The following is a 57,671-nucleotide window of genomic DNA, read 5'->3' as shown; positions in this document are numbered from 1 at the left end:
TACTTGATAATATTTCGGCAACCGCAGATAGCCTAATTGCTGACAGTCAGAAAGTAGTGAACATGACAATTGCGACCAATCGCAACATACTGTTCAGTTCTAGTGTATTGCTAGTTAGCGTGGTTCTAGGCTTATTCTTGTTTCTCAGAAAGTGGATCAAACGCTCTCTCAAGCGCATCACAAAGCAACTAGCCAAGATCTCAGAGCATGACTTATCAGGAAACGTGGAGGTTCTCGGTCCAACTGAAATCCAGAATATCGCTACAAAGTTGAATATCGTAATTGATTCGACACACGATTCGGTGGCAGTGGTGACTAGAAACTGCGAAACCTTGTATCAAACTGCTGAAATTAGCCACAGTGCAGCCGAAGAGTCGCGAGAGAGTTTAAAGTCCCAAAACAGCGCATTAGATATAATGGTATCGACAGTCACAGAGCTAGAAGCATCAATTTCTGAAATCGCTCAAGTCACTCAAGCGACACTCCAGGATTCTCAGCAAGCTAGCCACTTCTCACGTGTTGGGTTAGAAGCTGTAGAAGGTAATCGAAGTAGACTCGAAATGTTAGCAGCGACCTTAGACAGTAACGAGCAGTCGATGAGTAAACTCGATGGGCGTGTAAAGCAAATCCAAGAAATGGTCGATTTGATCAGTGGGATAGCTGATAACACCAACTTACTGGCATTAAACGCGGCAATTGAAGCGGCACGAGCGGGTGAAATGGGGCGTGGTTTTGCGGTTGTGGCTGACGAAGTACGCAAGTTAGCCAGCGATACTTCCGAGCAAACAACCAATATAAGGGACATGATGGACGAGTTGATACGAGCGTCAGAAAACTCAAGAATTGCGGTCGCTGAGTCGAGACAAGAAATGGTCAATGCCATGCTGTCGGGAGAGGGAGTAAAGTCCTCATTTTTAGATATCGAGCGTGCGATTGGAATGATCGCAGATCGTGTAGAGCAAGTTACGGTGGCGACCAACCAGCAACAACGAGCAACAGAAGAAGTCGGTAAAGCCATTGTTCATGTATCGGATCAAGGCGAGATGACGGATCTGCAGTTGACTTCTATGGTAGAGAGTTCTGAGCAGGTTGCTGATATAGCAGGTCATCAACAAGCCATGCTACATAAATACCAATTAAAAACATCATGTTAACTGGATGCAACTTAGCGGTTTTTATTGATTACGAAATGGCTGTGTTAGTAACCTATCAAGGCGCTGCTCGGAAACATCTTTAAAGATGGGAAGGCCTATTTCTACATGACGGTGCCCTTTTTTTGGCTGCGCAAGGTAACTGGTAAATAGGTAATCCCAGATTGAAAGAAAGAAGCCAAAATTAGAATGGGTCTCGTTAGGAATGACAGAATGGTGAACTCGATGGAAATCGGGCGTGACCACCAGCTTTCGGATAATCCTATCCGCTTGTTTGGGTAAATAGCCATTGCTGTGATTAAACATAGCGCTGCCATTGAGCAATATTTCAAAAATAAGTACAGCTATCGGAGAGACGCCAAGCACCATAATCGCGGAAATCTTTATCCACATCGATAGCCAGATTTCTATCGGGTGAAAACGAGCACCGGTTGTGACGTCTATATCACGGTCAGCGTGATGAACACGGTGTAAGCGCCACAGTAATGGTATTTTGTGAAACATTCGGTGTTGCCAATAAATTAGGCAATCAAGTAGTAGTACAGATAGGACAATATTGACTGAAAGTGGCGAGTCCAACCAATTTAATACGCCAAAGTTGGATTGCGAGGCAAGACTCGCCGCTTCAATAGCAAGTATTGGCATGACAATCGCTAATATTACGGAATTCAATGCGACCAAGCCGAGGTTGCTTGGCCAGCGAAGCCAACGTGAACGCGTGCGTGCTTTTCTAGGAAATAGCCATTCCCATGATGCACACAGAGCAAAAACCGCTAAAAAGAAAGTAAGTCTAAGTATTTCTGCAAATTCCATCTGTACAGTTCTCTTGTGAAGTGAGTCACGTCACGGTTACAATCACGCCATTGTTCACCACAACCTTTATAACGCCGCGAGATAACATGAGAATACACGCCTTTCATCGGTTACTGCAATACCGACAGTCGATAGCGACCAAACCATTTAAGGCAAGAGGCGCTAAGGTCAACCGTTGTACGTATTGTCAGGTCGCAAAACAATATTGTATTTGCGAACATCAGCCTAGCATCGAGTCAAAATTTGCCGCTCTCATTATTCTCTCAGAGAACGAAGTGTGTAAACCGAGCAACACAGGACGTTTGATTTTAGACGTCATCACTGATGGTCATGCCTTTCAGTGGAATCGGACGGAACCTCAATCTGAGCTCATCGACTTAATTAATCATGCAGAGTATCAACCCATTATTGTGTTTCCTGAAGAGTATGTGGATGATAAACAAAGATTGGTGTCTTCAAGCAAGACGTCAGCTTTTAACAACAAAAAGCCATTGTTTATTTTTCTTGATGGTAGCTGGCGTGAGGCAAGAAAAATGTTTAGAAAGTCAGATTATTTAAGTGATTTGCCCGTGTTATCTATTAAACCTGACGCGTTATCTAACTACATCATGCGAAAATCGGACAATGATGCCCACCTGGCAACAGTAGAAGTCGCGAGCCTGGTTTTTGGTCAATATGGTGAGCCTGGGACTGAAAAGCTACTTTCATCTTGGTTCGAGGTGTTTAAAGAGACCTATATGATGAGCAAAACTCGTTATTCATCGGATCCAACTCGTCCTGTCTTAACAAGCTTCCTAAATCGTGATAAATCTTTGGACTAGAAACGAGAGATGGCTCTAAGACTAGGCTATTGTGTGTCGACTTATTGACCAGATAGAGACGAATAGCAAATAAATTGGTTATTTGTCACAGTTTGAAGGGGTAGGGATATGGATAATGCCCTAAGATATGTGTTTTTACCTCGAATTGAGGGAATTAGGGAGAGATTTTCATGTTTTACGGCTTTGATGTCGGTGGCACCAAAATTGAGTTTGGCGCATTTAACGAAAAATTGGAACGTGTCGCTACAGAGCGAGTTCCAACACCTGGTGACGACTACCAACTGCTACTTAACACACTTGCTGGGCTCGTGGATAAATATGACGCTGAATTTGGCGTGAAAGGCAAGGTTGGACTGGGCCTACCAGGAATGGAAGATGCCGATCATGGCACGGTATTAACCGTTAATATTGCTTGCGCTAAAGACAAACCGCTGCGAACCGATCTAGAAGCTTTGATTGGTCGTGAGGTTAAGCTCGAGAATGACGCGAACTGCTTTGCTTTATCAGAAGCATGGGATGACGAGCTAAAAGATGAACCTTCGGTCATGGGGCTGATTCTGGGAACGGGCTTTGGTGGCGGTCTTATCTATGAAGGCAAGGTCTTCTCAGGTCGAAATAATGTAGCAGGTGAGCTTGGTCATATGCGCTTACCGATAGACGCATGGTTCTTACTTGGAGAAAAGGCACCATTACTGGATTGTGGCTGTGGAAAAAAAGGCTGTTTAGATAATTATTTATCCGGTCGAGGCTTTGAGTTACTTTACGCACATTACTATGGCGAGAAAAAGAAAGCCATTGATATTATCCAAGCACGCGAGCAAGGTGACGCTAATGCTGTTGAGCATGTTGAACGCTTTATGGAACTATTAGCGATTTGTTTTGCCAATATTTTCACAGGGAACGATCCGCATGTTGTCACGTTAGGTGGTGGCCTTTCTAATTACGATTTAATTTATGAAGAAATGCCAAAACGTGTGCCTAAATATCTGATGTCTGTTGCTAAGTGTCCGAGAATTTTAAAAGCGAAACATGGTGATTCGGGCGGTGTTCGTGGCGCAGCATTCTTGAACATTAAAGACTAAAATGTTAACGACAGTAATTTAAAGGCGACGTAGAGTCGCCTTTTTTCAAATCTGCCTGCACCGAGTATGCCACAGGAATTGGGCAAAACGAGCTTAATGGCACTTGGCATAACTGTGAAAGTAATATCTCGAGTTTGAATCGGCTCTCCGTCTAGATTAATTGGCATAACGTCTTTTGATTGCCAACGAATACTCTTCACCTGATTACGTTTAACAAACTGTCCAGTAAAATGTTCTTCCTGCATTAGCTCGTCGATGACCTGTGGAATATCACTAGGCTCAAACTCTTCCAGTGATACCACCTCAATGAGCCCATCATTGATCAGTGCTCTTGGTGACAGTTGCTGTCCTCCGCCAGCCATACGCCCATTGCAGATGGCACCAATGACAACGCGACTGGCAACCTGCAGCCCATCGTAGAAAGCGTCCCCCTCAAACGGACGAAAATTGATAGCCTGTACTAGGCCAGAAAGCGTATACGCGCCGCCACCAAGAAAGTTTTTAAGAGCGAACGGAGTATTAGCAGTCACTTGCGCCCCAAAACCGGCGGCAGCGATGTTGATAAAATATCGGCTATTGGCTTTGACACAATCTACTGGATGGGCTTGACCATTAAGAGCGAGTTTTAAAGCATCATAAGGAGATTGTGTGGGTATTGAGCAAGCCGTTGCAAAATCATTGGCAGTGCCAAGGGGAAGTATGGCAATATCAATATCTTGTTGGCCAGTTTGCATGATCGCGTCGACGACTTCATTTACCGTGCCGTCACCGCCACCAGCGATGACACGTTGACAGTGCTCCTGAGAAGCTTCAGTGACGAGTCGAGCGATATCTCCAGCTTCCCAGGTAGTCCTCACTTCTAGGTCGAAACCTTCATCTCGAAGGCAATGGACAGCTTGCCTAATGCTTTCTTGCGATGCTTTTTTTCCATTAAGTAACAAACGTGTTTTCATAACGCCCCTTTGAATATAATCCTTGTTGTGGACAGAAGACGCCAAGTCACCCAATTTAATTGCTGAAAGTTTTGCTTGTGGCGGCTCAAAAAGTACGGCCACTCAGTGTCATCGTCGTCAAAAAGTTGATCTTGTGCCAAGCATCCTTTATGGTCTTTCACAACTTATATAGATGACCACAATTCAATGAGCTTAACCACATATAAAATTAATGAAATGTTCGAGACAATACAAGGTGAAGGTGTCTTTACTGGGGTACCCGCAGTCTTCGTAAGGCTTCAGGAGTGCAATGTAGGCTGTGCTTGGTGTGATACACAGCAAACCTGGAGTGCTGATCCAAAAGATGAACGAACATTTGCTGAAGTTATTGCAAAACAAGGTGATGTGCCAACTTGGTGCTTGGCCAGCGCTGACGATGTGGTTGCTCAGTATCAGTTTCTAGGCTTCACCGCTAAACATATCGTTATTACTGGTGGTGAGCCTTGTATGTACGATCTCCGTGATTTATGCGCCGCTTTCGAAAAACTGGGATGTAAATGTCAAATAGAGACCAGTGGTACGTCTCCAGTTCTAGTCTCAGACTCCACCTGGGTGACAGTGTCACCTAAGGTCGCTATGAAAGGAAAGCTAGAGGTTCTAAAAAGCGCGCTTGAGCGAGCCAATGAGATCAAACATCCGGTTGCAACCAGCAAGGATATTGATCAATTAGACGAGCTGATAAACAGTGCAGTTATCCAAGATAGTGTCGTCATTGCATTACAACCCATCAGCCAAAAGGACAGGGCGACGCAACTGTGTATGGAGACCTGTATTGAGCGAAACTGGCGATTGTCAGTGCAAACGCATAAGTATTTGAACATTGCCTAGTAGCATTGAGGAAACGAGCAATGAAAAAAGCTGTAGTTGTATTTAGTGGTGGTCAGGACTCTACCACTTGCTTAGTCAAGGCTCTAAAAGAGTACGACGAAGTTCATGCCATCACATTCGATTATGGGCAAAGACATAAATTAGAAATCGAAGTTGCCAAGAGTCTTGCCAATAAATTGGGTGTGGTTGCACATAAAGTGCTCGATGTCGGTTTGCTGAATGAGTTGGCGATCAGTTCTTTAACTCGTGACGATATTGAAGTTTCTCATGAGCTGCAAGAAAACGGTTTGCCAAATTCTTTTGTGCCAGGTCGAAATATACTGTTCCTCACGCTTTCGGGTATCTATGCCTATCAAATTGGTGCAGATGCAGTTATTACAGGCGTATGCGAAACCGACTTTTCTGGGTATCCTGATTGTCGTGATGAGTTTGTTAAAGCGATGAATAGCGCTTTGGTCAAAGGTATGGATCGTAAGTTGTCTATTGAAACGCCATTAATGTGGTTAGACAAAGCGCAAACATGGGCTTTAGCTGATAAATATGCTGCGCTAGATCTTATCCAAGAAAGCACGCTGACATGTTATAACGGCGTGATTGGTGATGGTTGTGGCGATTGTCCTTCTTGTGAACTAAGAGCGAATGGGCTTGAACAATACCTTGCTAATAAAGACGGTGTGATGGCATCCATTGCGTAGTGTCTTAAACACGAACAGATACAAAAAAAAGAGGCGCAAAGCCTCTTTTTTCTATTTAAGGTAAAGTTTTGCGAGATTTACGGGCTCTAATTCTTTTCCTTCAAGTTGTGCGTTCCAGTTGGTTCCAACGAGCACACCATCTTCATCTAAAGTAAGCAACCAATCTTCTACAAAGATATCTAGAGGGATCTCGAGAACTTCAAAATCACCCCACTCTTCGACATTGTGAGCCTGTGCATCTTCCTTTGAAGACCAAAAAGGCATGACTTCGGTATTTTCGAACTCAGTAGAATCGCAAGAAAGCCAACCTTCCTCATTGCGAAGCCCCCAAACTAATTCAGAGTTCTTTGTCTCTTCGACAAATAACAATAAGTTTTGTTCGATATCCGATGTTAATTTGCTCATAGGTTTCTTCTCTTAGTGAAAAACGTTGCTAGATTAACATGAAACGAAGTGGCACTAAATAAATACTGCTCTATTGCGTACCAAAAAGAAAAAGGCAGCGTTATGCTGCCTTTGTTTAAAAAATAGAACTACTTGCCAATTTTTGTGAAAATAGTCCACTCTTTTTTTACTTCGCCTTTATAGCCAATGACGGTTGCTACCACCTTCCTGTTCATTGCGTGGCTAAACTCATCACTTCCTTTCTCGTCCAACACGGTGTCTCCAAAACCAACGATAGTGACACGGTTTTCTTCAACACCGTTTTTCAATAGTTCACTTCTTACAGCATTTGCGCGGTTCTCTGATAAGATCAAGTTCTTGTCAGCTTGTCCTACCTTACTAGCAAAGCCTTGCAACTCAATACTGGTTTCAGGAAACTCATCTAGAAAACTGGCCATATTAGATATCTGAGTTTTAAAAACAGGATTAATAAAGTAGGAGTTATTGGTGAAAAGAATACGTAGGCCAAGTGTTTGCGCGCTATCAATAAAGTACTCACACCCATCGTTATCGAGCTCTGAACCCTCAGGTGTGGTTGTGCAAAGATCTCTTGCGTTTATAACGCCGTCACTATCATCATCAAGCAAATCAGAAGGCTGCTCTTTTACTGGAGTGTCTATGTACGCATACTGGTCTTCTTCCTTAGTCGTGGCGCTAACCAAAAAGGATGCAACAGAAACGCTAAGTGCAGTTAGTAATAAGATATTTTTCATAATATTAATACTCCACCTTTTCATTCCACTCATCTGGTGTTTCTACCCTCAGTGCTTGCAATAAGTTACCCTGGGCGTTCATTACCCGATATTTGGCAAGTTGCTCGGCATATTTGGCATCCAGATAACCTTTACGCGCTTCAAACAGTTCATTTTCGGTATTGAGAACGTCAAGTAATGTCCGTTTACCTATCTTGTATTGCTTTTGATACGCGACAACGGTGTCTGAGGCTGAATCAACATGATCAGAGAGGAATTCTTTTTGCTGAAGAGTATACTCAAGACCTGTCCAGGATAGTTTTAGCCCTTCCTCTACGAGACGATAAGTTCTGTCTCTATAGTCTTTTGCTTTGTTGAGTTGATATGCAGCTGCGTCTGTACGGTCGGCATCAGAGCCACCGTTGTATAAGTTATAGCGCATTTTGAGCATAGCTCGAGTTTCGTTATCTGTACCTTTGTAACCAGCAGCGTCGTCACGCCACATATGACCTGCATCAATGTAGAAAGTCGGGTAGTTAACACCCTTGGTCTGGTCATATTGGAAGCGAGCGGAATCAACATCTACTTGTGCGACTTTAAGAACAGGATGGCTTTCGACAGCAATGTCGAGTGCATCATCGACCGTTGGCGCAATTGCAACTGCATCTGCCCTTGGGTACTTCAATCCTAATGGGGCTTGACCCACGATTCTCTTAAATTGAGTGTGGGTGTCAAACAGATTGTTTTGTGCGGCGAGAAGATTACCATGAGCTTTGGCGATACGAGCTTCAACCTGCGATAAATCTGCGGTTGAACCGATACCGGAATCTACGCGTTTTTTAATGTCACTGTAGATCTTCTTATGAACCGCTAGGTTGGCTTCTGAAAGCGCCAATAACTCGTAAGACTGGGTTGCTTCAAGGTAGATACGTGTCACCTCTAGTGCGATATCAGAAGCATCTGCGATAAGTTGGAAGCGCACTGATTCTGCTTCGGCAGCGGTTCTATCGATATCGTTCAGTGTTTCGTTACCATCCCATATCAATTGAGTCAAGGTAATGCCAGCTTCCTTTCGCGTTAAGCTACTGTTTCTTTCATTAAGTTCTCTATCGGAGTCAACTCGCTCATAACCAATACCAGCATCTAGATCCAGTTTAGGGCGATAGGCGCCAACCGCCGCGTCTGCGTCAAATCGTTTACTGACGTATTCGTTGTAGGCGGCTTTAATATCAGGGTTTGTTGCCAGTGTATTGGCGACAGCTTGCTCTAGTGTCTGGCTGCTAACAGGCAAACTGAGAGCGACTAACCCGGCAGCGACTGTTAAACGGAATTTGTTCAATGTGATTCTCCTTAATCCTTTAGCAAATGCCGCGGTTCAACCGACGAAACGCGTACTACGAATAGTTTTATGAATCGTAGAAGCCCCCAAGTATAAAAATATTGGGGGAGGGGTAATGAGCTTATACTTTCTATCTAAAATATAGTGATGGGCGCAATAATTTCAAATGAGAAATTTAATTAACTTTGCTCACTTCTGATCAGTACTTGTAAACGCGTATATTTTTTCGAGCATCATTGCTTAAGTATATTATTGAAAGTAATAGATAAATACAGGAGTGTAAACCAAAGAAATCACATTTGTCTCGAAAATAAGACAAATAATCTCTTACTAGTTACTTAATAAAGTAATTAGTAAGAGAGTCGTAGGGACTAGTAAAATAGTTTATAAAACTTTACAAGCGAAGCCTTTTAAATAAAAGCCTTCTGGGTACGCGGTATCGGTTGGGTGATCTGCGGCTTGTTCAAATCGTTCGACAAACTTAACGGAACGGCCAGAATCGAGTGCGGCATCTGCGATGATTTTTTGAAATAGGTTTTGATCCATTAGCCCAGAGCAGGAATAAGTCAACAAGGTTCCCCCCGGCTTAAGAATTTGCATCGCAAGCATGTTGATATCTTTATAGCCTCTGCAAGCACCATTAAGCTGTGCTTTTGATTCCGCAAATTTTGGTGGGTCCATTATGACTACATCGAATTTGGTTTTCTGATCGCGATATTCTCTCAATAGTTTAAAGACATCAGCGTTTAAGAAAACGGCTTTCTTTTTGTCGAACCCATTAAGTTCGGCGTTTTCTCTTGCTATATCTAAGGCTGGTTGAGAGACATCGGCGTTGATCACTCGTTTTGCACCGCCCTTCAGGGCGTAAAGACCAAACGCCCCAGTATAACTAAAGCAGTTTAGTACTTCTTTATTTTCAACGTACTTCATCGCTTGTTGACGGCTGTCTCTTTGGTCTAAATAAAAGCCTGTTTTATGTCCGTTAGTGATATCAACAGAAATTTTGACGCCATTTTCTTCGATTACGACGGGTTCTGTTGGTGCCTCACCATGCAGGACCCCCATACGTTCTTGTAAACCTTCTTTTTTTCGAATCGAGACATCAGAACGCTCATAAATATTTGCATCGGGAAAGCACTCTACTAGTGCAGACACTAAGGTGTCTTTTTGATACTCAGCACCGGCGCTTAATAACTGACAAACGAGGTAATTCTTGTAGCAATCAATGGTAACACCAGGTAAACCGTCTGACTCCGCTGCAATGAGACGATAACCTGTTAATCCATCTCGAGAAATAATCTCCTCTCTTAACATTTGCGCTTGTTTAATTCGTTTCGCAAAGAAGTTCTTGTCAATTTTTTGTTTGGTAAAGGACCAAACGCGGGCACGGATCTGAGAGTTTGGAGAGTAAGCGGCTTTTGCTAGCCATTCACCATTATGAGAAAACACATCGACGGTTTCGCCGAGCTGTGGTTGACCCTCAACCTTGCTAATACCACGCGAAAAAATCCAAGGGTGCTTGCGGCGAAGAGATTTGTCGCGACCTTTGACAAGGTGAATTGCTGGAGTCATGGGATGCCTTTGACGTTAAAGATTAGGAATAAAACGAGCCGTATTCTGTTTGAACTTCCAGATAAATGCAAATCTGAGTGATATTTGGTATCTGTTTAGTGTCAAGATAGCTAAAAGTGTATTTTGAAGAGGATTAAGCCAAGCACATTCATGTCTTGCATATATACTAAAAAGAACATGATTGAGAGAGGGGCTATTAATGACGAAAGTTTGTCAAAGAATGTGTATAAGGGGAATGGTTCAAGGGGTTGGTTTTCGCTATCACACATGTCACGAAGCATTAAAGCTTGGACTCACGGGGTATGCAATGAATCTTAATGACGGTTCTGTTGAAGTCATTGCATGCGGAGAATCGGCTCATATTTTGAAGTTATATGAGTGGCTGAAAACGGGGCCAAGAACGTCCCGTGTAGATACAGTAAGCTTTGAACACACTGATTTAAAAAACTACACGGGCTTCGTTATAAGATGACCCAAATTAGTTAATCGCCGTTTTATAGACACTTGGCAGGTTTAGGCAATCCTGCAAGTTTCGTAGCCTGTTTGGCTGGGCCTTGTTTAAACAGCTTAAATAGGTACTTACTGTTGCCTTTTTCTGGGCCGTGAGCTTTTTCCATTGCTTTTACAAGCATACGTACCGCTGGCGAAGTGTTGAACTCCTCATAGAATTCACGAACAAATAGTACAACTTCTAGGTGAGCTTTGGTCAGGTTGATCCCTTCGTCTTTTGCAAGCAAGGCAATCATTTCTTCGTCCCAATCTTTATGGTTCAACAGGTAGCCTTGAGCATCGGTTTCTATTTGCTTGCCTTTATATTCAAACATAATGGTTTCATTGCGTTGTTAATAACGAGGAAAGAGTAGCTTATAAAGCGCGTGGACTTCAACTGATAGATACGCAAAAAAATACCCGAGCAAATGCTCGGGTATTGGGAAAACGGGGTTAGCGTTTAGTCGTTGTTCATAATACCTAGAAGAGACAGCAGGCTGATAAACAAGTTGTAGATAGAGACATAAAGGCTAATGGTTGCTGAAATATAGTTTGTTTCGCCGCCACGAACAATTTGCTGGGTTGTTAGCAAAATAACACCAGTGGAAAACAGAACAAACATCCCACTCATTGCCATATGAAGCATCGGCATTTGGAGGAAGATGTTTGCAACCATACCAACTAGCAGAACAACGAAACCTGCCATTAGCATGCCACCTAAGAATGATAAATCACGCTTTGTGGTTAGGGCGTATGCAGAAGCGCCAATGAAGGCCAGTGCAGTACCACCGAGAGCCGTAACAACGACGTCACCCATACCAGCACCGAGGTACATGTTTAGGATAGGTCCTATGGTGTAACCCAAGAAACCTGTAAACAAGAACGTAAATACAAGACCCATATTGTTGTTACGGTTCTTCTCTGTTAAGAAAAGTAGGCCGTAAAAACCAACAAGCATAATGATTAAGCCTGGACGTGGTAGGTTCATTGCCATAGACACGCTCGCAACTAGTGCAGACCAAACTAGCGTCATAGAGAGCAGGGCATAAGTGTTACGTAGTACTTTGTTTGTTTGCAGAACACTCTCTTGAGATGCGCTGCGAGAAACCATAGGACCGTTCATAATCTTCCTCGTAGGTGATTCACATATTTTATATGTTTATTTATGGGGTTGTTTGAACCAAAAATCAAGTAGCTAATTATAACCCAATAAATAAAAGCATAATAAAAATAATACATTAAGTGTTAACCAAGTTGTAACACAATATTTCGCTGTTGCGATATTCATGCAGTCAGTCAAAAAAAAGGGTGACACAAATGCCACCCTCCCATTCACTAAATGAATTGTTAGTGATGCAGAATCTGACTTAAGAAGTTGATTGTACGGTCTGATTGAGGATTTTCAAAGAAATCAACTGGGTTGTTTTCCTCGATAATCTCACCAGCATCCATGAAGATCACGCGATCAGCCACTTCTTTTGCAAAGCCCATTTCGTGCGTTACACAAAGCATAGTCATACCTTCATCAGCCAGTTCGACCATAACATCGAGTACTTCCCTAACCATTTCAGGGTCGAGTGCTGAAGTCGGTTCGTCAAAAAGCATGACCTGAGGATTCATGCATAATGAACGAGCGATTGCAACACGCTGTTGTTGTCCACCGGATAATTGACCAGGGTATTTATCTGCTTGATCAGGGATTTTTACTCGCTCTAGATATTTCATCGCTAGAGCCTCTGCCTCTTCTTTAGGCATTTTCTTAACCCAGATAGGTGCAAGAGTGCAGTTTTCCAAAACAGTAAGGTGAGGAAACAGGTTGAAATGTTGGAAACACATACCAACTTCACGGCGAACCGCTTCAATGTTTTTCAAATCCTCAGTCAGTTCATTACCTGTAACGAAGATATGTCCTGCTTGATGCTCTTCTAAGCGGTTGATACAACGGATCATAGTGGATTTACCCGAACCAGAAGGTCCACAAATAACGATTTTCTCGCCTTTTTTAACATCTAAGTTGATGTTCTTAAGTACGTGGAATTCGCCGTACCATTTGTTCATGTCCTTTAGTTGGATCATGTAGTCTTCTTGCTGCGTCATAATACGTCCTCGATTTTTCCTTATCGTTTGTGACCTGTATGGAGCTTGTTTTCTAGCCAAATCGAATATCTCGACATGCCAAAACAGAACACCCAGAACACTAACGCGACAAATACATAACTTTCAGTTGCGAAACCTAACCATTCAGGGTCGGTATTTGCGGCCTGACCAATACCTAATACATCAAACATACCAATGATAAGAACTAGACTGGTATCTTTAAATAGGCCAATGAAAGTGTTAACGATTGATGGGATGGTGATTTTTAATGCCTGAGGCAATATGATTAATCCCATCTTTTTCCAATAGGTTAAACCTAGCGCATCGGCTGCTTCATATTGTCCTTTCGGGATAGCCTGTAAGCCACCACGAACAACCTCTGCCATATAAGCAGCACTAAACATAACCACACCAATCAAAGCACGTAATAATTTATCAGTCTCTGTTCCTTCAGAAAGGAAGAGAGGGAGCATTACTGATGCCATGAATAATACGGTGATAAGTGGTACGCCACGCCAAACTTCGATATACACAGTACAGATACTGCGGATAATTGGCATGTCAGAGCGACGCCCAAGCGCGAGCGCAACGCCAATAGGTAGTGAGACGATGATACCGACCAACGCGATGATTAGGGTAACTAACAGTCCGCCCCATTTGTGGGTATCAACAACTTCTAGACCAAAGATTCCACCGTAGAGCAGTGCTGTTACCAAAAACGGATAGACATTGACAAAGAACAGCCACAGCCATACGCGTTTTGGTGTTTTTTCGTACGCAAGCAAAGCAACTAAAATTGCAAGTGTTGCGTAGAATAAACGCGGGCGCCAAAGTTCACTTTCTGGGTAAAACCCGTACATGAACTGTTCCCAACGAACGCTGATAAATACCCAGCAAGCGCCTTCTCTACTGCAGGCTTCACGTGTTGTGCCAACCCAGTCGGCATCCAATATTGCCCAATTAAATACCGCAGAAAGTAAAGTAAACAGTAAGTAGCCAAGAATAACAGTCACTACAGAGTTAACTGGGCCGTTAAACAAGTTCGATCGTAGCCAACCGACTACGCCAACAGTATTGGCTGGTGGTGGCAAATCGGGTTGAAATTGATGTGTTTTCATATTATCTCTCCACCAATGCGACTTTACGGTTATACAAGTTCATCAATGCAGAAGTAAGCAAGCTGAGAGTGAGGTAAACACCCATAGTCATAGCAATAACTTCAATTGCTTGTCCTACCTGGTTGAGAGTGGTACCAGCAAATACCGACACAAGGTCTGGGTAACCAATGGCCATCGCGAGTGACGAGTTTTTGGTTAAATTAAGGTATTGGCTAGTCAATGGTGGAATGATGATCCTCATAGCTTGAGGGATCACGACTAACTTAAGTGTTTTTGAACGTGGCAAACCAAGTGACATCGCCGCTTCAGTTTGACCGTGGTTAACCGCATTAATACCTGAGCGTACTATCTCGGCGATAAAAGAAGCGGTATAGATACTCAATGCTAATGTCAGTGCCGCGAGTTCAGGAATAATGCTAATTCCGCCCTTAAAGTTGAAACCTTTAAGTACTGGATATTCGGCTGAAATTGGCATGCCCAATACTAGGTAAACAACCATAGGCAATACGACAATTAAGCCCAATCCTATGCGGAAAACTGGCGTTTGTTGTCCCGTCAAACGTTGTTTATTCTTCGCCCAGATGCTGATGACGATTGTGGCAATAATACCGAGTATTAGTGCGCCAACCACAAAGCTACCGCCCTCGTTCAGCACTGGGGCAGGGAAGAATAGTCCGCGAACATTGAGAAAGACGGCTTCACCGATGCTGATACTTTGCCTAGGTGAAGGTAATGCTTGCAATACTGCGAAGTACCAAAAGAAAATCTGGAGCAATAATGGAATATTACGAAAGATTTCAATATAAACGGCAGCGAATCGGCTGACAAGCCAGTTACTTGATAACCGGGCTATTCCCATGACAAAGCCGAGTACTGTAGCAAACACAATGCCTAGTACTGAGACTAAAGCGGTGTTTAAAAGCCCTACAATGAACGTTTTTCCGTAAGTGTGGGTCTCGTCGTACTCTACAAGAGACAATCCAATGCCAAAGCCTGCTTCTTGAGACAAGAAATCAAAGCCTGTAGCAATACCGCGCGAAGAAAGGTTGGTAAGTGCATTGTTAACGATTGTGTAGAAGAAAGCCAATAGCGCGAGAACGGCAATTAACTGAAAGACGACGGAACGGAAAGTAGGGTTGTATAAGATGTTAGTGCTTTTTGCAGGTTTAGCCTGCGCAGCGACTTGATTGTTATTAGGTTTCATACAGCTATAACCTCAAATCCATTTTGAAAAGGGCGGAATTAACCGCCCTTGTGGAGTTCTCAATAGACTATTAACGGATTGGTGGGGCGTACATAAAGCCGCCAGCGTTCCAAAGTGCGTTTACTCCGCGAGAGATTTGAAGAGGTGAACCAGTACCAACAGTACGTTCAAAGCTTTCACCGTAGTTACCAACTTGTTTGATTACCTGGTAACCCCAGTCGTCGCTGATTCCTAGAGCTTTACCTTTTGGTCCGTCAACACCCAAAATACGTTTAACGTTTGGATCTGACGATTTCAGCATTTCGTCAGCATTTGCTGAAGTCACACCGTACTCTTCTGCGTTGATCATTGCGTTTAGTGTCCACTTAGCAACGTTGAACCATTTGTCGTCGTCTTGACGAACTACTGGGCCAAGAGGCTCTTTAGAGATAATCTCTGGCAGTACGACTGCTGATTTTGGATCTTGAAGGTTTAGGCGAAGTGCATAAAGACCAGATTGGTCAGTAGTTAGCACATCACAACGACCAGAGTCGAAGCCTTTAGACGTTTGCGCTGCTGTATCAAATACAACTGGTTTGTAAGACATTCCCTCGTTGCGGAAGTAGTCTGCTAGGTTGAGCTCTGTAGTTGTACCAGACTGTACACAAACAGAAGCGCCATCAAGCTCTTTAGCACTTGTCACACCGATGTCTTTTTTAACCATAAAGCCTTGGCCGTCATAGTAGTTAACACCAACGAAGTTCAAACCCAGTGCAGTATCACGATGAAGCGTCCAAGTTGTGTTACGAGAAAGTACGTCGATTTCACCAGATTGAAGCGCAGTAAAACGCTCTTTAGCTGTTAGAGGTACGTATTTTACTTTAGATTTGTCCCCCAAAACGGCAGCAGCCAATGCTTGGCAATACTCAACATCAATGCCTTCCCATTCGCCCTTTGAGTTAGGGTTAGAGAAACCTGGAAGACCAGTACTTACACCACAAGTCAACGAGCCAGCTTTCATTACTTTGTCTAAAGTACTGTCAGCGGCAAACGCAGAGGTGCTCATTACAGCAGCAGAAGCTGCTACAATTGATGCAATAAGAGTGACTTTCTTTGTCATTATGTATCCTTCCTGTATATTCCGTGTTAATCAGGTCCTGCCTGATACAGTATGCTCATATTGTTGTGTTGCATCTTTAGTTCGATTTTCGATGAACCTTATTGGTGCATTTCTTAACAATCGATTAAAGCGTAGAGAATGAAACGAGAATTCTCAAATTATTAATTTAAATAGTGTTTTGAACTAACGCACACATTTAAACTTTAGTTAGAATGACTAAGTGAAGTGCTTTTGTAAATAGTGCAACCAAGCACCATTTTGATGTGTTAGTGACTATGGTGTTAATAAAAGGTTAATTTAGCTTATTGTGCTGTAAAATTTTTCACCAACAATTAGATCATCTTATAAGTGCTCTAATTTTAGTGGATAATTATTTTGTGACGAATGTCTCGGTGACAATTGCGCACCATTTTGGTGAGTTTGAATGAATAGTTATTTTGTATAGAAAAGGGATCTTATGCGTTACTTTCCTCTGTTTATGGATCTGCTTAATAAGGCAGTATTGGTGGTTGGCGGCGGCGAAGTCGCGTGTCGAAAAGTTGAAAGCCTTGTTCGTGCTGGGGCAAGTGTTACGGTAGTATCACCGCAGGTAGAACCTTATATTGCTGATTTGGTACAACAAGGAAAATGTGAATGGTTACAAAACTTCTATTCTTCTGAGTGCCTCACGTCAAAATATGTGCAAGTTTGGGCAACAACCAATAATCCTGACTTGAATCATCAAGTGCATAACGATGCAAAAAATATGGGTATTATGGTGAATGTTGTCGATGACACACCTTTTTGTGACTTTATAACCCCCTCGATGATTAACCGTGGGCGAATACAAATCGCAATATCCAGCGGTGGCGCGTCGCCAGTCTTGATTCGAGGAATACGTGAAAAAGTAGAGAGCTTATTGCCAATGAATTTGGCAATAATGGCGGATTTTGCATCGAGTAAACGCAATGACATCAAAAATACTTACAAAACCGTAGATGATAGGCGCAAATTCTGGGAATTGTTTTTCAGGCTCCCAACCGTTGTCGATAGCAAAAACAATCATGAACTCGAGAAAGCTTATCAAAAATTAAAAGAAAACAAACATGAGTTTGTTCACGGTTGTACCTGGGTTGAATTTGGAGATGATGTTGAACTGTTATCTCTAAAAGCACTGCGTCTGATGCAAGAGGCGGAAAGAGTTTTCTATCATAAAGATTGTCCATTCGAGTTTATTGACTTGGTGAGGCGAGACGCAGAACGTGAACTTTTCAAGGATATCGCTGATGTCTCTGACACCATTACAACGCTCAAGCAGGAAGGTGCTCGCGTTGTTGTTCTTATACCCCAGCACTTTGGAGAGCATCGACTGGTAGGCGCTTGTGACACTGCGGTGTGCCTTGCCAGTGAAAAGTAAAAAAGGGCCATTTGGCCCTTTTTTTCATCATGCTATTTTTATAGCGATTAGTCGCGGAAGTTGTTGAATTGAAAAGGTTGACCTAATTCATTTTCTTTGACTAGCGCGATGACTGCTTGAAGATCGTCGCGTTTTTTTCCGGTAACGCGTACCTTCTCGCCTTGAATAGATACTTGCGCTTTGATTTTCGCATCTTTTACGGCTTTCACAATTTTCTTCGCAACCGCGGTTTCTACACCTTGTTTGAAGAGAATGTTTTGGTGCCAAAGCTTACCGGTTTGCTCTGCAGTTTGTGAATCCATCGCATTTACGTCAACGCCACGCTTGGTTAAGTTGCCACGCAGGATATCTCGCATCTGTTTTAGTTGAAAATCACTTTCAGAGGAAAGCTTTACAGTTTCATCTTTGAGCGAGAACGACGCTTCGACGTTACGAAAATCGAATCGAGTAGAAAGCTCACGATTAGCATTGTCTACTGCATTTCGCAGCTCAACGGTATCGACTTCAGAAATAATATCAAAAGAGGGCATAGTGATTTCCTATTAATTTGTATTTCGTTGTTTGATAGCACCGGCAAGAATGTCTAGCATCTCGACGGTGTGCTCCCAGCTTAAGCAAGGGTCAGTAATGGATTGGCCATACGTTAGATTGTGAATATCATCCATACTTTGATTGCCTTCTATAATGAAGCTTTCCGCCATAATACCAGCGATACAATGGCTTCCTTCTTTTAATTGGTCAGCAATTTCTTGAGCGACATCGAGCTGCTTGCGATGCTGCTTTTGACAGTTAGCATGGCTGAAATCAACAACTAAACGCGGTGATAATCCAAATGAATCTAATTCATTACAAGCACTCGCAATCGACTGCCTGTCGAAGTTCGTACCAGTATCGCCGCCGCGCAAAATGATATGACCATAAGGGTTGCCACTGGTTCTATAAACAGTCATACGACCATTTTTGTCTGGTGAATAGAAGTAATGTGACGATTGAGCGGCTCTGATGGCATCGATCGCAATTTTTACACTGCCATTCGTACCATTTTTGAAACCTACAGGGCAAGATAAGGCAGAAGCCATTTCACGATGGATCTGAGATTCGGTAGTGCGCGCACCAATCGCTCCCCAAGTAATCAAGTCAGCGATGTACTGCCCAGTGATCATGTCGAGAAACTCTGTCGCCGTCGCCAAACCTAATTTATTGATATCTAGAAGAAGCTTACGAGCTTTATTGAGACCAGTCTCTAGTGCATAGGAGCCATCTAGGTTTGGGTCTGTCACTAAGCCTTTCCAGCCGATAACGGTTCTTGGCTTTTCAAAGTAAGTTCTCATCACAATAAACAGTTCACTTTGATATTCGTGCTGAATAGCGCTGAGTCTTTTTGCGTAATCAAGAGCAGCATCAGTATCATGTACTGAACATGGGCCAACGATTACGAGCAAACGGTTATCTTGACCGCTGAGTATGTTTTCTATTTGACGTCGAGAGTCCGCAATTCTTTCTGCAACATCGTCGGTAATCGGGTGAGCTGAACTCAATTCTGACGGAGTAGGCATCGGTCCTAACGCCTGAGTTCTTAGTTCGTCGGTTTTTAATGGCATACAACAGCCTGCTAATCTATTTCGAAGCGCTAAAGATAACGGAAATAGAACGAGGAATAAACCCAGAATAACTATTTAAATCAATAGAGGCTTGTATTCCTTACAGTGTCTAGGTATTTTCAACACAATAGATTCAAAATGTATTGGAGTAGTAATGAGTTACGATAAGGGATCCGACAGCGCAGGCGTTGAAGAAAAAAGTGGCCAATTGGTCATGGGAGATGTTCTACCTAGCTACAGTAATGAACACAATGGTGAGCATTTGTTTGTTTCTCTCTCGGAACTCATCATGGAAAACGTCTTCTATCACCCATCTCTTGAAAGTGTGCGTGAAGAGTTGGATACAATTGAGGCGAGCTCTATTGATGCTATTCTAGGAGAAAGCTCTGTTACCGAGCATTTTGTTGCAACTCTTGTCACCGTTATTCAGCAAAGTATTCAATCTAATCACAAAGCGATTCGCATTATGCTCAACAGTGCCGACAGCTATGCGATGAAAGCACTACTTGGCGGTAAAGTTGAAGCGAGCGAAATTAACCCATTGATGGGCCTACGTGGTGTATCACGTTTTGCAAGCGAAACTCATGCTCAAGCATTTGCGTTAGAGTGTTCAGTGATAAAATCGTTACGTGAACTTGGCTATAACGTAGAGATTGTCGTTCCTTTTGTGCGAGCTCTCAGTGATGCGGCTAAAATCATCGATAAATTAGCAGAGCACGGACTGCCTAGAGGGTTAAATGGACTGAAAGTACTCTATTCATGCGATGTACCTTCATCTGTGCTGCTCTCAGAACGTTTATTACAGTACTTTGATGGTCTTGCCATTAATGTTGATAATCTGGCGCAATTTACCCTTGGCGTCGATAGACTCAACGAAAGCTTAGAGCACTTATATGACCCTCAAAATGAATCTGTACTATCACTACTCGATGCGGCTATCAGTGCAGCGAACCATGCAAAAAAACCAGTAATTCTTTTATGCGCTAGCCTAAAGGACTATCCACTACTAGAAACACACCTATTAGACAAAGGCACGCTAGAAGTTGTAGTTACAGCGTAACCATGTCGGCAGTATTAAGTGCTTCAACAAGCACTTAATACTCATTTCTTTAACATTTTTTTGACATCCCGCAATGCGTCAGGTTAACTGGTCTAATGAGTTTTATCCTGAGGTTTTGAAAATGTTGTCCCCGATTCAGAAAGCAAATATCTATCTGCGCTTGTTTGGTTTTTTTAAGGTTCCGTTAATTTGGTTGTGTAGCCCTAAGATACGAGTTTTGAACCAAGAACAAGTGGTCATTTCTATGCCGCTAAAACGGCGAACAAAAAATCACCTCAACAGTATGTATTTCGGCGCGCTGTCTGTTGGCGCAGATGTTGCTGGCGGTTTCATGGCTATGAGTAAGGCTCAGCAGCGCGGTGAGAAAGTGTCGTTGGCCTTTAAAGAAGTGGAAGGACGCTTCTTTAAACGTCCTGAGGGCGAGGTGCATTTTGTTTGTAATGATGGCAAACTGATCGACAAAATGCTTGACGAAACACTTTCTACAGGCGAGCGTGTGAACAAACCAGTATCGATAATCGCTTTATGTCCTAGCCTAAATGGTGATGAGCCAATGGCAGAATTTACATTGACTCTGTCACTTAAAAAAATGGCGTAATTTAAGCTTCTATTGAAATGGGGAATCTACTGATATTTGTTCAATATCAACAATCTTTGAACGATTGAGAATGATCTTCCAGCGGTAAAATATCGGTGCGCCCTCGTGATTGTCTTCTTTGACAATAAGGTTGAGGAGATGCCTTTTTTCAAGTGATTCTTTGGTGACTTGTCCGTCTTTTAATTGATACACGCGGTTGCTACTTTTATCCATCAGGCGGGTTAGGGCTCTAAAGTTAATATTGAGTGTTTCACGAGTTTGCTCATAGCCACTAGCGAACAACGAAGTCGTCATTTGAGTTCGGCCATGATAATGAAGAATTTTTTCTTCACGTTGCACGACACGTTTTTTACGAATCGTTTTAACGGCATCTGGCAGCGTTTCAAAGGTTGTGTAATCTAACCATTCTATTTTTCGTCCGACTTCTTTTTTGGTGGTGGGATCTATATAACGACGTCGCCATTTGGGCTTTCCGCGTTGGATCCACCGCCATAAAATGTCTTTTAGGTCGTCTTTGAAAACTTCTCTTAGCGCATAGATCACGGACAGAACCATAATAAATGATGCTGTAATTTCTCCTAGGTAGTCACGTGCTAAGATAACACCACTGGTCACAAATAACATGACTAGACCTGTTGCAGCTCCTTTAATGACACGCTTTGTGTTGCTTCCAAGAGAAGTGGTTTTTTCTTGAAGGACAATAGGGTGTTCTATGAGTCGGCGGAGCAAACGCATTTTATTACTCATTCGCGTGGCGTCTTTACGTACTTTTTCTGAGTTGTAATTGTTGAGTTTTCTGTGAGCTTGTTCTTTCTCAGCTATCGTAATGAGGCGTTCTTTAAGCGTCGTATACTGTTTGTTTCTCGGAAGGTGAGCAACTAATGATAAAAACTGCTGTCCAGTATACCAAGATAAGTAGTTATCTATATTGGCATAGTAGCGCTTGAGATTTTCTTCATATGGTATGGCTCGTCTTAGCCTCTTCAATATATCGAGTGCAAGCTCAATAACTTCATCGACTTCATCAGAAGTGACATCTTCTTTGCCGCTTTGTTTCAAGCTTGAAACGGCATTATCTAATGCAGTGACGTATTGATAAGCGAATAGGCTTAGACTGACTCTGTATTGGGTATTAGACAGTCGCCCACGTTTTGCAAGGCGTGAGTGAACAAGCGGTAGGAATATCTTGTCACTAAAATACACCCTCTTTTGCGTAAGAGAGCTATAGTAAAAGTCATTTTCTGGTAGAATAGTGGGCTCTAAGCCAAGCTCTCCTGGGATAAACAGGTATAGTTCAAGATCCAGTTTTTTTGTCTTAGCCATCGCGTGAGCGACTTTCAATGTGATGGCATCTTGTTTATCGACAGTGATCAAACAATTACTCCGTTGAGTTAATTTTCTTTAAAAGAGAATGTGTTGCAACTCGGTATCGCAAGGATATCAGAGATCCCTTATAATCACCTCAACTATTCATGTAGAGATAATGACAATGATAAATATCGGTCAATTTAACCAGTTAACAGTCCTAAAAGAAGCAGACTTCGGTTGGTTTTTAGACGGAGAAGATTTTGGCTCTGTTCTACTATCCAAAAAGGATGCTCCGGACAATGTATTGGTGGGAGAGAAGACGAGTGCTTTCCTCTATTTTGACTCTGATAATCAAGTAGCGGCCACCACCGTAAAACCAATAGCACAGGTCGGTGAATGGGGCCTTATGAAGGTCGAAGGCGTGAACAGTGTCGGTGCATTCGTAAATTGGGGAATCAAAGAGAAAGATCTACTGATACCTTTTAGTGAGCAAAGAGGGCGTTTGAGTGAAGGTCAAACCGTCTTGGTTTACGTTTATACCGATAAGGCGTCTGGAAGAATTGTTGGTACGACCAAATTCAATAAGTGGTTAGATAATACACCAGCAAACTACACTCGTAATCAGCAAGTTGAATTACTCATCGCTGAACGCAGTGACTTGGGTTATAAGGCCATCATAAATGGTGAGCATTGGGGCATGATTTTTAGCTCTGATGTTTTCGGCAAGCTCTTTGTTGGTAAAACGTTAAAAGGTTACATTAAACAAGTTCGAAGCGACGGTAAAATTGACTTGTCTCTTCAAAAGCTTGGCGTGCAAAAAATGGATGATCTCAGCGAGAAGATCCTTTCGTTGTTAGAGAAAAAAGGAGGGTTCTTGCCAGTTAACGATAAGTCTACCCCGGATGCCATTTTTGCATTATTTAAGACTAGCAAAGGAACATTTAAGAAAACAATTGGTGGATTATATAAGCAAGGTAAGATAATCATTGAGAGTGACGGTATTCGGTTGACCGATTCTGAGTAACCGCTATCCCTGATTTATAAACGAAAAAGAGGCCCAAAACTGATCCTGATTTGGGCCTAGGGGAATGGCTCATAATGAGCCTACGCTAATCAATTACACGTTGATTGCCTGCTGCGAGTAAAAGGGACAACCATTGTGTAAGCTTTCTATTTAGGAGACTACTGATAGTTAGTAAATGTCTGCTAGTAAATCTTTCAACTCTTCAAGTGTAGTACACTATGCTCAAAACGCTAGATGTGACGGGCTTTTCAGAGAATGTAACTTTAGTTAACTGTTCTAGAATAGGTTTTTATCTCGCACAAGTTCACGCGGCAAGCCATTTTTAACCCGATTCCCCACCCACTTACCAAGGCCTATTACGGTATCGTTGTAGCATACAATGATTTCACCTTTACCAGACTCACTTTCAGGTCGAATATCGCGGCCCATAAACCACTCTCTGGCGTCTTCTAACGATACATGAATACAACGACATTCATTGGGCTGTGCTAAGGCCGTAGCAACTTGATGTTGCCAGCGATACCCATTTTTATGTGTTTCCGCAATTTTAATGCCCATGCGAGAGAAGCGTAATTCTCCGAGCATTGGCTCAAGTTCCTGAGGGAATAGCCAAACATCTTTATCTCTTGTCCAGACAGAGCTTTGTGGTGGGAGGTCGATATTCAACGCGCTCTTGAGTGCATTGGTAAGCTCTTGCACCTTCTTGTTACTCAGCTTTTCAAATGGAAATTTGCCCATTCGTTTTTTAACAACTGGTGGTTGAGTTTTACCAAGCTTTTTGATTTTAGCTACAAAGAATCCCTCGCTATCAAAGACCTGAGGGAAAACATGCAAGAATCCTTCGCTTGTCAGGGCGTCTGATGCACCTTCAAAGAGATTATCAAGCGACTCAAAAGTCACACTGTCACCGAAAGTATTCTTAAGGTGCTGGCAAACTTGCTGGTTTTCTTCTTCACTCAAAGTGCAAGTTGAGTAAACGAGTGTTCCTCCGACTTTAAGTGCATGAAAGGCACTTTCGATCAGATCTTTTTGAGTCTCGGCTATCGAGTGAATTGAACTAATACTCCAGTTTTTTAGGGCATCTGCGTCTTTACGCACCGTTCCTTCTCCAGAACAAGGCGCATCTAACAAAATGGCATCGAATCGTTCAGGTAACCAACCTCCGAATACACGAGCATCAAAATTACTCAAAGCGGCATTTCTAACGCCACATCGCTCAATATTGGCATGTAATACTTTTACTCGGCTTGCGGCGTATTCGTTGGCCACAAGCACACCCTGATTGTTCATCAGCGCCGCGATCTGTGTTGTCTTAGAGCCAGGTGCTGCTGCCATGTCGAGAACACTTTCAAATTCAGAGTGTTGTTCGTGAGAAAATAAGGCGCTAGGGGGGATCATAGAACTGGCTTCTTGGATATAAAACAGTCCAGCCATGTGTTCATAGGTATTTCCAAGAGGAACGTTAGATTCATCGGCACTGATCCAAAAGCCCTCTGTACACCAAGGCACGGGCTGAAGTTCCCATTCTTTCTGTTTAGCGAGCTCAACAAAATCGGCAACTGAAATTTTAAGCGTGTTTACTCGAACACTTTTCCTCAATGGCTTTTGACAGGCGTTGACAAAGTCATCCATTGATAGATGTTTGGGCAATATCTGTGCCATCTGCTCGAGAAATTCATCAGGGAGATAAACATGAGAGTGCAATTTGAAGCCTTTTTGATAGAGGTGTCTTTATGGCGGTAATTATACTTAGTTTTTACCGGGATGTATCGTCACGACATTAAAGAAATAACGCTAAAAACGGAGGTATAAAAAAAGCCTACACAATAGTAGGCTATTTCGTTGCTAAGGAGCAGGAATGGCGGTTCGCCACTGCAGCCAACTTGGGTCGGCTTGAGGATGCAAATAAAACGTTTGTCCTTTGGCTGCCACAGGAAGTAGCTCTTTTTGTTCTGGCGTCGCAAACGTAATTCCGCCACGCAAGATGCTATCTACAGTGCCTGTTTTAATATTGGCGCCAGAGAGACCTATTTGAACATCCATACCAGATGCGTTCCAAAACACACTGTTAGAGCGAATTAAGTAAGCGTATTGCGGTTTAATGATAATGGTCGAAATAACACGATCTGCAAATGGCCCTAACTCGACCTCCGTTACTCGGCCAACTTCAATATCCCTAAATAAAACGGGAGTACCAGCCTTCAATGAACCTCGCTTCTCACTTTGTAAAGTGAATTCAACGCCATTTTCTAACTTGGGTTGGTTGTAGAGGTTAAATGATTTGGCTAGTGACCCTTTACCGGGTAGTACCGCGATATAGGGCGTCATTATAGCGTTTAAGTTTTTAACACCATTGAGTCCAATTTCCGGTGAGACTAACCAAAAATACGAACCCTTAGCAGCTATGCGTGATACATATTCAGGTAATACCCTGGCCGTCACCTCTACAAACTGCCTATCGAAGTTAGGAACTGTAAGCGTAACTTCGCCAATTTTAATGCCTTGGTATTTTATCGTCATTCCTTCGACGACTTCCTGTGCAGAAGATGTGGTTTTTAAGGTAATGACTTGACCAAACTTACGAGCTTGATTGTAGTTATCGTATAGCTTCCACTTTTTGCCGATTTTGTTATCGATCCCAGGCAATGAGTCAAAAGCGATGCCGCCATCAATGAGAGTCTTTAATGGTGCAGCAGTCACATTGATCCCAGATAACGAAGCTTCCACTTCAATACCAGAACGGTTCCAAAAAACCGTTTGATTGGTAATTAGATGTTTAAATTCGTTGTCTACCGTTGCGGTGATGTTGACCCCGCCATCGACTAAGCGGTAATGGTCTATGCTGCCAACTTGCATGTTTCGATACAAAAGAGGGCTACCCGCCTGAATAGGGGGGAGCTCATTAGCAAATAGAGTGATTGACTGAGCTCCGCTACGATTATATTTTGCCAATTCAGCAAGCGACTGACTTTTATATAGAGGAAATTCTGTTTGCGTCGTTTTCCGACCTTCTTTAACAAAGCTGATAGAGCCTGTTAAAAGCTGTTTTGCTGGCGGAACGTTTACGCTCAGCCCAGATTTGGTTAGTTCGGCGGTGGCGCTTCCTGTGAGGTAGAATCGATTCTGAGAGCGTATGAGATCTTTGTACTCCGTATTAATTGAAATATCGAAAGCGACACTATCATTATTAAGCTCAACTGAGGTAACACTTCCCACAGCAATTCCTCGATAGAGTATTTGAGCACCTGCTTCAAGTCCGTACGAGTTGTCTGCTGTTAAACGAAGTGAGATAGACTTGGCTTGAACTCTATCCAGTTCGTCTTTTTTTACAGCGACAAACTCGCGAGTGCGTTCACCGTGGCCAGGGATCAGCGTTAGAAAATTGCCCGTCACGAGGTTGGATAAGTTCTCTACTCCGGATAATGAAACCTTCGCTTCTTCGAGTAAAAACAGGGTACCTTGATTAAGCATATCGCTAAATGCGGGCTCGACAGAGGCAGACGCGACAATGGAATCTTTCGTTTCGTTCAGAGTCATATTGGTGATTTGTCCCACCTCGAGCCCACGAAACATTATTGGAGCACCTTTTGCGTTGACTTTACTGTTATCAGGCAAAGTAATTGCAATAGGGATACCTCGACCTGCAGTCTTGAGATCTTTGTAAAGTTTGAATTGCGCGTCTTTATCGACTGGCTCACCACCATCAGGTGAATCAACAGCAATTGAACCTGATAAAATAGCACCAAGACTTTCTAAGCGTATATCAACGCCCTGAAATCCTACATTGGCACCAATACCACTCACGTTCCAGAATCGACTCTTGTTGGTAATGATGTGACTAAAAGAGTCTTGAATGGATGCCTTGATGATGACTTGTTCAGCGCTGTCATCAAGTTTATAGCTATAGACTTCACCAATAGGGATCTTCTTATATACGATTTTAGAACCAACCGAGATCCCCCCTAAATCGTTAGAGTGTAGTGTGACTGTTAACCCCTTTTTTGCTACTAGGTCTGAAGGAACACTGTCGAGTGCCGTGAACTTCGTTTTAGAAGTGTCAGATTCAGAAGCAGGGTGAATGGAAATGTAGTTTCCTGAAACTAAGGCATCAAGGCCGGTGACTCCAGACAAAGAGGCGGATGGTTTAACTAGCCAAAAACGTGTGTCTTCACCTAGCAATTTGGTGGCCTCAGGGTAGATATCAGCGTCTACATAAATGCTCGATAAACTTTTAGATAAGTTAATGTCACGCACCATACCGACTTCTAAGCCCTGATATCGAATAGTGGTACGACCCGCGACCAGACCTTGAGCATCAGAGAAATAGATCTGGACTCTTTGACCAGCATCATGAATGGCTTTGGTTAGAAGCCAACTCGCTAGTATCAAGGTCAGTATCGGCAAAATCCACAGAGGTGACATTTTTAAATCTCTTTTTACCTCAGGATTGTAAGACGATTGTTGAGGGTTCTCTTTACTCATTCAAGACTCTTTCTTTAGTGATGGTTGCTTGGATTTTGGTTGGCTATCCCATAGAAGGCGGGGATCAATGCTTTCTGCGGCTAACATCGTAAGAATAACAACAATGCCAAAGGCTACGGCTCCAAAACCGGGTGTGAAATTCAATATTTGCCCCCTATCAACAAGGGTAAGCATGATGGAAATAACAAATAGGTCTAACATGGACCATTTACCAATCCACTTTATTGCTCGGTAAATCATCATGTCGAAACGATGGTTGTTAACCTTCTTAAACTGAATAATCAACAGTAAGTATATCAAACCTATTACTTTTGCTACAGGAACGACAATACTTGCAACGAAAATGATAACGGCGATCCCATACATCTCACTATTGATTAGAGATGCGACACCCGAAAAGATGGTATCTTCCAAACGTTGCCCATTGGTAAGTAGAATCGATATTGGAATCAGGTTGGCGGGTATGATAGCCACGCAGGCTGCGATAACCAGCGCCCAGGTTTTTTGCACAGAAAATGGCTTTCTGTGGTAAAGGGCATGATGACAACGCAAACAGCGGCTTGATTCTGGCTGTGACAAGTGACAGTTTCGACAGTGGACATCTTTGATCTTAAGATTTAGGTCGTGTTCTATTTGCCATTCTTCCCAATAACGCCGGATACTAATGCGGCTAAGCAGCATGACTGACAATACTTGCAGCAATATCAAGCTGTATAGTGCATTGCCGATATATATGTCTGAGTAGTCTTGTAACTTGAAACAAGAAACAGCGATGCTTACTAGGAACACGTCGAGCATAACCCAGTGTCTCATTGGCCCTAGAATATTGAGAGCGTACCTTAGCGGATGATACCAACGATAACGCAATGACAAGTGTACGATGACAATAGCGCTACACATGACAAAAGGCGTAATCATGGCGCAATAAAAGGTCAAAAAGGCGAGGCCAGGGAATCCTTCGTTATATAATGCTGTTACTCCATCTACTAACGTGCCGGGGATCATCACCCCGACTAAACGAATGCTGATAAAATCAAAATAAAGCGAAGGGAAAAATAAAAGTAACCCTGTCACTGCAATCGCTAAGTTTCCACTAATGGAGTAACTTTCACTACGATATAACTGTGTATTACAACGAGGACAATACGCACTGTGTCCTCGTTTGATCGCTTGAATTTCGACGGGTAACTCACAGCTTTGACAGAGTCTAATGTTTTTAATGCTTGATGGGTGACTTGGATGTGAACTCATTTTGTCGCTTCCCCCAAGAACGCGGGAGAGCTTAACGTCTCACAAGGTGTAAGTTTAGCTCGCAGACTGTATTGATCCATAAAGTGTTTGATATAAGCCTTGTGTATCAACGAGTTCGCCATGTGTTCCCGACTGTATAACTTTACCATCTTCCAACACATAGATTATATCTGCTTGTCTGACTGCAGAGAGTCTATGTGCGACGATGAGCGTTGTTCTACCATTTAGGAATTCCCCAAGTGCTTTATGAAGTGCGGCTTCTGTTGCGGTGTCTAATGCCGAAGTCGCTTCATCTAGTATTACGAATTGTGGATCACTCAATATGAGTCGTGCAATGGCAAGTCGTTGACGTTGCCCACCTGAAAGGCGGATACCATTTCGGCCGATGGGTGTTTCCAACCCATTTGGCAAGTTCAACATCAAGTCGTTTAGCTGAGCTATGTTAAGTGCATTCCATAATTCAGCGTCACTGTGATCAACACCAAGTGTCAAATTATGCCTCAAGCTATCATTAAAAAGTATAGGCTGTTGTAAAACAACAGCAATTTTATCTCGAATTATGTCGAAGCCAATGTCTGAGGTAGCTGCATTATTAAATTTGATTATGCCTGAATCTTGCTGATAGACCCCCATAAGTAACTGGATGAGTGTTGACTTGCCACCCCCACTGGCACCAACCAAGGCCACTTTTTTACCGGCAGGAATGTCGATACTGAGATTGTCGAGGACTTTGTTTTCCTTGTCGTAGGAGAAGTGAATATCAGAAAGAGAAACAGAGACAGCTTCTCCTCTGATAAATGGGTTTACTGTACTATCGAATCGATGCTCCTCTTGAAGCTCTAAAAGAGAATTTACTCGTTGAATAGCCGCTTTAGCGCTGTACCAGGAAAACTGAATACTAAGTAAATCTTGAACGGGGCCAAGCATGAACCAGAGATAACCAAATACAGCAAAGATTTGTCCGATGGTAAGGTCGCTAAAAAGAACCATGATCATTGCAACAGCACGAAACAGCTCGAACCCAATCAAAAACAACAGGAACGACAGCCGGCCAGCAGCTTCCGATTTCCAGGCGTATCGGTCTGCATCAACACGAATGTCATCGGCATAGTGTTTTAATTGTTTGAGGAAATCTCTTTCTCTATTGGCTGCTCTTAGCTGATAGATTCCATCTAACGTTTCCACTAATCGATTTTGAAAACGTTCAAATGCCTGGTTTTCTTGTTTCTTAAGATGTTTGACTTTGGCACCAAGCTTTCGCGAAAAATAGATAACGATGGGGTTAACCATAAGGATAAAGAGTCCTAAGCGGGTATCTAGCCAGAGTAATACAATGGCGGTGCCAACGACGGTGAGCAAACCAATGACAAACCGACTTAAACTTGCACCAATGAACTGATCAATGGTTTCGATGTCGGTGACAAGGTGGGCATTAATACCACCACTGCCGCGAGTTTCGTACTGACTCATACTAATTCGACCGAGCTTATCCAGTAGCTTACAGCGAATTTGATAGGTAATGGTTTTAGAAACCAATGTAAATTGTCGGCTTTGAAGAATGTTTAGAGCTTGGCTTGCTGTCCTCATCAAGATCACTAATATAAGTGTTAATGTGATATAGCCTACGGGAGTGTGCCAAACCTGTGGAATCAGATTGTTGAGGAGTTCTATCCCTTTCGCTGGCTTTTCTAGGAGGACTTCGTCAACCATAAGTGGCATCAATAACGGTATTGGTACGCTGATTACCGTTGCTAACAAGGCGATGAAATTCGCACCAAGTAAACGAGCTTTGTGATTTTTTACTTGTGTTATCAACCAAGAGCGATCAATAGTATTTTCTGTACGAGTCATTTTTGTAAGAATAATTCCCATTTATGTTATTTGCATTGTACGATTATTCTGCAGTTTAGGTCTGAAAAAATTCACGTTGGATAGTAGATGAAACTTGAGCATTACGAACGCCTTACCAAACAGGCGTGTGCATTGATAGAAACTGAAACCGATTTTATTGCTAATCTCTCTAATATTAGTGCACTTTTATTCATGGAGTTGGATCAGTTGAATTGGGCTGGCTTCTACTTAGCCCAAGGCCGAGAATTGGTACTTGGGCCTTTTCAGGGTAATCCTGCTTGTACACGAATCCCATTTGGTAAAGGGGTATGCGGAACCGCTATAGAGACAAATAGCGTACAAAGAGTTCACGATGTACATAAGTTTGAAGGGCATATTGCCTGTGATGCAGCGAGCAATTCAGAAATCGTCATTCCATTTACTGTAGCAGGGAAACTGGTCGGGGTATTGGATATAGACAGTCCTGAAGTAGGGCGTTTTTCAGAAATTGATGAACAAGGCTTAACAAAATTGATGATGTCGGTGGAAAAGCTGCTCAATTCCCACTCAAACGTTGATTAAAATGAGATAAGACAGTGGTTTTTCCAGTGCAGGTCACTATAATACCAAGAATATTTTTCTTAATGCTTCGCGGAAAAAAACCGCATTAACCAGGAACCAACATGGAAAACACTGAGAAGTTAAAGAACAGCAAAGAAATCATTGCATATATTGCTGAATGTTTCCCTAAATGCTTTACTGTAGAAGGTGAAGCGAAACCACTTAAAATTGGTATCTTTCAAGATCTTGCAGAACGTCTAAAAGATGATGAGAAAGTAAGCAAGACACAGCTTCGTGCAGCGTTAAGACAGTACACCTCTTCATGGAGATATTTGCACGGTGTTAAAGCTGATGCTGTGCGCGTTGATCTCGATGGCAACGAGTGCGGTAAATTAGAAGCTGAGCACGTTGAACACGCTCAAGCAACACTTGCAGAAAGCAAAGCTCGCGTACAAGCTCGTCGTAAAGAGCAAGCTCAAAAAGCTCGCGAAGAAAATAAGACGAAACCGAAAGCTAAAAAAGTACAGCCTCGTAAGTCGCAACCAAATACGAAAAAAGCAACAAAAACGGAAAAGCCAGTTGAAACACGCGCTTTGAATGCCGACGAAATCGTTAAAGGCAATCAAGTGAACATCAACATGGGTAAAGGGAACATGGCTGCGACCATTGTTGAAATCAATAAGGAAGATGTGCGTGTAGAACTAGCAAATGGCCTTCAAATGGTCGTTAAAGCGGAGCACCTACGCGCTTAAAGGAGATACTCCTACGCATGAAATGCCGTTCAAAAATCACATTAATTGCTGCTAGCCTCGTGCTAGCAGCAACGTCTGCTCAAGCCCTAGAAGCAAAATATCAACGTTCAGATATTCCAACGTTAGCGCCTGAAGTCCAGCACGAAACCGCCAGTAAAAGAGTAACGTCTCGTTTTACTCGTTCTCACTATAAACACTTCAATTTGGACGATGAGTTTTCTAAAGCGATTTTTACTCGTTACATAGAAATGCTCGATTATAATAGAAATGTGTTTTCTCAAGCAGATATTGATAGCTTTGAAAAATGGTCTGATCAATTAGATGACCAACTTAAAGCTGGCAATAACCAGATTGCTTTCGATGTCTACAATCTCTCAATGAAGAAACGTTACGATCGATTCGCCTACGCGTTATCTTTGCTTGATGAAGAGATTAAGTTTGATGTTGATGAGGAAATTACGCTTGATCGCTCCGAATCTAACTGGGCGAAAGACGAAGCTGAACTTAATGAGTTATGGCGAAAAAGAGTTAAGTACGATGCTCTGAACTTGAAGTTGACCGGTAAAGAGTGGGGCGAAATTCAAGAAGTCTTGGGTAAGCGCTATAACAATGCGATTAAACGTCTTACGCAATCCCACAATGAAGATGCATTTCAAGTATACATGAACGCGTTTGCTCGTGAAGTTGATCCACACACGAGTTATCTTTCTCCACGTTCGGCAGAACAGTTCCAATCTGAGATGAACTTGTCTCTTGAAGGTATTGGCGCAGTGCTTCAGCTAACAGATGATTATACGGTGATTCGATCGTTGGTTGCTGGTGGCCCGGCCTCAAAAAGTAAAAAACTTGGAGAGGGTGATCGAATCGTTGGTGTTGGACAAGACGGTGAAGACGTTGTCGATGTGATTGGTTGGCGTTTAGATGATGTCGTTCAACTCATTAAAGGCCCGAAAGGGACGAAAGTTAAATTGCAAATCTTACCTGAGGGTAAAGATGCAAAAAGCCATATCGTTGAAATAACACGCGACAAAATTCGTTTAGAAGATCGTGCGGTTAAATCTGAGTTGATTGAACTTGATGGTAAGAAAATCGGTGTGTTAGAAGTGCCAAGTTTTTATGTGGGACTTGCTAAAGATACTGACAAGCTGATCACAGAGCTCAAAACTCAAAACGTTGATGGCATAATTGTCGATCTTCGAAATAACGGCGGCGGTGCATTAACTGAAGCGACCGCATTGTCAGGACTTTTCATTAAGAGTGGACCTGTAGTTCAAGTTCGTGATAGTTACGGACGAGTCAATGTTAACAGTGATACCGATGGTAAAATTAGTTACGACGGTCCACTGACAGTTTTGGTGAATCGCTATAGTGCATCGGCATCTGAAATTTTTGCTGCTGCTTTGCAAGACTATGGTCGTGCTATTGTTCTAGGTGAGAATTCGTTTGGTAAAGGTACGGTACAGCAACATCGCTCTTTAAATCATATTTATGATTTGTTCGACAAAGAGCTTGGCTATGTACAATACACGATACAAAAATTCTATAGAATCAACGGCGGAAGCACGCAGAATAAAGGTGTAGTGCCTGATATTACTTTTCCTACCGCGATTGATCCTGCGGAAACGGGTGAGAGCGTAGAAGATAATGCATTGCCATGGGACAGCATCGACAAAGCAAAATATGTTGAGTTACAGCGTAACGACGAGCTTGTGAAGTCATTGACAATGTTACATCAAGATCGAATTGCTAAAGACATGGAATTCGGATTTATTGCTGAGGATATCGCTAAATACCAAGCTGAAAAAGACGATAAGACTCTGACGTTAAATGAAAAGACACGTCAGTCTGAAAGTGATATAGCAGACAAGTTAAAACTTGAGCGTGTCAATTTACGTCAAAAAGCAGCTGGAGAAGCAGCATATGAAACTTTAGATGACATTCCGAAGGACTATGAAGTACCAGATGCTTATTTGGATGAATCTGTCGCTATTATGGTCGATATGTTGAAAGCAAAATCCTCATAAGACTTTTTAGATAAAGAAGTTAAAACGCAAGCTTATTAGCTTGCGTTTTTTTTTGACAGCGATTCCCTTATTTTATTGGATTCAAATACGTACAAAACACATCGACTCAAAAATGTGACATTCATCATATTTTTTCGCTTTTTGTAAGGAACAGTTCTAAGCTTATTAAAAAGAGAGAGGGAGTCCGGCATGAGAGTTATCACTTTAATTTTGTGTTTTATTGCGTTAAACGTTAGCGCGCAGTCTCCTAGAGATAACAACGATTTAACCCAGTTTGACCAACCATTTTTGTTGGGGGATTGGTATCTTATTAATCCAACTCCTGATGAGTCGACCAATTCTTTTTTGGCGATCAAATTGTCTTTGGGCTCTAACTACAGCTTTTCTATAGATATTCAAAAACAAGATTACAGTATAGAGCATTGGGAAGGTTTGTTTGCCGCAAATGAAGACACCATAATTCTGGGTTTAAATAGCGATGAGCCACAAGTTTACAATTATGATGGCAACCACAATATGCTTAACCTGAATGGTGTTGTCTTTACGAAAGCTCTGCCTAATGCGCTAGCGGGCATTTGGTCTTCAGTTATCGTCGAGGGTGATGATAAAAGTGCAGATCGAATCGCAAAAATGGATTTGATACTTCAACCAGACTTTGTTTTTACATTTCGCGTAAGTTCAGATGATGGAGATGAAGCGATTCATAGCGGCGTCTACTACACGGAAGGTGATCACATCGTATTGCTTTATAAAAATGGTGAACACGATGCAACCTATACATTGAAAGAAGACAAGCTCACTATTGATGTAGAAGGCGGGGATATGTATGCGGTACTGAATAGGATCCGCTAACGAATAAGCATAAAAGCACAAAGCCATGGCGTTATTCCATGGCTTTTTTAGTGGATAAAGCCAATATTTGTTACCTATACAGAATTTGTTCTCTGACGATTATGTCTAAATAGGTATATAATTGTTGCTCTTAGGTAAAAATAAAGGACATACCAATGACGGAGTCAACACCAAAAGCCAAGTATCGCAATGATTACCAGGCTCCTTCTCACACTATCTCCGAAGTGTTTCTCACATTTGAACTCAATGAAACTAGAACAAAAGTCACCGCGATTTCAAGAGTTAAACAATCGGGCTCTAGTACAGTTCTTGATCTAGACGGGGACAGTATTGAACTTGCGTCCGTTAGTATCAATGGAGAAAACTGGACTGATTTTGAAGAAACTGCGACTGGTCTGACTCTCGCAAATTTACCTTCTGAGTTTGAGTTGAAAATTGTTAACTATATTTCGCCTGCAACCAATACCGCTCTTGAAGGATTATATCTTTCTGATGGGGCGTACTGTACCCAATGTGAAGCCGAAGGTTTCCGAAGAATTACATATTTCATGGATCGCCCAGATGTATTGGCTGAGTACACAACCGAAATCATTGCAGATAAATCTCAATTTCCGTTTTTGCTTAGTAACGGTAACAAGATCGATGAGCAAGATCTTGAGAATGGCTTCCATAGTGTAACCTGGCATGATCCACACCCTAAACCTGCGTATTTATTTGCTCTTGTAGCTGGGGACTTTGACGTTCTTACCGATAAATATGTCACTCGTTCAGGAAGAGATGTGGCCCTTGAAATATTTGTCGATAAAGGAAACCTGGAGCGAGCTAATCACGCGATGGTGTCCTTAATCAATTCGATGAAATGGGATGAAGAGCGTTTCGGTCTCGAATACGACCTCGATATTTACATGATCGTCGCTGTTGATTTCTTCAATATGGGTGCAATGGAAAATAAAGGGTTGAATGTATTTAACTCTAAGTTTGTTTTAGCGAATGAAAAAACGGCCACTGACACAGATTACTTAGGTATTGAAGCCGTTATTGGCCATGAGTATTTTCATAACTGGACCGGTAATCGTGTTACGTGCCGCGACTGGTTTCAACTTAGCCTGAAAGAAGGGCTAACAGTATTTAGAGATCAAGAGTTTTCGTCTGATCTAGGTTCACGTTCGGTTAATCGAATTAATAATGTTCGTGTGATCCGTGGCCCTCAATTTGCTGAAGATTCCAGCCCGATGTCTCATCCAATTCGTCCAGAAAAAGTTATTGAAATGAATAACTTTTACACACTAACTGTTTATGAAAAGGGCAGTGAAGTGATTCGAATGATGCATACATTATTGGGGGAAGATAAGTTCCAATCCGGCATGCGGTTATATTTCGAGAGACACGATGGAACTGCTGCAACGTGTGAGGATTTTGTTGCAGCAATGGAAGACGCGTCTGCAGTTGACTTAAAACAGTTTCGTCTTTGGTACAGCCAGTCGGGCACCCCAATAGTTTCCGTAACCGATAGTTATGACGAAGAGAGCAAAACTTATACGCTGTCTGTATCTCAGTGCACACCAGTCACCCATGATCAAAGTAATAAGCAGCCATTACACATTCCTTTCGATGTAGAACTGTATGACAAGGAAGGAAATATCATTGAGTTACAATGTAACGGGGAGGTGGTGAGCTCAGTCCTTAATATTACTGAAGCGAAGCAAGAATTTGTGTTTGACAATATTATGGGCAAGCCAACCCCATCAATGCTTAGAGAGTTCTCAGCACCGGTTCGTCTGGAATTTAAGTACAGTGATGAGCAGCTGGCATTTTTGATGATTCATGCAAGAAATGAATTTGCTAAGTGGGATGCAGGCCAGATGTTGCTTGCAAAACACATAAAAACAAACGTCACCAATCTCAAAAATGGCGGAAAAGTCGAACTCCCATCATTAGTTGTCGATGCATTTAGGGGAGTACTTCTAAATGAAAATTGCGATCCTGCATTCACTGCCGAAGCGCTTTCCTTACCAAGCTTTAACGAAGTTTCGGGTTGGTATGATCAGGTTGATGTCGATGCTGTATGTGATGTGTTATTAGGAATAAAAGGAATTCTGGCATCAGAACTAAGAGATGAACTGCTCGCAATATATAACACGACTATCCAGGACAATTACAGCATTGAACATCAGGCTATTGCCAAACGAGCGCTTCGAAATACGTGTTTGCAATACCTAGCTAAGCTCCCCGAGCAACAAAATCTAGTCATGGACCAATATCAATCAGCCAACAATATGACTGATACGATGGCAGCAATGACGGCTGCAAACTCCAGTAGCCTGTCGTGCCGAGAAACAATAATGCAAGACTACAGTGATAAATGGCAACATGATGGGTTAGTCATGGATAAGTGGTTTGCGTTACAAGGTTCAAACCCTGCTGAGGATGCTTTGCAAAACCTTAAAGAATGTATGAATCATCCTGCATTTAGCTTAAAAAATCCTAATCGTACAAGAAGTCTAATTGGCGCATTTTTGAATATGAATCCTCGTAGGTTTCATGACAAGTCTGGGCATGGCTATCAATTTGCGGGAGAGATTTTAAAACAGCTGAACTCGAGCAACCCACAAGTGGCTTCTAGATTGATTGATCCATTATTGAAATTTAAAAAGTACGATGAACAACGTCAACAGTTGATTCGTGTTGAACTTGATAAAATCAAATCAATGGATGATCTGGCCAATGACTTGTTCGAGAAAGTTTCTAAGGCACTAGAATCATAAACCCTTAATAGTAAGGAAACTGTATACCGCATCCGTGGTATACAGTTTTGTTAAAAAATGAAGCAATATAGATTTACTTTAAACATACCATATCACTTATATCAAACTCATTACTCAGGAACCGTGTCAACGGTGGTTGTACATAGTGATGAGGGGTTGAGATTACAACTTCCCGCCGCCAAATTTAGACCGTTTTTAACACAAACCGGTGTTAAAGGTCGCTTCATGCTTATAACTGACCATAACAACAAGTTTATTCGGTTAGAATCACTGTAAAATAATTATTTTTCAGTGTAATAAATAAGAACCTTGCTCACAATATCCAACTTTTCCCTGCGAGATATTGAAAATTTTGTTAACTATTTTTCAATAAAGCTTTTACAATAAAAGCAAGCCTACATTGCTGCGGCAATCCCCTATAAAAACAAAAAATTGTGGAGCGTTTATATGACCACGCGTGAACCAGTAGTTCCGGTTCTTCTTGAGAAAGTTTATCAACTAATAGAGAACAAACTCGATTCTACAACTCAACCTCTAGTGACCAAACTCGCGAAACATTTGTTTAGTAATGTTTCCCCTGACGATTTATTGTCCAGAAACGAATCTGACCTCTATGGTGCTGCTGTCAGTTTATGGCACCATGTCAATGATAAAAAACATGACGAGATTTCTGTTCGCGTCTTTAACCCAACGGTGAGTCGTCACGGTTGGCAATCAACTCACACGATCGTTGAGATCGCAGTTCCTGACAGTCCTTTCTTAGTTGATTCTGTCAAAATGGCATTAAACCGATTAGATCTTACCTGCCATATCATGTTGCATGGTCCAACTCAGTTTGAACGAGACGAGCAGGGTAAAATCATTTCAGTCAATAAAGGCAAAGGAACACTTCAGTCTTTGTTTCATATTGAAGTTGATCGCCTAAGCAGTAAGGCAGAAATGAACAGCTTGAAAGACGAGCTTGTAGATATTTTTGTTGATACAAGTTTGGTTGTCGATGCTTGGGAGCCAATGGCTGAAAAGCTTAAAAATATTACAGATGAACTTGTTGCTAATAAAGAACGTTTTCCTATCGAACAACACCGAGTCGATGACACCATCGCATTTTTACGCTGGTTAGGTGCGCATAACTTTACCTTTATGGGCTACAAAGAATTTGACTTAGTGCGTGAAGAAGGTGACTCAATTTTAACACCAACTAAAGAAGTAGGGTTGGGATTGTTCGCAAATGAACATCGTGTACGTGCAGTAAAACTCTCTGAGTTTTCTGACTCTGCTCGACTTGAAGCGAAGAAGCCATTTTTACTGATCTTAACTAAAGGCAACAGCGCCTGTCGAATTCATCGACCAGCTTACACTGATTATATTGGAATCAAAAAGTTTGATGAAACTGGTAAAGTAATTGGTGAACATCGATTTACAGGTCTTTATACGTCTTCGGTGTATAACCAAAGCGTTTCTACCATTCCTCTCGTTCGCGAAAAAGTGGATCGCATTTTAGATGCAAGTGGCTATCGCACTGGTTCATATTCATTCAAAGCACTTCGAAATATTTTAGAGAACTACCCACGCGATGAGTTGATTCAAGCAAGAGAAGACGAGTTACTTGAAATTGGTATGGGCGTTGTTCAGATGCAAGATCGAGATATGATCCGTCTGTTCGTACGTAAAGATCCTTTTGGTCGATTCTTTAGTTGTATGGTTTACGTTAGCAAAGACCGATACAACACCCAATTACGAAAAGATACACAGCGGATCCTACAGAGCTACTTTGGTTGCGAACAAGAAGTAGAATTTACGACTTATTTTTCGGAGAGTCCCCTAGCTCGAACTCATTATATAGTAAGGGTCGATAACAATAATATGGATGTAGATGTGAAAGCGATCGAGCAAAATTTGATTGAGGTATCGGCATCTTGGGATGATCGTTTATCTGATGCAATTGTTGCTAACTTTGGCGAAAGTAAAGGGTTACCTTTATCTAAAATCTATTCAAGATCCTTCCCGCGCTCTTACAAAGAAGCTATGCTGCCAACTTCAGCTGTCGCTGACATCGAACGATTAGAAGCTCTTGATGAAGATAACAAGTTAGGAATGCTTTTCTATCGTCCGCAAGAAGCTGCGGGCGACTCAAAAGAAGTGAAATTAAAGCTGTACCATCGAGATGAGCCTATCCATTTGTCTGATGTGATGCCTATGTTAGAGAACTTAGGCTTGCGCGTTATTGGAGAATCACCTTATGAGATCATTAAGAGTGACGGAGGCAGTTATTGGATCCTTGATTTTGCAATGCTTCATAAGAGTGAAAAAGTTGTCGATCTTCGTGAAGCTCGAGATCGTTTCCAACAGGCGTTTGCTAGCATTTGGTCTGGTCAGCTAGAAAGTGATGGATTCAACAGACTTGTTTTAGGTGCGGGATTAACAGGACGAGAAGTTTCAATCTTGCGCGCTTATACAAAATATATGCGCCAGGTTGGCTTCCCATTTAGCCAACATTATATTGAAGAGACATTAAGCCATTTCCCTGAAATCGCTAAAGATCTCGTTGAACTCTTTTCTCAGCGCCTTATGCCTTCTTTGAAAGGGAGTAAAAAGGGCCAAGAGCGTGTAATCGCAAAAATTCTGAAGCAGCTCGATAAAGTCGAGAGCCTTGATGATGATCGTATTATTCGACGCTATGTCGATATGATCAGTGCCACTTTGCGTACCAACTACTATCAGAAAGCCAAGAATGGACAGCATAAACCTTGGTTGTCATTAAAACTTCAGCCATCTTTGATTCCAGAAATACCGGCTCCGGTACCGGCTTTTGAGATCTTTGTATATTCCCCAGATATCGAAGGCGTCCATCTACGCGGAGGTAAGGTCGCTCGTGGTGGATTACGTTGGTCTGACAGACAAGAAGATTTCCGTACAGAAATTTTAGGCTTGGTAAAGGCACAACAAGTTAAAAATACGGTCATAGTGCCAGTTGGTGCTAAAGGTGGTTTTGTGTGTAAACGTCAACCATCATTAACGACTCGCGATGAGATTTTTGCCGAAGGCCAACGTTGCTATAAGCAGTTTATTCGCGCACTACTTGATGTATCAGATAACATTATTGAAGGTGAGGTATCTCCACCGAAGAGTGTTGTTCGTCACGACGAAGACGACCCATATTTAGTTGTCGCAGCAGATAAGGGAACTGCAACGTTCTCGGATCTTGCTAACTCTGTTTCTGAAGAATATTCATTCTGGCTAGGTGATGCTTTCGCATCAGGTGGTTCTAATGGTTATGATCATAAAGCAATGGGTATCACCGCTAAAGGTGGGTGGGAATCTGTAAAACGACATTTCCGCGAAATGAACATCGACTGCCAGAACGAAGATTTCACGGCAATAGGTGTGGGCGACATGGCTGGTGATGTGTTTGGTAATGGTATGCTACTTTCTAAACACATCCGCCTACAGGCGGCGTTTAATCATATGCACATCTTCATCGATCCGAATCCAGATTCGGCTAGCACATGGAATGAACGCAAACGTCTATTTGATCTTCCACGATCAAGTTGGGAAGACTATGATCGAACGCTCATCTCTAAGGGTGGGGGGATTTTTGCTAGAAAAGCAAAATCGATCGAACTGACTCCCGAAATTCAGAAGATGTTAGGCACTAAAAAAGCGTCTTTGGCTCCTAATGATCTTATTAAAATGCTTCTTTCTATGAAAGTTGATCTTCTGTGGAATGGAGGAATTGGTACTTACGTTAAATCCAGTAGTGAGACGGATACCGATGTTGGTGACCGCGCTAACGACGTATTGCGTATTAACGGTCAGGATCTGCAGGCAAAAATTGTAGGTGAAGGCGGAAACCTGGGTATGACTCAACTCGGCCGTGTAGAATACGCGTTACATGGTGGGCGAGTGAACACCGATTTTGTCGACAACGTTGGTGGTGTGGATTGCTCTGATAATGAAGTCAACATAAAGATCTTTTTAAACGGCTTAGTTGCCAATGGGGATCTTACTATCAAGCAGCGTAATCTGATACTTGAATCGATGGAAGATGAAGTTGGGGATATCGTTCTTGACGACGCTTATTGTCAGTCAGAGTCTATATCCGTGACTGATTATCAAGGCGTATCGCTAGTGAAAGAGCAGATCCGCTTTGTTCATACTCTTGAAAAGTCTGGTTACCTCGATAGAGCGCTTGAACATATACCTTCTGATGAAGAATTGTTAGAGCGTGAAAAGCAGGGTATTGGATTCACACGTCCTGAGCTGTCTGTATTGGTTGCTTATGGGAAAATGGTTCTGAAAGAGCAGCTGGTCTGTGATGACATTGCGAGTGACAGTTATCACTACCAACAGTTGTTTAATTATTTCCCCACAGAGCTCAGAAATAATCATCCAGATAGCATGCCTTCACATCCATTGAAGGCGGAAATCATCGCAACCGGATTGGCCAACCAGATGGTCAATGAGATGGGATGCAATTTTGTTACACGTTTGCAGGAAGAAACTGGCGCGACCGTTGTGGATATCGCTAATGCGTATTCGGCCTCTCGTGAGATCTATGGTTTTGGTGATATTTTCAAGCAAATTCGTAAGTTGGATAATATTGCAGACAGCAACACTCAATATGAATTGATGTTTATTGTTCGTCGAACCCTACGCCGATTATCTCGTTGGTTATTACGTAACCGACCAGGAAAACAAACGGTGCAAGATTTGGTAAGCCGTTATCGAGACGATGTTATCAAAGTTTCAGATACACTTGACTCTAGTTTGGTTGATATGGAAGTTGCGGAGCATCGATTGCAAGCTCAACAATGGATTGAAAAGGGGGTTAGTAATGAAATCGCTGATTTCGTTTCTAGACTTTCAAGCTTGTTATCTGCTGTTGATATTTCAGAGATTGCTAAAGAAACGGGCCAAGATGTAGAGCAAGCGTCTAAACTCTACTTCCACCTTGGTGATCGTTTGTCATTACACTGGTTCTTGAACCAGATCAACAGCCAAGCAGCTGACAACAATTGGCAAACTCTTGCTCGAGCTGCGTTTAGAGAAGATCTCGATTGGCAACAAAGGCAACTTACTGCCCAGGTTCTCAACTGTGGCTGTAGTGGAGATAGTTTAGACGTTATCCTGTCACTTGATGAATGGATGACGACGAATGAAACCTCTCTTCAAAGGTGGGAGAATATTCTTAATGAGTTCAAAGTGGGTAGTGTTCATGAGTTCGCTAAGTTTTCAGTTGCTTTGAGAGAGTTAGTCTTGCTAAACCTAAATTGCGCGAATAACAGTTAATACAATAAATAAATTCAAAAGCCCTCTCTAAGAGGGCTTTTTGCACCTATTTTGCAAACTGTATAAATATGGACTGTTATTTTGGTTACACCGTAACAAAGTCGTAGGTTTATTGTACTATAAATGAAGTTTTTAAAATTAAATCTAATTCTTGTTTGAATCTTTAACTGAATGCGTTGATAATACCTCCCCGTTTATACGGGTTTTCTTTCGGAGGCACAATGCTTTACCGTCTAGCCAGAACTGGCTTTTTCCAACTTGATGCCGAAAAGGCACATGATCTTGCAATTCAAAACTTCAAGCGCTTTACAGGCACTCCTCTTGATCTTTTCTATCGCCAACAATTACCAGAACGTCCAGTAGAATGTATGGGCATTACCTTCAAAAACCCAGTAGGCCTTGCGGCAGGCTTGGATAAGAACGGTGAGTGTATTGAAGCTTTTGGAGCAATGGGCTTTGGCTTCGTTGAAGTAGGGACTGTTACCCCAAGACCGCAACCAGGCAATGACAAGCCTCGACTGTTTAGATTAGTCGAAGCGGAAGGTATTATTAACCGCATGGGTTTTAATAACCTCGGTGTCGACAATCTTGTTGAAAATGTAAAAAAAGCCAATTATGACGGTGTGATAGGTATTAATATCGGTAAAAATAAAGATACACCGATAGAAAAAGGGACCGAAGACTACATCATTTGTATGGAAAAGGTTTACCAATACGCAGGTTACATCGCGATCAATATTTCTTCGCCAAACACACCAGGTCTTCGTTCACTTCAGTACGGTGAAGCGCTTGATGAGTTGCTAAGCGAATTAAAAGCAAAGCAAGCAGAACTTGCTGAAAAACATAACAAATACGTACCGCTCGCATTAAAGATCGCTCCGGATCTTAGTGATGATGAAATTCAGCAGATTTGCGATTCATTGATCAAAAATAAGATCGATGGTGTGATCGCGACCAATACAACGTTGGATCGTAGTGTTGTCGAAGGTATGAAATATGCGAATGAGGCTGGCGGTCTGAGCGGACGTCCAGTGCAATCTCGCAGTACTGAAGTGGTTCGTACTCTTGCCAAGCACTTAGAAGGTAAGCTACCTATCATCGGTGTTGGTGGTATCGATTCATACGTTTCTGCAAAAGAAAAACTGATGGCTGGTGCGTCATTGGTACAAGTTTACTCAGGTTTTATTTATCAGGGGCCAAAACTTGTCAAGGATATCGTGACAAATCTTTCGTGATTTCATAAAGCAACCTGATGATGAACAGAAAAGGGGGAAATTGTTTTCCCCTTTTTTTTTTTCAATTCGTTTGTAGAATTAAGCTAAATGACCAAATAAGGTAATTAAGCGTTTACCTAAGAGTCTGATTAATAGCCAATTTTAAGAGACGGAACGATGCTTAAACCCAGCGATACATGGATCTGGTATATGAAAGAATCTGATGATTCTCTAATGCTGGACTTGGGCAATGATATGGTTTTCAAGACTAATCTTGCTCGTAAACTCCTGGTTGACTGTGCTTCTGGCCAAAATAGCTTTACTGTTGATGATGCATCAGCCTTTCAGACGTACAGAGAACCTATTTCTTGCCTTAGCCTATCGGAACCACGTCAAGCAGAGCTCACATTGTACTGTGTAGCAGCTAAGCGCTTTCATAAGCCCGTACAGCCGAAGAGTTGGTTCTTTGATTATCAAGGAGAGGGGTATACACCCTCTGAAGGCGAATTAGTTCGCCTAGTCAACCAAAATTCAGCGGGTATCTTTTTAGTTTTAGAAGTTGGAGAGAGCGCCAGCTTATGCGCTTTAGTAGATTTGGACGAATTTGTACTTTCGGGGTCAAAAACAGTTTGTTTTGGGCAGGCCATTAAAGTCATGCACGATAGAATGGCTTGTGCACAGCAGCACATTACCTTAAATCAACCGATAGCGTTGGTAGGGTAATATAACTCTAAGAAAAGCAGTGGTTGTTTATCCCTGGAGTACCGGGACACACTAAAAACCTTTCTCGTATTATTAATCGGCCTAAATGGCCGATTTTTTTTGCGTAAAATTTGCGAATCCTGGCAGCAAATCACATTCATACCTCACATTTTTGACCTTCTCATTTCCTTTTCTGTGCAAAAAACCAACATGTTTCACATCACTAATTGAGAAAAATCTCGATCAGGATGCAAAAAATTAGACAAGAAATAACCCCGAGCTAGGGCAAAATTCAGAGCGACTACCCCTTAAAACTTCCCGTTTTAAGCTAAAATGTTGCAAAATTACATCCAGATATCGGGATTGGTATAGACCAAAATGATAGCGAATAAGTATTCACTATCACTGTGGTGCCTGGTAAATAGTCAGGGTTGGTAAATTTGTTTGCTGGTTGTGGATGAGAAATGAAAACAAGTTTCTTTTTGTATTAATCTTGAACAATCGATGAAATAAAGGTGCTTTTATTGAGGTTTTCTTATCTTGCACCTTAATAGTCAGGTATAATCAAGGCCATTTTTTTACTGTCAAAAGAACGCTATGAACCAATATCTTGCAGTGACTTCAAACGGGTTAGAAAACTTACTTGCACAAGAGCTTGAAGAGCTGGGTATCTCTGAACCAAAACCAGTACAAGCCGGTGTTAAATTTAAAGCGACTCAAGAGCAGATTTATCGAGTTTGCTTATGGAGTAGGTTTGCTTCACGTTTTGTTCAGATCCTTTCTGAATTCACCTGTCAAGACGATATGGATCTCTATCTTGCAGCGTCTGCAATCAACTGGGTTAATCATTTCCATAGTTCACGACGTTTTGTTGTTGACTTTAATGGTACCAATCGCGAAATCCGAAATAGCCAATACGGAGCGATGAAGGTAAAAGATGCGGTTGTCGATTGTTTTACAAAAAAAGACTTACCTCGACCATCAATAAGTAAAGATCTCGCTGAGGTTCGTGTTCATGTTCGTCTGCACAGAGATAAAGCGCTTATCGGACTTGATTTAGTGGGATCAGGCCTTCATCAACGAGGTTATCGTACAGAGGCTGGCCGAGCGCCACTAAGAGAAACGCTAGCTGCTGCTATTATAAGCCGTAGTGGTTGGAAACCAGGTGATAACCTTCTTGATCCTATGTGCGGATCAGGTACGTTATTAATTGAAGCTGCGATGAAAGCGGCAAACATGGCCCCTGGCGTTAACCGTTCGAAATGGGCTTTTGAATTTTTAGAAGACTTCGACGCTGAGCTTTGGGCAACGATAAAATCAGAAGCCAAAGTTCAGTCACGTCGCGGTGTCAAAAATACTGACAGTCGATTTTTTGGTGTAGATAACGACCCGCGCGTAATAAAAACGGCAAAAGACAATGCAAGAAGAGCAGGCGTAGAAGACTTAATTACATTTGAGCTAGGCGATGCTAGTCAGATCTCTAAGCCAGAAGGTTTCGAGAATGGAGTTATCGTTTGTAACCCTCCTTATGGTGAACGTTTAGGTACAGAGCCCGGTCTCATTGCACTATATACTGAATTTGGTCACCGCTTGAAAACACAATTTGGAGGCTGTTCAGCGTCTATATTCTCAAGCTCTGATGACTTACTTGCCTGTTTGAGAATGCGTGCTGACAAGCAATTCAAATTGAATAACGGTGCGTTACAATGTCACCAGAAAAACTATTCTATTTCAGATCGTGTGATGACCAAAGGTGATGAGCAAAAATCGGTGCAAGTTGCGCCGGATTTTTCGAATCGACTAAAGAAAAATTTAACAAAAATCGGTAAGTGGGCTCGTAAAGAGAAGTTGGACTGCTATCGTATCTACGATGCCGATTTGCCCGAATATAATGTTGCTATCGACATCTATAAAGATTCCGTCGTTATTCAAGAGTATGCAGCGCCAAAGAGTATTCCTGAAGAGACAGCAAAACGCCGCTTAACTGATATTATCCGAGCGACTATTCAGGTTACCGGTATCGATACAAATAATACTGTTTTAAAAGTAAGGCAAAAGCAGAAAGGAACGAGTCAATACAATAAGCTTGCTAACAAGTCGTCAAAGATGACAGTGTCTGAGTATGGTGTAGAGCTCATTGTTAACCTTCATGATTATCTCGATACTGGTTTGTTCCTAGACCATAAGTTGACCCGAAAGATGCTGGGTCAAATGGCACAAGGCAAAGATTTCCTAAACCTGTTTGCTTACACAGGCACTGCTACAGTGCACGCCGCTTGCGGGGGCGCACGTACTACAACAACAGTCGATATGTCCAATACGTACCTTGATTGGGCAAAAGAGAATATGACTCTTAATGGTCAGGTCGGCCGTCAGCACCAATTTGTTCAGGCTGATTGCTTGCAGTGGCTTGAAAACGCCAAAGGAAGTTACGACCTGATCTTTATTGATCCGCCTACTTTTTCGAATTCGAAGCGTATGGAGCAAACTTTCGATATACAAAGAGATCACGCAAGTTTGATGGATCACCTTAAGCGACTATTGACGGAAAACGGCACGATTGTGTTTTCTAATAATAAACGCAACTTTAAAATGGATTTTGAAGCGTTAGAGCAAATTGGCCTTACAGCAGAAAACATTAGCCATAAAACGCTACCGCTTGATTTTGCACGAAACAAGCAAATTCACAACTGTTGGTTGGTCAAGCACAAATAAAGGGACTTTGTTACATGGAATCGAGCCTAACGCTCTATAGTACGGAAGGGTGCCATCTATGTGAGATGGCACTAGACCTGTTTCAGCAGTTGGGTTTATCCGATGCAGTGAAGGTCGTTGATATCGCCTATGATGATGAGTTATTTTCTCGTTACGGCGTCACTATACCAGTGGCTAAGTTTCGCAACTCAGAAATTAATTGGCCGTTTGGCTCAGAAGAATTACAAGAGTGGTTAAAAGTAAATGGCATTACTTACGATACATAATGGTCAGCTCGCGTTCGGAGATCACCCTCTACTTGATCATTCCGATTTTGCACTCCAAGAAAATGAAAGAGTTTGTTTAGTCGGCCGCAATGGCGCCGGTAAATCAACATTGATGAAAGTGCTTGCGGGCCAAATCCAAATGGACGACGGCAAACTGCAAATTACACAAGACGTCGTCGTTTCTCGATTAGAGCAAGATCCACCTCGAGATCAAGAAGGTACGGTATTTGATTACGTTTCTGAAGGCTTGGCCGATGTTGGTAAACAATTAAAATCTTACCACGATATGCTTGATCTGGTCACTGAGCAGCCAACAGAAGCCAATATTGCAAAGCTCGCTCGAATTCAAGAAAGTTTAGAAGTTTCTGGTGCTTGGCGCTTTGAAGACCGTGTTAATAACATCATGGCGGCATTAAAACTTGATGGTTCTACGTTGCTAACAGAGCTCTCAGGAGGTTGGCAACGCAAAGCAGCTCTGGCAAGGTCTCTTGTTTGTGATCCAGATGTTTTGTTATTAGATGAGCCTACCAACCACCTTGACGTGACAACCATTGAATGGTTAGAGACCTTCCTTAAAGATTTTCGTGGTTCAATTATCTTCATTTCTCACGACCGTGCTTTTATTCGCTCTATGGCTACTCGGATTGTCGATCTAGACAGAGGACAACTCAAGTCTTACCCAGGCAATTATGAAACGTATCTGGTCGAAAAAGAAGAAGCGTTGCGCGTTGAAGAAATGCAAAACGCTGAGTTTGATAAAAAACTGGCACAAGAAGAAGTTTGGATACGTCAAGGTATCAAAGCAAGACGCACTCGTAATGAAGGACGCGTTCGTGCGTTAAAAAAACTGCGTGTAGAACGCAATGAAAGGCGTGAAGTTCAGGGCAAAGTGAATATTAAAATTGATGATGTATCACGCTCTGGTAAAATTGTATTTGAAGCTGAACACTTAAACTATCAGATTGAAGGTAATACTATAGTTGACGATTTCAGCTTTAATATTATGCGCGGTGATCGCATTGCTTTGATTGGGCCAAACGGGTGTGGCAAGAGTACGTTAATCAAGTTATTACTTGATGAGCTAAAACCAACCAATGGTAAATTAAAGTGTGGCACCAAGCTTGAAGTCGCGTATTTTGACCAATATCGCGAGGTGCTGGATCCGGAAAAATCGGTTATTGATAATCTTGCTGATGGTAAACAAGAAGTGATGGTTGGTGGTCGCCAACGTCATGCATTGAGCTATTTACAAGATTTTTTATTCGCACCTAAACGCGCGAGAACGCCAGTTAAGGCGCTTTCTGGTGGTGAGAAAAACCGTTTATTATTGGCTCGTATTTTCTTAAAATCGAACAATTTACTGGTACTTGATGAGCCAACTAACGATTTGGACATCGAAACACTAGAATTACTTGAAGAAATGCTCGCTGAGTACCAAGGTACACTATTATTGGTAAGCCACGATCGCCAATTTGTTGATAATACAGTAACAACGAGTTGGATCTTCGAAGGAAATGGTAATATAGAAGAGTTTGTTGGTGGCTATCACGATGCTCAGCAACAGCGTAAACAAGTTATTGAAAGCCGTGGTGTTGACAAAATAGACAAACAAACGGAAAAAGTGGCAGTTGAACCGCAAAAGAAAGGCTTAAAGGTGAACTCTAAGCCTAAGAAGATGTCGTACAAGCACCAGCGAGAGTTAGAATCTTTACCAGGTCTATTAGAAAAGTTAGAGCAAGAAATCGAAGATCTTCAATCACAAGTTAATGATCCGCAATTCTTCTCTAAAAGCGTGGAGATCACTCAACCTATTTTAGATGAGTTATCTGCTAAAGAGCAGGAGCTCGAAGTTGCTTTCGAACGCTGGGAAGAGCTCGAAGCAATGCAACAGGAAAGTTAGTTTAAAATGAGTCGTATGAAGTTTAATTATTCTTTAATTGCTGCGGGTGTTCTCGCTGCAACATCAAGCCACGCAGCCCTTTATCAGGTTGTAGAGGTCACGCCTTCTTTGAGCGTGGTAGACGTAGATGCCAGTCAAAGTATTTTCACAGAGTATTATGGATCCGCGATTAGTAAGGCTCGCAACACTTCAGTTGAGCAAGGCTGCTTCGGCCAAGCCTGTGCTTCTAGCGCTTCTGCGTTAGCCGGCGATTCAAGAAATGGTTCTGAAGGCCACTCCTATCGCCAGGAAGTACCTTACAATTATGACTCCAGTTTTTTTTACACGGATTGGGGCCGAAATAGAGACTACTGTCGTTCAGAGCTAGGTTATCAGACGTGTGATCCTGCCTGGACTGATAAGATGTGGAAGAGTTTTAGTAGCCTTGGCGGTCTAAAAAAAGAGCGCGATGCCTGGTTAAGCCCAACGTATACCTCTAATGCCGAAGCATTTGTGAATACAGCGCAAATTGCTGCTGGCCAGCCAGTTACTGGATATTCTCCAGATGGTTTTTCTTATCAGAATCAATCAACTAACGTTGTAGTTAACGCGTTAGATGGTGATAAAGCGATAGGTAATACCAGCAGCGGTTATTACACTAACGGTTCTAATTCTGCATTAGTCTATCGTCACCGTGGTTTCTACGGTAATGCAAGTCAACCAACGATTTTAAACCCGTTACCACAGTCAGGTAATGGCAATAGTGAAATTGCAGTAAAAGAAGATAAGATAACAGCAAAAATGGGTCGTACTATGGCCTTTGATTCTATTGAAATCGATGGTAAGACTTACGTTACAGGTAGTGCTTCTGTTGCTCCATTTGACTATGGCGACAGTAATAAAAACTACCGAGGCTCTGTTTCAAATTGCATAAACGATACAAACATTAATGAGAACCCTTCAGCTTACGCTGATTGTCAGAATTTCGCATTTGCCACCAAGGCAGCATTGTGGGATGTAAGCTCAGCTAATGAAGGTACGCCAGTTGAACCGTTCATTGTCTCTAACTGGCAAAACACGTTGGATACTGTGATTGATAAGAAATCGCCTCAGGGGAGCGTTCGTGGTGCAGTCAAGTCAGCTAATCCAAATGTACTTACTGGCGAGCCGGTCCTAGTTGGGTTGAATACCACGCGAGACGGAAGCAACGCCTTCCTTCAGGCGACTGTCTTTACTCGTAATTCTAACGCGATCGATTCTGGCAATGGTTGGAACTCGATAGTTATTGGAGGCTCAACCATTAAAAGTGGAGACGACTTTATCTACAGCAGTTCTGTTGCTACCGATATTAACGAGAACTTGCTTTTAATTGGTGAAGCTAAGCGACGTGGTGACAAACGTGAAAACGGCGCGGCTGCAAACCGTATGTTCTTGGCCCAGGTAGATGCTAACGGAAACGCTTCTGCTCAGTACTTTGATGCGCTTAACGGTAACTCTGGTATCTTCTTTAGAGGTGTTGGCGGTGAAACGGGTGCAATCAACAATTTTAACGAAATTGTCGGTGCTGTAGACGCAGAGCAATCAACCGAGTTCTTTGGTAAAAAGCGTCGTCAACGTGGATTTATCTACCCATACAGTGCAGTTGGCTCTAATACTGAACGTATGGCGATTTTCCAAAACCAACCTTGGCTTCTTGATGACCTAACCAACGACGGTGTTGCAAAGGGTGCTGATGTTAATAACCAATATCGCATTATCGATGCCGCTGATATTAACGACGATGGTATCATTGCTGCGACGGCGCTTAAATGTGAGGGCGGTTACGATACGACTGGGCACAACTCATACTGCGGTAATGGCAGTCAGAAAGAGAAACTTGTCGCGATTAAGTTGATCCCGATCTCAGATCCTGCAGCACGTTCAATTCAGACGCGCGGTTTAGAAGCACCACCGGTTGAACGAAAAGGTGGTAGTCTTGGTTGGATGGCTCTGATTTTTCTTGGCTTTATCGGGTTACGTCGTAACAAGTAGGGCTGATTAATAAAAAAGCGCAGTATTGAAGAACAATACTGCGCTTTTTTACACCTTGTTAAACCGTGAAAAATGCGCAATTATTATTGAGGAGTCATAAAAACTCCACGTAGATTTAACGAACATGCGTTAAGTGATTTTACTGTTTAGAGAGGTTCCACTATGAAGAGACAGAAGCGAGATCGCCTAGAAAGAGCACAATCTCAAGGGTATAAAGCTGGTCTTAATGGAAGGTCAATGGAAGCATGTCCATACCAACAGATGGACGCAAAATCGTATTGGTTGGGTGGTTGGCGTGAAGCAAGAGACGACAAGCAAACAGGACTCTTCAAGTAGTAGGAAAATATAGCGTAAAGGAAAAGGCTCCCAATGGGAGCTTTTTCTTTGTCAAATAAAACACACAAGCACATGCTAGCGCACTATAACTAATAATATCTATTCAAATAATAGCGGCCAATTAAGCCGCTACTAAAATATCAAAGCTTAGAAAGTAGACGTGTCCTTGAATAGGCCTACTTTTAAATCTTTTGCTACGTAAATTTCCTTGCCGTCTACAAGTACGCGTCCGTCAGCGATACCCATAACTAGCTTACGGTTAACCACACGCTTCAGGTGAAGTTCATAAGTCACTTTCTTCGCGGTTGGCAGAACCTGACCAGTGAATTTTAATTCACCAACACCGAGTGCACGACCTTTACCTTCACCACCGATCCAGCCTAGGTAGAAACCAACAAGCTGCCACATAGCGTCAAGACCAAGACAGCCTGGCATTACCGGGTCGCCAATGAAGTGACAATCGAAGAACCATAGATCAGGAGTAATATCGAGTTCTGCTACAACTAGGCCTTTGCCAAAGTCGCCTTCAGTTTCCGACATTTTTGTTACTCGATCCATCATTAACATATTCGGTGCAGGCAGCTGTGGGTAACCAGGGCCAAACAATTCACCACGACTAGAAGCTAATAGATCTTCGCGGTTATAAGATTCACGTCTGTTTTGCATTCTTTATTTACTCCAAATTTTGGTAAGAGCATCTTAGTGAACAGGTGTAAGCTGTACAAGTCCGACCACCACTAGACAAACCAGTTTTTTACTCTTTCTAACAATGTTTCTGGATGTTCGTGTTTTTCAAAGTTTTCAATACGTTCAGCAATTTTATTGAGTACGCTGTTCTCATCTTCGCCACGAAAGGGCTTGTTCATCAATAATGGGATGACTTCATCTACAGTCGTTACTGCCCAAATGTGAAATTCACCATTTTTAATACTATTTACAACATTGTTGTCTAACGCAAGGTGTTGAAGGTTTGTTTTTGGTAGTACTACGCCTTGTTTACCAGTAAAACCTTGGTGACGACAAACCTCGTAAAAACCTTCGATTTTTTCGTTTAACCCACCTACAGCTTGTACTCGTCCAAATTGGTCAACAGCGCCTGTTACCGCAATCTGTTGGTTAATAGGATAGCCAGATAATGCACTAACTAATGAGCAAAGCTCAGCAAGAGAAGCACTATCGCCATCGACTTCGCAGTAAGATTGTTCAAACACGATGGATGCAGAATAGGGTAGCGGCATATCTAGATCTAGCTCAGAGCTAACAAACGCCTGCATTATCATCATGCCTTTGGCATGAATATTACCACCGAGTTCTGCTTTTCTTTCTACATCAGAAATATCGCCATCGCCAAAATGGATGACACACGAAATACGAGCGGGTTCACCATACGATTGAGGATGCCCGGGCATATCGATGACCGTTAGGCCATTGACTTGTCCAACTTGTTCACCCTGAGTTTCAATATGAACTTGCCCTTCGAGAATATCCTCTATGGCTCGTTGTGGTAGATAAGACTCTCTAAATTGCTTATCGGCTCTGGCTTGTTCTATGTTTGATGCAGTTACGGCTTCTCCTGATGCATGATTGTTTGCTGCATTGAGAATCGCTGAATGCCACTGAAGAGAGAGGGGCATATATTGCTTATCTTCGGCTTCACGAGCTCCTACCTGAAACAGCTTAACAAATCCATCTTGTGAAAGAGGTTTTAAGTTCCACTGCTGATTTAGACTATTGATAAAACCGATATAGTCCGCTGCACTGTGTTTAGTTAACTTTAAGTCCATCTCAAATTCAGAATACAGCATGGCACCAGAGCGGAAATCTTCATCAAAATAGTCTAGCTCTGCGGTTTGTTCTCTGTCTCCGACCAAAATTAACTTAAATTCGGACTGAAAAGCTTTGGCATCCACGTTCGCGTGATTGGCTGAAACAGGAAGAGAAGGTATATTTCCTCCTAGCGCCGCCGATTTGAGGTCTGCCCAGCTCTTAGCACTAGCCAATGCTAAGTTAAGTGGGATAATTAGGCAGCTTTTATTTGCCTTAGAGATCAGGCCAGGAGCATAACTGAGTTTTTCTCTGTAAGAGTAGGTATCGTACAACGTGTTGGCGTCGAGTGACTCACTGATTATACTCGGTTTTTTGATGCTCTCTACATATTCATCAACATAATTGGCGATGAGCTGGCGATAGGCTTTATTATCAGATGACTTGATAACTAAAATTGATGCTGAACAGTGATCAGAGAAAAAGTAATTGAGCGTTTTTGTCACTCGTGTTTGTAAATCCATGTATGAGCGGTGATCTAATGTCGCGCCTTGTTCAAACAGAGTTTGAAACTCTTCGTATTGGGGACAAACTAATTGCCAATCAACTTTTTGCATTATACCAACATCTATTTTTAAAATTGGCTGAAGTATACACCGAAAAGGGCGTAAACCGTTACATCAACTTGTTCCTTTTCATTTACGCCTATATCAAGTTTTGATTTCTCATTAGAGAAAGGTCTCATAACATACAGTAAGTTATTGTTGTTTCGTCATTAGTGGGTTACGCTGTCACTGTGGCAAGAGTAGGGATAGGATTCGATGAAATACCAACAATTAGAAAACCTTGAATGTGGTTGGAAATGGCATTATTTGACTAAGAAGTGGCGTGAAGGCACCAACGTTACTCGATACATAGATACCAGTGAAATAGATCATGCGGTTCATAAACTTCGAACAATTGAACACGAACCTACGTTGGTACTAGAGTGGATTGACGAGCACATGTCTTTAGAGCTCGATGTTAAGCTCAAGCAAGCGATTCGAGCTAAACGGAAACGCCACTATAATGCCGAGCAAGTCCATACTAAAAAGAAATCCATTGATTTAGATTACCGAGTTTGGGAAAAGCTTTCTCAACGCGCCGGCGAATTAGGTTGTACTTTATCAGAGGCAATCGAGTACTTAGTGTCAGAAGCGTCTCGAAGTGAAAAAGCGACAAAAAAGGTAAGCAGTATTAAAGAAGATCTCAGTAAACTTCTGTCTTCTGATTAAACTGGAGGTGCAAATGTTATATGTGATACTTGTCGGTGCAGTCGTTGTGTTTTGGCTGGTTGCGATTGATAGACCAATTCTAAGTGTGAAGTTTGTATCTGGAAAACTAGATAAAGTAAAAGGGCATTTATCTCCTTCGTTTAAACACAACTTAAAAGAGATAATTGAGAGGGAAGAGGTAACGGGTACCTTAAAGGTGTACCAGACTCGCAATAACATGAAGCTCAAATTCTCCTCGAGCGTTCCTAAATCATGCCAACAAAAAATTAGAAATATTTTCCCACATCAAAGTATCAAGCCTAAAGGGAAAAAAAGAAAAGGGTAATGATGGCCCACACTCTGTGGGCCACTTTTCTTAAACCAATGCTACCTCTGGTGAAGCTTCAGTCACAACATCTCTTTCATCCCAAATTTTAAGTAGCGTTCTTCTTGATTCGGCATTAAGCATCCGGATCCGTCTGCACGTCCAGTTTTCTGCCACATAGTCTGCGATTTCTAATGAGATGGGATTATTATCAGTAAGATAGGTTTCAAGTGCGATTTCGACTTCTAACAATGAAAGACCGTTAACATCCCATCTTTCAATGCGTGAGTAGCTTTCTTCAAACCAGTCGTGAGGTAGTGTCATAGAAGACTCCTTTTCTATGCGAGAACTAAAAAATTAACTGTATTAAACATATTACTTATACTCAATAGAACACAGAACATGGAATTCTGTAAAGGGAAAACATCAAAACTTACAAAATTAAATACCTAAAATCACAAACTATGCAGCATATAAATATAACCACACCTATTTATATAGCCACATAACCCGACGAGGCTATAAATTACGAGATACTATAAATTGGGCGAATGACGCCATTGTGTTCAAAAATAGTTCCCTTTTTCAGCCCTGTGAAAACTGAAACCTAAGATTGCACAAATGAGCCTAGATTTTATACCGGCAGCACTATATCTTTGCCGGAATTATTTATATTTCATATAGATAAAAAGCGTTTCGGCCACTCAAAGAGTGGTCTTTTTTTTACGTAGTGCAAAGATTTTAAGATACTAATTTGATTAATGGATTCAAAATTACGGTTGGGTCTGCGTTAGGTTTACAGTGACTTTCTGCAAAGAAAATAAACCAACAGTATTTCGTTAAACAGTTGGGTTCTTCAACTGACTTTCTTCACTTGGGAAATTTAATATCTTCACGTGTTCGTTTACTAGGCGGCTATTTTCTTCCGTCGGTTCAATAAGATAAACCACTTTATCGTATTGAAATGTTAGTGACTTTGAGAGCTTGCGAGTTTCTTGCCAACTAAAGATATCGTCCAGTTCCTGATCGGATTCGCGCACTTTTCAGTGCATGTCTTTAGCGAATTTCACTGGCTTGGCAAAACGGCGGTTAAAGTCGGCGATGAAGTAGGGAAGCCATGCATTGGTGTCTTCGATGGTGTTGATGCCTTGTAAGCGCATTTCTTTTACCAGGCGGTGTTGCAGCGTAAAATTTGCTCGTTCTACACGACCTTTAGCCTGAGAGCTGTTGGCGAAGATGAGCTCAATGCCAAGTTCATTCTATACTCGGCCATATTGCGTCCGGCCAACGTGCTTGTGTTTTTCTTGATTAACTCGAAAATCGAGTGTCTATCGCTATAGAACGCGACCGGCTTACCGTGCTCATTCAGGTATTCTGGGCTGCTAACATGTAATCAAAAGCCGATTCGGTTTCACTGAATCTTAAGTTCATCAAGCGACCAGTCGCATCATCGATGAAGACCAGTAGGCAGCACTTGTCGCTGAGACGGAGCGTTTCTTTAGAAACAGTCAGGTTGTGATCCTCAGAGAGTTTTTCCAGGGAAAATGTTGGTGAAAAGTCGAAGTTTTGCTCACGTAGAATCCTTAATACTTCAGATCGAAAACAATCATCATAGCGGCGGTTGCTTGGACGACCACGAACTGCGTGTGCCAAGCTTTGAGCACCATAAGTTGAAAGTTGATTTAGCAAGTGTCTGACATGTCCAGTAGAGATATTTAAAATATCAGCAGCGTCGATTTGTCGTAAACGTTTTTCTCGCACATCTTTTAGGACTTTGAATCGATTAATCTCGTGACCACTCATAGCAATTAACATCAGTTTAGGTCCTCGAAGCTATGCAATGTTAGTTGCTAAAACCAGAAGTTACTATATTGCTCTTACACTCAAGGTGCGTATTATCTATCTTATGTTAAATAAGGTTTTGCGCTACGTTGATTTATGCTGGTTGTTACTCTCT

The 57,671-nt window shown here is 42.1% G+C and carries 50 protein-coding genes (1 of these 50 cut by a window edge); 26 read left to right on the top strand and 24 right to left on the bottom strand.

All coding sequences use genetic code 11. The annotated features are described in order from the left end of the window. Positions 1-1,154 carry the 3' portion of a methyl-accepting chemotaxis protein gene (locus tag LNL84_RS07355; RefSeq protein WP_244356398.1) on the top strand. The gene continues 889 nt to the left of window position 1, outside the view, so 1,154 of the gene's 2,043 nt are visible here — the last part of the coding sequence; its start codon lies beyond the left edge, outside the window; its stop codon occupies positions 1,152-1,154. A gap of 21 nt (positions 1,155-1,175) precedes the next feature. Here LNL84_RS07355 and LNL84_RS07350 read toward each other — a convergent pair whose 3' ends face one another. Beyond that, positions 1,176-1,964 (bottom strand): sterol desaturase family protein, encoded by a 789-nt coding sequence (locus LNL84_RS07350; protein WP_244356397.1) that lies wholly within the window; start codon positions 1,962-1,964, stop codon positions 1,176-1,178. 86 nt (positions 1,965-2,050) lie between these two features. Here LNL84_RS07350 and LNL84_RS07345 point away from each other — a divergent pair, with 86 nt between their 5' ends. After that, entirely contained in the window at positions 2,051-2,785 is a 735-nt protein-coding gene (locus tag LNL84_RS07345) for a tRNA-uridine aminocarboxypropyltransferase (protein WP_244356395.1), read from the top strand. A 170-nt stretch (positions 2,786-2,955) separates the two neighbouring features. Beyond that, the gene (gene nagK, locus LNL84_RS07340; RefSeq protein WP_244356393.1) at positions 2,956-3,867 is read left to right on the top strand and encodes an N-acetylglucosamine kinase; all 912 of its coding nucleotides are present in this window, start codon (positions 2,956-2,958) and stop codon (positions 3,865-3,867) included. On the opposite strand, the gene yegS is transcribed toward nagK, so the two are convergent. Continuing rightward, complete coding sequence (gene yegS, locus LNL84_RS07335) at positions 3,864-4,820, bottom strand: lipid kinase YegS (protein WP_244356392.1); 957 nt, start codon at positions 4,818-4,820, stop codon at positions 3,864-3,866. The two genes, nagK and yegS, sit on opposite strands and share 4 nt — an antisense overlap. Positions 4,821-5,036: 216 nt before the next feature. Here yegS and queE point away from each other — a divergent pair, with 216 nt between their 5' ends. Together queE and queC are read left to right on the top strand one after the other, a co-directional pair. After that, positions 5,037-5,687 carry a 7-carboxy-7-deazaguanine synthase QueE gene (gene queE, locus LNL84_RS07330; RefSeq protein ID WP_244356634.1) on the top strand — a complete coding sequence of 217 codons (651 nt, stop codon included), beginning with the start codon at positions 5,037-5,039 and terminating at the stop codon, positions 5,685-5,687. A gap of 5 nt (positions 5,688-5,692) precedes the next feature. After that, complete coding sequence (gene queC, locus LNL84_RS07325) at positions 5,693-6,382, top strand: 7-cyano-7-deazaguanine synthase QueC (protein ID WP_279610965.1); 690 nt, start codon at positions 5,693-5,695, stop codon at positions 6,380-6,382. 51 nt (positions 6,383-6,433) lie between these two features. Here queC and LNL84_RS07320 read toward each other — a convergent pair whose 3' ends face one another. The 4 genes from LNL84_RS07320 to LNL84_RS07305 all read right to left on the bottom strand — a co-directional run bounded on the left by LNL84_RS07320 (position 6,434) and on the right by LNL84_RS07305 (position 10,429). After that, positions 6,434-6,787 carry a DUF2750 domain-containing protein gene (locus LNL84_RS07320; RefSeq protein WP_244356388.1) on the bottom strand — a complete coding sequence of 118 codons (354 nt, stop codon included), beginning with the start codon at positions 6,785-6,787 and terminating at the stop codon, positions 6,434-6,436. Between the two features lie 128 nt (positions 6,788-6,915). After that, positions 6,916-7,539 carry an OmpA family protein gene (locus LNL84_RS07315; RefSeq protein WP_244356386.1) on the bottom strand — a complete coding sequence of 208 codons (624 nt, stop codon included), beginning with the start codon at positions 7,537-7,539 and terminating at the stop codon, positions 6,916-6,918. Positions 7,540-7,543: 4 nt separating this feature from the next. Then, positions 7,544-8,857 carry a TolC family outer membrane protein gene (locus LNL84_RS07310; RefSeq protein ID WP_244356385.1) on the bottom strand — a complete coding sequence of 438 codons (1,314 nt, stop codon included), beginning with the start codon at positions 8,855-8,857 and terminating at the stop codon, positions 7,544-7,546. Between the two features lie 384 nt (positions 8,858-9,241). Further along, complete coding sequence (locus LNL84_RS07305; RefSeq protein WP_244356383.1) at positions 9,242-10,429, bottom strand: class I SAM-dependent methyltransferase; 1,188 nt, start codon at positions 10,427-10,429, stop codon at positions 9,242-9,244. A 199-nt stretch (positions 10,430-10,628) separates the two neighbouring features. On the opposite strand from LNL84_RS07305, the gene yccX reads away from it, so the two are divergent. After that, positions 10,629-10,901 (top strand): acylphosphatase, encoded by a 273-nt coding sequence (gene yccX / locus LNL84_RS07300; protein WP_244356382.1) that lies wholly within the window; start codon positions 10,629-10,631, stop codon positions 10,899-10,901. 22 nt (positions 10,902-10,923) lie between these two features. Here yccX and LNL84_RS07295 read toward each other — a convergent pair whose 3' ends face one another. The 6 genes from LNL84_RS07295 to LNL84_RS07270 all read right to left on the bottom strand — a co-directional run bounded on the left by LNL84_RS07295 (position 10,924) and on the right by LNL84_RS07270 (position 16,436). After that, on the bottom strand, positions 10,924-11,253 hold the full coding sequence (locus LNL84_RS07295) for a TusE/DsrC/DsvC family sulfur relay protein (protein WP_244356380.1): 330 nt from the start codon (positions 11,251-11,253) through the stop codon (positions 10,924-10,926). A gap of 125 nt (positions 11,254-11,378) precedes the next feature. Beyond that, the gene (locus tag LNL84_RS07290; RefSeq protein WP_244356378.1) at positions 11,379-12,041 is read right to left on the bottom strand and encodes a Bax inhibitor-1/YccA family protein; all 663 of its coding nucleotides are present in this window, start codon (positions 12,039-12,041) and stop codon (positions 11,379-11,381) included. A gap of 224 nt (positions 12,042-12,265) precedes the next feature. Further along, positions 12,266-13,015, bottom strand: coding sequence for an amino acid ABC transporter ATP-binding protein (locus tag LNL84_RS07285; RefSeq protein WP_244356375.1), 750 nt, complete (start codon positions 13,013-13,015; stop codon positions 12,266-12,268). A gap of 20 nt (positions 13,016-13,035) precedes the next feature. After that, on the bottom strand, positions 13,036-14,133 hold the full coding sequence (locus LNL84_RS07280; protein ID WP_244356372.1) for an amino acid ABC transporter permease: 1,098 nt from the start codon (positions 14,131-14,133) through the stop codon (positions 13,036-13,038). A gap of 1 nt (position 14,134) precedes the next feature. Further along, positions 14,135-15,337: an amino acid ABC transporter permease gene (locus LNL84_RS07275; protein ID WP_244356369.1), complete on the bottom strand. Its 1,203-nt coding sequence runs from the start codon at positions 15,335-15,337 to the stop codon at positions 14,135-14,137. A gap of 70 nt (positions 15,338-15,407) precedes the next feature. Then, a complete protein-coding gene (locus LNL84_RS07270) occupies positions 15,408-16,436 on the bottom strand; it encodes an amino acid ABC transporter substrate-binding protein (protein ID WP_244356366.1) in 1,029 nt (342 codons plus the stop codon). A gap of 457 nt (positions 16,437-16,893) precedes the next feature. Between LNL84_RS07270 and LNL84_RS07265 the strand changes: the two genes are divergently transcribed. Continuing rightward, positions 16,894-17,832, top strand: coding sequence for a siroheme synthase (locus LNL84_RS07265; protein ID WP_244356363.1), 939 nt, complete (start codon positions 16,894-16,896; stop codon positions 17,830-17,832). Positions 17,833-17,879: 47 nt separating this feature from the next. On the opposite strand, the gene LNL84_RS07260 is transcribed toward LNL84_RS07265, so the two are convergent. Next, positions 17,880-18,362 (bottom strand): YajQ family cyclic di-GMP-binding protein, encoded by a 483-nt coding sequence (locus LNL84_RS07260; protein ID WP_244356359.1) that lies wholly within the window; start codon positions 18,360-18,362, stop codon positions 17,880-17,882. A gap of 12 nt (positions 18,363-18,374) precedes the next feature. Then, positions 18,375-19,433 carry a 3-deoxy-7-phosphoheptulonate synthase gene (locus LNL84_RS07255; RefSeq protein WP_244356357.1) on the bottom strand — a complete coding sequence of 353 codons (1,059 nt, stop codon included), beginning with the start codon at positions 19,431-19,433 and terminating at the stop codon, positions 18,375-18,377. A gap of 154 nt (positions 19,434-19,587) precedes the next feature. On the opposite strand from LNL84_RS07255, the gene LNL84_RS07250 reads away from it, so the two are divergent. Then, entirely contained in the window at positions 19,588-20,493 is a 906-nt protein-coding gene (locus LNL84_RS07250; protein WP_244356353.1) for a putative PEP-binding protein, read from the top strand. Positions 20,494-20,614: 121 nt separating this feature from the next. After that, positions 20,615-21,091 carry a DUF4442 domain-containing protein gene (locus LNL84_RS07245; protein WP_244356351.1) on the top strand — a complete coding sequence of 159 codons (477 nt, stop codon included), beginning with the start codon at positions 20,615-20,617 and terminating at the stop codon, positions 21,089-21,091. Positions 21,092-21,100: 9 nt separating this feature from the next. Here LNL84_RS07245 and LNL84_RS07240 read toward each other — a convergent pair whose 3' ends face one another. Then, on the bottom strand, positions 21,101-22,465 hold the full coding sequence (locus LNL84_RS07240) for a hypothetical protein (RefSeq protein ID WP_244356349.1): 1,365 nt from the start codon (positions 22,463-22,465) through the stop codon (positions 21,101-21,103). 115 nt (positions 22,466-22,580) lie between these two features. Here LNL84_RS07240 and LNL84_RS07235 point away from each other — a divergent pair, with 115 nt between their 5' ends. Then, entirely contained in the window at positions 22,581-23,423 is an 843-nt protein-coding gene (locus tag LNL84_RS07235) for a CvfB family protein (RefSeq protein ID WP_244356632.1), read from the top strand. A gap of 276 nt (positions 23,424-23,699) precedes the next feature. On the opposite strand, the gene rsmF is transcribed toward LNL84_RS07235, so the two are convergent. The 4 genes from rsmF to LNL84_RS07215 all read right to left on the bottom strand — a co-directional run bounded on the left by rsmF (position 23,700) and on the right by LNL84_RS07215 (position 31,007). Further along, positions 23,700-25,127 (bottom strand): 16S rRNA (cytosine(1407)-C(5))-methyltransferase RsmF, encoded by a 1,428-nt coding sequence (gene rsmF / locus LNL84_RS07230; RefSeq protein WP_244356347.1) that lies wholly within the window; start codon positions 25,125-25,127, stop codon positions 23,700-23,702. A gap of 141 nt (positions 25,128-25,268) precedes the next feature. Continuing rightward, entirely contained in the window at positions 25,269-27,905 is a 2,637-nt protein-coding gene (locus tag LNL84_RS07225; protein ID WP_244356345.1) for a PqiB family protein, read from the bottom strand. Then, positions 27,906-29,156 carry a paraquat-inducible protein A gene (locus LNL84_RS07220; protein ID WP_244356343.1) on the bottom strand — a complete coding sequence of 417 codons (1,251 nt, stop codon included), beginning with the start codon at positions 29,154-29,156 and terminating at the stop codon, positions 27,906-27,908. It abuts the gene before it with no gap. Between the two features lie 54 nt (positions 29,157-29,210). Next, positions 29,211-31,007, bottom strand: coding sequence for an ABC transporter ATP-binding protein (locus LNL84_RS07215; protein WP_244356630.1), 1,797 nt, complete (start codon positions 31,005-31,007; stop codon positions 29,211-29,213). Between the two features lie 87 nt (positions 31,008-31,094). Between LNL84_RS07215 and LNL84_RS07210 the strand changes: the two genes are divergently transcribed. The 14 genes from LNL84_RS07210 to rmf all read left to right on the top strand — a co-directional run bounded on the left by LNL84_RS07210 (position 31,095) and on the right by rmf (position 52,372). Then, the gene (locus tag LNL84_RS07210; RefSeq protein WP_244356341.1) at positions 31,095-31,568 is read left to right on the top strand and encodes a GAF domain-containing protein; all 474 of its coding nucleotides are present in this window, start codon (positions 31,095-31,097) and stop codon (positions 31,566-31,568) included. Positions 31,569-31,669: 101 nt separating this feature from the next. Beyond that, positions 31,670-32,299 carry an RNA chaperone ProQ gene (proQ, locus tag LNL84_RS07205; RefSeq protein ID WP_244356339.1) on the top strand — a complete coding sequence of 210 codons (630 nt, stop codon included), beginning with the start codon at positions 31,670-31,672 and terminating at the stop codon, positions 32,297-32,299. A gap of 17 nt (positions 32,300-32,316) precedes the next feature. After that, entirely contained in the window at positions 32,317-34,323 is a 2,007-nt protein-coding gene (gene prc / locus LNL84_RS07200) for a carboxy terminal-processing peptidase (RefSeq protein WP_244356337.1), read from the top strand. A 189-nt stretch (positions 34,324-34,512) separates the two neighbouring features. After that, complete coding sequence (locus tag LNL84_RS07195) at positions 34,513-35,175, top strand: hypothetical protein (protein ID WP_244356336.1); 663 nt, start codon at positions 34,513-34,515, stop codon at positions 35,173-35,175. A 155-nt stretch (positions 35,176-35,330) separates the two neighbouring features. Continuing rightward, positions 35,331-37,940: an aminopeptidase N gene (gene pepN / locus LNL84_RS07190; RefSeq protein ID WP_244356334.1), complete on the top strand. Its 2,610-nt coding sequence runs from the start codon at positions 35,331-35,333 to the stop codon at positions 37,938-37,940. 57 nt (positions 37,941-37,997) lie between these two features. Next, positions 37,998-38,216, top strand: coding sequence for a DUF2835 domain-containing protein (locus LNL84_RS07185; RefSeq protein ID WP_244356332.1), 219 nt, complete (start codon positions 37,998-38,000; stop codon positions 38,214-38,216). Between the two features lie 171 nt (positions 38,217-38,387). Then, complete coding sequence (locus LNL84_RS07180; RefSeq protein ID WP_244356330.1) at positions 38,388-43,229, top strand: NAD-glutamate dehydrogenase; 4,842 nt, start codon at positions 38,388-38,390, stop codon at positions 43,227-43,229. Positions 43,230-43,450: 221 nt separating this feature from the next. Continuing rightward, on the top strand, positions 43,451-44,464 hold the full coding sequence (gene pyrD, locus LNL84_RS07175; protein WP_244356328.1) for a quinone-dependent dihydroorotate dehydrogenase: 1,014 nt from the start codon (positions 43,451-43,453) through the stop codon (positions 44,462-44,464). A gap of 156 nt (positions 44,465-44,620) precedes the next feature. Then, a complete protein-coding gene (locus LNL84_RS07170; protein ID WP_244356326.1) occupies positions 44,621-45,166 on the top strand; it encodes a cell division protein ZapC in 546 nt (181 codons plus the stop codon). 576 nt (positions 45,167-45,742) lie between these two features. Continuing rightward, positions 45,743-47,860 (top strand): bifunctional 23S rRNA (guanine(2069)-N(7))-methyltransferase RlmK/23S rRNA (guanine(2445)-N(2))-methyltransferase RlmL, encoded by a 2,118-nt coding sequence (rlmKL, locus tag LNL84_RS07165; RefSeq protein ID WP_244356324.1) that lies wholly within the window; start codon positions 45,743-45,745, stop codon positions 47,858-47,860. A 14-nt stretch (positions 47,861-47,874) separates the two neighbouring features. Continuing rightward, complete coding sequence (locus LNL84_RS07160) at positions 47,875-48,126, top strand: glutaredoxin family protein (protein WP_244356322.1); 252 nt, start codon at positions 47,875-47,877, stop codon at positions 48,124-48,126. After that, positions 48,104-50,026 carry an ABC transporter ATP-binding protein gene (locus tag LNL84_RS07155; RefSeq protein WP_244356320.1) on the top strand — a complete coding sequence of 641 codons (1,923 nt, stop codon included), beginning with the start codon at positions 48,104-48,106 and terminating at the stop codon, positions 50,024-50,026. The genes LNL84_RS07160 and LNL84_RS07155 overlap by 23 nt, the downstream gene beginning before the upstream one ends. A 15-nt stretch (positions 50,027-50,041) precedes the next feature. Further along, positions 50,042-52,036: a DUF3466 family protein gene (locus LNL84_RS07150; RefSeq protein ID WP_244356318.1), complete on the top strand. Its 1,995-nt coding sequence runs from the start codon at positions 50,042-50,044 to the stop codon at positions 52,034-52,036. Between the two features lie 162 nt (positions 52,037-52,198). Next, the gene (gene rmf, locus LNL84_RS07145; protein ID WP_244356316.1) at positions 52,199-52,372 is read left to right on the top strand and encodes a ribosome modulation factor; all 174 of its coding nucleotides are present in this window, start codon (positions 52,199-52,201) and stop codon (positions 52,370-52,372) included. A gap of 147 nt (positions 52,373-52,519) precedes the next feature. On the opposite strand, the gene fabA is transcribed toward rmf, so the two are convergent. After that, a complete protein-coding gene (gene fabA / locus LNL84_RS07140; protein ID WP_244356314.1) occupies positions 52,520-53,038 on the bottom strand; it encodes a bifunctional 3-hydroxydecanoyl-ACP dehydratase/trans-2-decenoyl-ACP isomerase in 519 nt (172 codons plus the stop codon). A gap of 71 nt (positions 53,039-53,109) precedes the next feature. Continuing rightward, positions 53,110-54,753, bottom strand: coding sequence for a S16 family serine protease (locus tag LNL84_RS07135; RefSeq protein WP_244356312.1), 1,644 nt, complete (start codon positions 54,751-54,753; stop codon positions 53,110-53,112). 204 nt (positions 54,754-54,957) lie between these two features. On the opposite strand from LNL84_RS07135, the gene matP reads away from it, so the two are divergent. Beyond that, complete coding sequence (gene matP / locus LNL84_RS07130; RefSeq protein WP_244356310.1) at positions 54,958-55,410, top strand: macrodomain Ter protein MatP; 453 nt, start codon at positions 54,958-54,960, stop codon at positions 55,408-55,410. 13 nt (positions 55,411-55,423) lie between these two features. Continuing rightward, positions 55,424-55,735 (top strand): DUF3634 family protein, encoded by a 312-nt coding sequence (locus LNL84_RS07125; RefSeq protein WP_244356308.1) that lies wholly within the window; start codon positions 55,424-55,426, stop codon positions 55,733-55,735. Positions 55,736-55,765: 30 nt separating this feature from the next. Here LNL84_RS07125 and LNL84_RS07120 read toward each other — a convergent pair whose 3' ends face one another. The 3 genes from LNL84_RS07120 to LNL84_RS07110 form a co-directional block, all read right to left on the bottom strand. Further along, positions 55,766-56,038: a hypothetical protein gene (locus LNL84_RS07120; RefSeq protein ID WP_244356306.1), complete on the bottom strand. Its 273-nt coding sequence runs from the start codon at positions 56,036-56,038 to the stop codon at positions 55,766-55,768. Between the two features lie 515 nt (positions 56,039-56,553). Beyond that, positions 56,554-56,754, bottom strand: coding sequence for a hypothetical protein (locus tag LNL84_RS07115; protein WP_244356304.1), 201 nt, complete (start codon positions 56,752-56,754; stop codon positions 56,554-56,556). A 325-nt stretch (positions 56,755-57,079) separates the two neighbouring features. Further along, a complete protein-coding gene (locus LNL84_RS07110) occupies positions 57,080-57,529 on the bottom strand; it encodes a hypothetical protein (protein ID WP_244356302.1) in 450 nt (149 codons plus the stop codon). Positions 57,530-57,671: the final 142 nt, after the last annotated feature.

The organism is Vibrio gelatinilyticus, assembly GCF_022836845.1.
Classification (GTDB): Bacteria; Pseudomonadota; Gammaproteobacteria; order Enterobacterales; family Vibrionaceae; genus Vibrio; species Vibrio gelatinilyticus.
Note: the sequence above shows the minus strand (reverse complement) of the source record. Positions and strands in the feature narration are given on the sequence as shown.

Excerpts from the sequence above, each read along its gene's own strand:
- LNL84_RS07225 (WP_244356345.1), bottom strand. The coding sequence starts at position 27,905 with ATGAGTAAAGAGAACCCTCAACAATCGTCTTACAATCCTGAGGTAAAA.
- yccX (WP_244356382.1), top strand. The coding sequence starts at position 10,629 with ATGACGAAAGTTTGTCAAAGAATGTGTATAAGGGGAATGGTTCAAGGG.
- rlmKL (WP_244356324.1), top strand. The coding sequence starts at position 45,743 with ATGAACCAATATCTTGCAGTGACTTCAAACGGGTTAGAAAACTTACTT.
- LNL84_RS07315 (WP_244356386.1), bottom strand. The coding sequence starts at position 7,539 with ATGAAAAATATCTTATTACTAACTGCACTTAGCGTTTCTGTTGCATCC.
- rmf (WP_244356316.1), top strand. The coding sequence starts at position 52,199 with ATGAAGAGACAGAAGCGAGATCGCCTAGAAAGAGCACAATCTCAAGGG.
- LNL84_RS07220 (WP_244356343.1), bottom strand. The coding sequence starts at position 29,156 with ATGAGTTCACATCCAAGTCACCCATCAAGCATTAAAAACATTAGACTC.
- LNL84_RS07295 (WP_244356380.1), bottom strand. The coding sequence starts at position 11,253 with ATGTTTGAATATAAAGGCAAGCAAATAGAAACCGATGCTCAAGGCTAC.
- LNL84_RS07215 (WP_244356630.1), bottom strand. The coding sequence starts at position 31,007 with ATGACTCGTACAGAAAATACTATTGATCGCTCTTGGTTGATAACACAA.
- queE (WP_244356634.1), top strand. The coding sequence starts at position 5,037 with ATGTTCGAGACAATACAAGGTGAAGGTGTCTTTACTGGGGTACCCGCA.
- LNL84_RS07265 (WP_244356363.1), top strand. The coding sequence starts at position 16,894 with ATGCGTTACTTTCCTCTGTTTATGGATCTGCTTAATAAGGCAGTATTG.
- LNL84_RS07120 (WP_244356306.1), bottom strand. The coding sequence starts at position 56,038 with ATGACACTACCTCACGACTGGTTTGAAGAAAGCTACTCACGCATTGAA.
- LNL84_RS07255 (WP_244356357.1), bottom strand. The coding sequence starts at position 19,433 with ATGCCATTAAAAACCGACGAACTAAGAACTCAGGCGTTAGGACCGATG.
- LNL84_RS07270 (WP_244356366.1), bottom strand. The coding sequence starts at position 16,436 with ATGACAAAGAAAGTCACTCTTATTGCATCAATTGTAGCAGCTTCTGCT.
- LNL84_RS07185 (WP_244356332.1), top strand. The coding sequence starts at position 37,998 with ATGAAGCAATATAGATTTACTTTAAACATACCATATCACTTATATCAA.
- LNL84_RS07305 (WP_244356383.1), bottom strand. The coding sequence starts at position 10,429 with ATGACTCCAGCAATTCACCTTGTCAAAGGTCGCGACAAATCTCTTCGC.
- matP (WP_244356310.1), top strand. The coding sequence starts at position 54,958 with ATGAAATACCAACAATTAGAAAACCTTGAATGTGGTTGGAAATGGCAT.
- LNL84_RS07285 (WP_244356375.1), bottom strand. The coding sequence starts at position 13,015 with ATGACGCAGCAAGAAGACTACATGATCCAACTAAAGGACATGAACAAA.
- yegS (WP_244356392.1), bottom strand. The coding sequence starts at position 4,820 with ATGAAAACACGTTTGTTACTTAATGGAAAAAAAGCATCGCAAGAAAGC.
- prc (WP_244356337.1), top strand. The coding sequence starts at position 32,317 with ATGAAATGCCGTTCAAAAATCACATTAATTGCTGCTAGCCTCGTGCTA.
- LNL84_RS07275 (WP_244356369.1), bottom strand. The coding sequence starts at position 15,337 with ATGAAACCTAATAACAATCAAGTCGCTGCGCAGGCTAAACCTGCAAAA.
- LNL84_RS07210 (WP_244356341.1), top strand. The coding sequence starts at position 31,095 with ATGAAACTTGAGCATTACGAACGCCTTACCAAACAGGCGTGTGCATTG.
- pyrD (WP_244356328.1), top strand. The coding sequence starts at position 43,451 with ATGCTTTACCGTCTAGCCAGAACTGGCTTTTTCCAACTTGATGCCGAA.
- LNL84_RS07150 (WP_244356318.1), top strand. The coding sequence starts at position 50,042 with ATGAAGTTTAATTATTCTTTAATTGCTGCGGGTGTTCTCGCTGCAACA.
- LNL84_RS07350 (WP_244356397.1), bottom strand. The coding sequence starts at position 1,964 with ATGGAATTTGCAGAAATACTTAGACTTACTTTCTTTTTAGCGGTTTTT.
- nagK (WP_244356393.1), top strand. The coding sequence starts at position 2,956 with ATGTTTTACGGCTTTGATGTCGGTGGCACCAAAATTGAGTTTGGCGCA.
- proQ (WP_244356339.1), top strand. The coding sequence starts at position 31,670 with ATGGAAAACACTGAGAAGTTAAAGAACAGCAAAGAAATCATTGCATAT.
- LNL84_RS07110 (WP_244356302.1), bottom strand. The coding sequence starts at position 57,529 with ATGTTAATTGCTATGAGTGGTCACGAGATTAATCGATTCAAAGTCCTA.
- LNL84_RS07155 (WP_244356320.1), top strand. The coding sequence starts at position 48,104 with ATGGCATTACTTACGATACATAATGGTCAGCTCGCGTTCGGAGATCAC.
- LNL84_RS07345 (WP_244356395.1), top strand. The coding sequence starts at position 2,051 with ATGAGAATACACGCCTTTCATCGGTTACTGCAATACCGACAGTCGATA.
- LNL84_RS07195 (WP_244356336.1), top strand. The coding sequence starts at position 34,513 with ATGAGAGTTATCACTTTAATTTTGTGTTTTATTGCGTTAAACGTTAGC.
- LNL84_RS07160 (WP_244356322.1), top strand. The coding sequence starts at position 47,875 with ATGGAATCGAGCCTAACGCTCTATAGTACGGAAGGGTGCCATCTATGT.
- LNL84_RS07170 (WP_244356326.1), top strand. The coding sequence starts at position 44,621 with ATGCTTAAACCCAGCGATACATGGATCTGGTATATGAAAGAATCTGAT.
- LNL84_RS07260 (WP_244356359.1), bottom strand. The coding sequence starts at position 18,362 with ATGCCCTCTTTTGATATTATTTCTGAAGTCGATACCGTTGAGCTGCGA.
- LNL84_RS07135 (WP_244356312.1), bottom strand. The coding sequence starts at position 54,753 with ATGCAAAAAGTTGATTGGCAATTAGTTTGTCCCCAATACGAAGAGTTT.
- pepN (WP_244356334.1), top strand. The coding sequence starts at position 35,331 with ATGACGGAGTCAACACCAAAAGCCAAGTATCGCAATGATTACCAGGCT.
- LNL84_RS07245 (WP_244356351.1), top strand. The coding sequence starts at position 20,615 with ATGTTGTCCCCGATTCAGAAAGCAAATATCTATCTGCGCTTGTTTGGT.
- LNL84_RS07235 (WP_244356632.1), top strand. The coding sequence starts at position 22,581 with ATGATAAATATCGGTCAATTTAACCAGTTAACAGTCCTAAAAGAAGCA.
- LNL84_RS07125 (WP_244356308.1), top strand. The coding sequence starts at position 55,424 with ATGTTATATGTGATACTTGTCGGTGCAGTCGTTGTGTTTTGGCTGGTT.
- fabA (WP_244356314.1), bottom strand. The coding sequence starts at position 53,038 with ATGCAAAACAGACGTGAATCTTATAACCGCGAAGATCTATTAGCTTCT.
- LNL84_RS07320 (WP_244356388.1), bottom strand. The coding sequence starts at position 6,787 with ATGAGCAAATTAACATCGGATATCGAACAAAACTTATTGTTATTTGTC.
- LNL84_RS07280 (WP_244356372.1), bottom strand. The coding sequence starts at position 14,133 with ATGAAAACACATCAATTTCAACCCGATTTGCCACCACCAGCCAATACT.
- LNL84_RS07250 (WP_244356353.1), top strand. The coding sequence starts at position 19,588 with ATGAGTTACGATAAGGGATCCGACAGCGCAGGCGTTGAAGAAAAAAGT.
- LNL84_RS07290 (WP_244356378.1), bottom strand. The coding sequence starts at position 12,041 with ATGAACGGTCCTATGGTTTCTCGCAGCGCATCTCAAGAGAGTGTTCTG.
- LNL84_RS07180 (WP_244356330.1), top strand. The coding sequence starts at position 38,388 with ATGACCACGCGTGAACCAGTAGTTCCGGTTCTTCTTGAGAAAGTTTAT.